Consider the following 56,177-nt stretch of genomic DNA (forward strand, 5'->3'; position numbering starts at 1 on the left):
CCCACGGTGGCCCTCCATCGTCAACGACGACGAGGACCCCGCAGGAATTGACACCACGCTATGGGACTCACCCCACGATCCCGCCGTTCCGGCCTTGAACCAGGCGTTTGATCGCTCAAGAGTCCCAGATGCCACAAGCGGCTTGACCCCTGACGAACTCCGCATGACGCTTCTCAACATTCCTCTACCCCGCTGACGGGCGCAGACGATCGAGCTTCGAAGATAGAGAAGATAGATAGTGTTGGGCTGACATGGAGAGACTTCCGGGTTCTCAGAGCACGGGGCCCGTGCCGAACCACATCATCGAGCAGTATGCCGGTCGGGTGCCGTCCGAGATCATCGAGATGTGGTCTCAGTATGGATATGGCACCGCGGTCGACGGGTTCATCAAGATCATCGACCCCGATGAGTACCGTGAGCGCCTCGCGGAGAGTCTTCCCCGGCCCGACCTCATCCCCGTGTTCGCGACCGGTCTCGCCGACATCATCGCTTGGGACGGGCAGTACTACGTCGACTTCAAGTATCGCTACGGGACGGTGGCGGGTCTCGGTTCCGAGCTCCCGTACTTTCACCTCTTCCTCGACGATGAGGAGTTTCTCCGCGAGGATCTCGAGTGGTCTGCATTTCCGAAGGCCGTAGCCGAACTCGGGCCGTTGGCCGCCGACGAGTGCTTCGGGTATGTGCCGCTGCTGGCACTCGGTGGGCCCGAGAAGGTTTCGCATCTCTCGAAGGTCAAGCTGATCGAACACGTCAACCTGATCACTCAGCTGGCCGGCCCGATTCAGTACTGAGCGCAGCCAGCACCCCTCAGCGCTCTGCGTCTCGCAAGGACACGCCGACGCTCATGCAGTCGAGCAGAGACCCCGACTCGATCGGGTGCCTGGTCGCCTGCGGCGTCGCCAGTCCTCCAGCGTGCGCGGAGAGACATGCGCGATCGTGGCACCCTCCGCGGTCGTCAGCTGAATCACGGTGCCGGCTACAGGAGAGTCTCAACCTGGCTTCGAAGACCTACCTGCGTGAGAGAAACCTGAAACGGGTTGTCACCAGCTACATCGACAAGGTCGCCGGTTTCAACGGAGCAAGGTGGGGCGGCGAGGTTATCGTCCGCCGCGACATCACAGAGCGAGTACGCCACCTTGCCGTCCCCCATTCCGCCAACGAAATGCAATCCAGGATGCTCGATACACTTGCGAAATACGCTCAGGACCATGGCGTGAAGATGATTGTGGAGGTAGTCCGGTGACCGACCGTCTCGTGAGTGTTGAGCTGCAGAAGGACTCACGCATCTTCATCGTCACGTACTCCCGCACGACGGACGGTCATCGACTGATCGATGGTGTGCCGATCGTTGTGCCGACCGCCGACGATGCCACTGCGCTTGGCGAGGCCGTGGTCAACGGATTGCTGCGGTCCACCACGGGAGTGCTGCCACCGCGCGACACCAGCGTGAGTCCACCGGATGCTGAGTTCCTGAGATGGGCTGGCGTTGAGACGTACGCCAAGTACGCCAAGGGTGTCCGCACCGTCGAGGTGTGGGCTGATGGTGACGGAGAACTCGAAGACATCGAGATCACGCCGGAAGGCAATCAGGGCGCCCGCGGCGGCTTCGTTCCTCTCGGCGATCCTGAATCCATCACATTCAACGGACCCACACAGCTCGGTGAGGCAGTCCAGAGAGCGCTCGCATTAGCGACCGCCTGACACGTTGCATCGAGCCGCGGCGTTAGCGGTCATCCTCAACCGCGCCGACACTCGAGCGCAATGCACTTGCAGCGCTGATGAGCGAGTGACCGCGTGCCTCAGTCGTACTCGCTCATCAGCTCCGTCGCCCGACCATCCACCACGCGGCGGGTGGCAACGTAGCTCGCGCGCGTGGTCTTTTCGCTCGCATGCCCGAGCAGGCTTGCCGCCAGCTCGATGCCGCCGCCTGTCTCGGTGTGTGTGGCGGCGCTGCGGCGCATGAGGTGCGTCGTAGCCTCAGCCGGGTCGGTGCCGACCCGTTCCCAGAGCTCCGGCACGGCCTTGCGAAAGGCCCTCATCTGCTTGGCGATACGGTCGGGCGTCAGCCACGAGCCGGCCCGGTTCGGGAAGAGCGGCGCGTCAGGGTCCTCCGGCCCCGCATCCAGACGGCGGGCGACCACATCGAGCGCGCCGGAGGTGAGGTGCACAACGCGGGCCTGCCGAGTCTTCGTGTGAGGCTGCCGCACCGTACCGCGCCCCTTGATACAGACGATGGTGGCCGCGATGGTCACGGTGCTCTCGACGACATCGACGTCGCGCCGGCGCAGCGCGATGACCTCGCCGACCCGCGCCGAGGTCTTGAGGCAGAGCTCCAACACGTCCCGCAACAACAGCCAGTCGCTCTTGCCGCCGCCGCGGCGGAACCCACCGCCCCATCGCTCCAGCTCGTCGCAGACCTCCCGCCATCCCTCGGGGGTGAGCGCTGATTCCTTCTTGGGTGAGCCGGCGAATCGCTCCAGACCGCGTATCGGCTGCACGTGCGTCAGGTCGAGTGCGATGGCGAGGTCGAATGCAGACGTCAGTTGCTTGCGAGCCGCCCGCGCCGCCGCGATGCTCTTGGTGCGCGACATCGCCAGGACAGCTCCCTGCAGCGCGGCGGGCTTCACATGCCGCAGCTGGATGGCGCCGACCTCTGGCAGGTACGTTGCGGCTGTGCGCCGATAGGTACCGATAGTCTGCGGCGTGACCGTCTGCGCAGCCTCTTTGCGGTCAATCCACTCACGCACCAGGTCGGCCACCGTCGAGTCCGGCGTCAGTCCGCCGTCGAAGCCCCCCAGCGCGCCACGCGCCTTCTCGCGCAGTCGGTCCTCCGCCTCCTCCTTGCTCCCGCCGGTTCCGGTTACCTCAACCTACCTGCCGCCGTACGTCCTCAGGCGTGCCCGCGCTGTCCACCGTCCCGGCGTCCGCTGCGTGAACCCGATGCAGCCGAGCTCGCCGGGTGCGAGCGCCCGCCTGCTCACAGTGAGACCTCCTGGTTCTCGAGCCAGGCGAGCAGTGCGGTGCATTCGTACCTCACCGTCTTGTGACTGAGCTTGAGGAACGGCGGGGTGCCGGGGCGCCGGTAGCGGCGCCAGTCCTCCAACGTGCGCGGAGAGACATGCGCGATGCTCGCAGCCTCCGCGGTCGTCAGGAGGACGGGGTCGTGCGGTTGTCGGGTGGTTGTGTTCGTCATGACCGCTCTATGCGCGGTCTCACGTGCCGAAGCGCGGGTACCCGCGTGCATCTGTGGCAATCGGCGCACCAGCGAGCTTTTCACGCCCGGTCGTCGCAACGATCCGGTAACGCGCCGGCCCGAAAACGGGCATTCCGGGGCATAGATGGGAAATGTCTCCGCTCCACCACGGCCAGGCCACAGAACGGGCGCCAAGAAACCGCCGGTCAGAGCACATAAAACACGGTGCCGGCTACAGGACTCGAACCTGCAACCCCCGTATTACAAGTACGGTGCGCTACCAATTGCGCCAAGCCGGCAGAGCGCCCAGTCTACCGGCGCGAGGTCACTTGCCCGTCGTCGCCGACGGCGACGGGGATGCCGGTGTGGCGGTCGGTGTCGGGGACGCCGTGCGGTAGTACGCATCGCTCGAAAGCGTCAACACGAACTGGGCGAACTCCTTGGGATCATCCAGCGCTCCGGCGTAGGGCGTGCCGTTCACCAGGATCATCGGGGTACCGGTCAGGCTCACGCCCTTGGTGTCGGGAATCCCCTCCAACGCCCGTTCGGTGGCCGACTTGACCCAGCCCGCGTAGTCCTCGTTCTCGACGCAGTCACGCACGACCTTGGGCTTGTCGGCCCCCGACGCGATGGCCAGATCGGCCAGCTGCGCGTCGGTGAAGCCGTCGGTGCCCTGGTCGGGCTGCTTGGTCAGCAACGCGTTGTTGAACGCGAAGAACGCACCCGGTGAGTGGGTCGCCACGCACGCCGACGCGCTCGCCGCGCGCAGCGAGTACTTCGTGCCGTTCGACTTCGCTGACAGCATCGCCACCGGGAAGTAGCTCAGTGTCGCGGCATCCTGGCTCACCCACCGGCTCAACTGCTGGGCGTTCGCGATCTGGAACTCTTTCGCGCCCGGCGCGTAGTAGTCGACGTAGATGCGGATGTCGACGGCCCCCGCCGTCGTCGCCGTCGGTACCGGCGTCGCCGTTCCGGCCGTGGTCCCGGTCGGGGTGGGGGTGGGCGTGGCTTCCGGCGCCTGCGCGGGCGAGTCCATCGCCACCCCGGTGATGCTGGTCACCGCGAACCCGTCGTCGACGACGTTCGCGGGCGCCAGGTCGGGGCGAGACGTCTGGGATGCCACGGCCATGGTCACTCCGGCGGCCACCGCGCCGACAACCGCGACGGCCCCGACGGCCAGGGCCGTGCGGCGGATGACGCGGGCACGCTTCTGCTGCGCGTGCACCTGCTGCGCCTTCTCGCGCACGGCGCTGCGACGGCCGTTCGGTTCCGGAACGTTCGATGAATCGTCGTTCGACATGGGTCCTCTTGCAGACTGCTGGCCGGGTTCTCCCGGGGTGCCGCGCGGGTTCCGCGACCGAATCGATGCTAGCCAGGCACCCTGGGAAATCCCCACAGAGCACCGTCTGCCATACTGAGGGGGCGCCCGACGAAGGGCGTGCGGGCCCCGGGGTCCGCTTCCATCACTACGGATCGTCCGGCACGTACCTGCCGGTGAAGGAGAAGAATCGATGGCGTCCGTCACGTTCGACAACGCAACCCGTCTGTACCCCGGAGGCACCCGCCCCGCGGTGGACAAGCTCAACCTCGAGGTCGGCGACGGCGAGTTCCTCGTGCTGGTCGGCCCCTCCGGCTGCGGCAAGTCGACCTCGCTGCGCATGCTGGCCGGCCTCGAAGAGGTCAACTCCGGCCGCATCCTCATCGGCGACCGCGACGTCACCGACGTGCCGCCGAAGGACCGCGACATCGCGATGGTCTTCCAGAACTACGCGCTCTACCCGCACATGACCGTCGCCGAGAACATGGGCTTCGCCCTGAAGATCGCCGGCGTCAAGAAGGAAGAGCGCGCCGCGCGCGTGCTCGAGGCCGCCAAGCTGCTCGACCTCGAGGACTACCTGAACCGCAAGCCGAAGGCCCTCTCGGGTGGTCAGCGTCAGCGTGTCGCCATGGGCCGCGCGATCGTGCGTCAGCCGCAGGTGTTCCTCATGGACGAGCCGCTGTCGAACCTCGACGCCAAGCTGCGCGTGCAGACCCGCACCCAGATCGCGTCGCTGCAGCGCCGCCTGGGTGTCACCACCGTCTACGTCACCCACGACCAGACCGAGGCGCTCACCATGGGCGACCGCATCGCCGTGCTCAAGGACGGCATCCTGCAGCAGGTGGGTACCCCGCGCGACCTGTACGAACAGCCGAACAACGTGTTCGTCGCCGGCTTCATCGGGTCGCCGGCCATGAACCTGTTCCCGACCGACGTCGCCGACGGCGGAGTCGCCTTCGGCAACACCGTCGTCCCGGTCGAGGCATCCACCCTCAACAAGGCCGGTGGACCGCAGGTCACCGTGGGCGTGCGTCCCGAAGACATCCAGGTGGGTCCGGCCGGCGGCCAGGGTCTGTCGGTCGTGGTCGACCTGGTCGAAGAGCTCGGCGCCGACGGCTACCTGTACGGCCACTCCGAGATCGAGGGCACCCGCACCGACATCGTCGCCCGCGTCGACGGCCGCGTGCACCCGAACGCCGGCGAGACCGTCGTGCTCACCCCGATCCACGACCACGTGCACGTGTTCGACCTCGACAGCGGCGAGCGCCTGACCGAAAAGGCCATCGCCTCGGCGTGAGCGACACGTCGATCGCGGCGCGGGTCGGCTCGTCCGGCCCGCGCCGCGTCGCGTCGGAAGGTGTGTCGTGACCGAGGCTCTGAACATCACCGCCAGCGCGGTCGACCCGGGGCTGCTCGCGCTGCCCTGGTCGACGCCACTGGCGGAATGGTCCAGTCGCGACATCGTCTACCTGCCCAAGGGCATCTCGCGCCACCTGGTACGGTTCGCGAACCTGTCGGGGCGTGTCGTCGCGATCAAAGAGACCACGCACGAGATGGCCCGCCGCGAGTACGATCTGCTCGGCAACCTCACCCGCCTCGACGTGCCGTGCGTGGAACGGGTGGCGGTGGTCGCCGGGCGCACCGATGCGTCGGGCGACCCGTTGCCGGCAGCCCTGGTCACCGCACACCTGAAGTTCTCGCTCCCCTACCGGGCGCTGTTCACGCAGGTGCTGCGTCCCGACACCGCCGGCCGCCTCGTCGACGCGCTCGCGGTGCTGCTGGTGCGCCTGCACAACGTCGGCTTCTTCTGGGGCGACGTCTCGCTGTCGAACACGCTCTTCCGCCGCGACGCCGGCGCGTTCGCGGCCTACCTCGTCGACGCCGAGACCGGCGAACTGCACGAGGGCGGACTCACCCGCGGGCAGCGCGAGCACGACCTCGATCTCGCGCACACCAACATCGCCGGCGAGATCCTCGACCTGCAGGCCGGGGGCCGACTCGAAGGCGGCACGGATGCGGTGACCATCGCAGACGGCATCGTCTCGTCGTACCGGTCGCTGTGGGCGGCGCTCACGGACCGCGAGACGTTCGCCGCCAACGAGTCATGGCGCATCACCGAGCGCGTGCAGCGGCTGAACGCCCTCGGTTTCGACATCGGCGAGATGTCGATCCAGACCACACCCGACGGCACCCGGGTCTCGATCCAGCCGAAGGTGGTCGACGCCGGCCACCACCAGCGGCGGCTTCTGCGGCTGACCGGCCTGGACGTCGAAGAGAACCAAGCCCGCCGGCTGCTGAACGACCTCGACGAATACCGGGCCCGGTCGGGCCGGCTCGACGAGGACGAAGAGATGCTCGCACACGAGTGGCTGACCCGCGTGTTCGAGCCGATCGTGCGGGCCATCCCGTTCGAGCTGCGCGCCAAGCTCGAACCGGCCGAGGTGTTCCACCAGGTGCTCGAACACCGCTGGTACATGTCGCAGGCACGCGGGGTATCGGTGCCGCTGGCCGAGGTGCTCACCGGCTACATCGACGACGTGCTGCGGCACCGCCGCGACGAGGCGACGATCATGGGCCCGGCCACCGAGACCATGACGCTGCCGATCCCGCTGGCCGAGGCATCCGGCGACGACGCCACCGGCGTCGACTGGCGCGACCTGGTCTGACCGGGCCGCTCACCGGCTCACTCGGCCGAGGCGGCGGCGTGGCGCATCGTCGCCACCTGGTACAGCGCCACCGAGGTGGCGATGCCGGCGTTCAGCGACTCGGTGGCCGCCTCGATGGGGATCGACACGATCTGATCGCACGTCTCGGTCACCAGCCGCGACAGCCCCTTGCCCTCCGAGCCGCACACGATCACGATCGGCCGATCGGCCAGCGTCAACGTGGGCAGCGCGACGTCGCCGTCGCCGTCCAGTCCGAGGATGAACACGCCCTGCTTCTTGAACTCCTTGAGCGTCGCGGTCAGGTTCGCCGCCAACGCCACCGGCACGCGGGCCGCCGCACCGGCGCTGGTCTTCCAGGCCGCCGCGTTCACGCTCGCCGAGCGACGCTGCGGCAGGATCACGCCCTGCCCGCCGAACGCGGCGACCGACCGGATGATGGCGCCCAGGTTGCGTGGGTCGGTGACCCCGTCCAGCGCCACCAGCAGCGGCGTGCCGCCGTCGGCGAAGACCTCTTCGAGCAGGTCCTGCGGGTGCGCGTACTCGTACGGCGGCACCTTGAGCGCGACGCCCTGATGCACGCCGTCGAACCCGGCCATGCGGTCGAGCTCGGGACGGGTCACCTCGAGCACCGGGATGTCGCGGTGAGCGGCGATCGCGAGCATCTCTTTGACGCGGTCGTCCATCTCCACCCGCTGCGCGATGTACAGCGCGGTGGCGGGGATCTTGGCCCGCAGCGCCTCGAGCACGCTGTTGCGACCGGTGACCGTCTCGGTGTCGTCGTTCTGCTTGCGTCCCCGGGCGGCACGGTTCACGTCGGCCGGCTTGGCCTTGGGCTTGCCGCCGGCGGCGACGTACCGCTCCTGGGCGGCCTTGCGCTTGCCGGCGACGTGCCACGACCGGTCCTCGGCCTTCGGCGTCGGACCCTTGCCCTCCAGCGCCTTGCGGCTGTGACCGCCGGTGCCCTTGGTGGGCCCCTTCTTCTTTCCCCGGCTCGCGCCGGGACGTCCTGGCTTAGCCATGCTGCACGCTCCAATGGGTCCCGTCGGGACCGTCTTCGAGGGAGATCCCGGCCGCCGCGATCGCGTCGCGGATGCGGTCGGCGCTCGCCCAGTCCTTGTCTTGCCGCGCCTGCGCGCGCTGGTCGATCATGGTGCGCACCAGGGCGTCGAGCGCGGATGCCTCGGGCCCGGCCCCGCCGCGCCGCCACTGCGGGTCCAGGGGGTTGATGCCGAGGGTGCCGGTCATCAGGATGACGGCGTCGAATGCCGTGTCCGCCGCATCCTGATCCCCGGCATCCAACGCGGCGTTGCCGGTGCGCACGGTGTCGTGCAGCACGGCCAGGGCCTGCGGCACGCCGAGATCGTCGTCCATCGCCGCAGCGAACGCCTCCGGGTACTCGACGCCGTAGAAGAACCAGCCGTGCTCGCCCCGCGTGCGCAGCACCCGTTGCAGGAAGGTGTGTATGCGCTCGAGCGCCGCCTCGGCCTCGTCGAGCGCCTTGTCGGACACGTCCAGGCTCGACCGGTAGTGCGCTGCGGCCAGCGCGTAGCGCACCACGAGCGGGTCGCGCTCGGCGAGCAGATCGGCGGCGAGCACGAAGTTGCCGAGCGACTTCGACATCTTCTGTCCGTCGACGGTGACCAGTCCGTTGTGCACCCAGTACCGGGCGAAGCCGTCGCCGGCCGCGCCCGACTGGGCGAGCTCGTTCTCGTGGTGCGGAAAGCGCAGGTCGAGCCCGCCGCCGTGGATGTCGAACGTGCCCCCCAGGTAGCGCCGGGCCATGGCCGAGCATTCGATGTGCCAGCCCGGGCGCCCCGGCCCCCACGGCGAGGCCCACACCGCCGACGCCGGCTCGTGGGGCTTGGCGCCCTTCCACAGTGCGAAGTCGTGCGGGTCGCGCTTGCCGCGCGGGTCGGCGTCCTCCGCCGGTTCCATGGCGTCCAGCGACTGCCGGGTCAGCGCGCCGTAGTCCGGCCACGACCGCACGTCGAAATAGACGTCGCCGGCGGCGGCGTAGGCGTGCCCGCGCTCGATCAGCGCGGCGATGAGCTCGATCATCTGCGGGATGTGCCCGGTCGCCCGCGGTTCGTACGTCGGTTCACGGATGCCGATGGCGGCATATGCCGCGGCGAACTCGCGCTCCATGCGGTAGGCCAGCGCCCACCACGGCTCGGTGTCGGTGGCACCGGCCAGCACCTTGTCGTCGATGTCGGTGACGTTGCGCACGAGCGTCACCCGACCGAACCGGTGCCCCAGCCAGCGGGCGAGGATGTCGAAGCTCAGCGCACCGCGCAGGTGCCCCACGTGCGGACCGGACTGGACGGTGGGTCCGCAGACGTAGATCGTGACGTTCTCGGGGTCGCCGGGCACGAACTCGCGCAGGGTCTGCGCCTTGGTGTCATAGAGCCGAACGGTCACCCGCCAAGCCTACCGGCGGGGCTGTGCCGGCATGAGGAGTGCGACGGCGAACGCCTGCACGCCCTCCCCTGTGCCGACGAAGCCCAGCCCGTCGGTCGTGGTCGCCGACACCGACACCGCGGCGCCGCCCAGGGCGGCCGACAGGACGGCCTCGGCCTCGGCGCGGCGGGCCAGAAGCCGCGGCCGGTTCGCCTGCACCTGCACCGCCACGTTGCCGACCGTGAAGCCGGCGGCGGTCACGAGCCGGTGGGTGCGGGCGAGGAAGAGGTCGGCGTGGGCACCCGCGTACTCGGGATGCGCGGTGCCGAAGTGCGTGCCGATGTCGCCGAGTCCGGCCGCCGACAGCAGTGCGTCGACGATCGCATGGGCGACGGCATCCCCGTCGGAATGCCCGACGAGCCCCGGTTCACCGGGCCATTCGAGCCCGGCCAGCCACAGCGGGCCGTCACCGCCGAAGCGGTGCACATCGGTGCCGACGCCGACGCGCGGCAGCACGGCGCTCAGGAGGCGAGGACCTCGTCGAGCAGGCCGCTGGCCTTCTCTTCGTCGGTCTTCTCGGCCAGGGCCAGCTCCGACACGAGGATCTGCCGGGCCTTGGCCAGCATCCGCTTCTCACCGGCCGACAGGCCGCGGTCCTGGTCGCGGCGCCACAGGTCGCGCACGACCTCGCTCACCTTGATCACGTCGCCCGAGGCGAGCTTCTCGAGGTTCGCCTTGTACCGGCGCGACCAGTTGGTGGGCTCCTCGGTGAACGGTGCGCGCAGCACCTCGAAGACCCGCTCGAGTCCTTCGCGGCCGATGACGTCACGGACGCCGACGAGGTCGACGTTGTCTGCAGGGACTTCGATCTTGAGATCGCCTTGGGTGACGTGGAGCTTCAGGTAGAGCTTCTCTTCGCCCTTGATGACCCGGGTCTTCACTTCGGTGATCGTCGCGGCACCGTGGTGGGGATAGACGACGGTCTCGCCAACCTCAAAAAGCATGCAGTTATATCCTTTCGGCGACATCAAGGATACCACAGCCGTTATGCACTAAGGTATGCCCAGCATTCCGGCAGGCGACGCCCGTGCGTGCCGGCGTCCCGCGGAACGGGCGCCGAGACCATAGAATGCAAGGGCACACCGAAAGCCTGTGGGAGGAACAGTGAAATCGCGCCTGCTCGCGTCCGTGGCCGTCAGCGCCGCCGTCATTCTCGGGGCCACCGGCTGCTCGATCATCTCCCCGCAGGGCACGACGATCCCCTACTCCCCCAGCGACGGCATCAACGTGCCCGACGAGCAGGGCGCCCCGCTGCTGGTGCGCAACGCCCTCATCGTCGCCGATGAGCAGGGCACCGTGGGCAACCTCATCGCCGGCGTCGTGAACATGACCGATGCCGCGCACACGCTGACCGTGCAGGTCGGCGAGGGCGCGAACCAGATCACCGAGCAGGTGCAGGTGCCGGCGCACGCGGTGAAGAGCCTCGGCGTGAACGCCGACCCGCTCCGGCTGGACGGGCTCGATGTCAAGCCCGGTGCCACGGTGCCGGTCTACTTCCAGTCCGGCAGCGCGTCGGGCGCCCAGGTCAACGTGCCGGTGCTGGGCGGCGACGAGTCGTACCTGACCAGTCTGGTGCCGCAGCAGACCGAGCCGTCGCACACGCCCTGAGTCAGGGCTCGAACCGGTAGTCAGGCCTCGAACCGGTAGCCCAGACCGCGGATCGTCACGAGCATCGCCGGCTCCCGCGGGTCGGCCTCGATGCGCGACCGGATCCGTTTGATGTGCACGTCGAGCGTCTTGGTGTCGCCGAAGTAGTCGCTGCCCCACACCCGGTCGATGAGCTGGCCGCGGGTGAGCACCCGGCCGGCGTTGCGCATGAGCACCTCGAGCAGCTCGAACTCCTTGAGCGGCATCGCGATCTCGGCGCCGTCGACGGCCACCGTGTGCCGGTCGATGTCGAGCGTGACCCGTCCGCCGGTGAGCACCCGCTCGTCCAGGTCGGCGTCCGCCGCGGCGCTGCGACGCAGCACCGCGCGCATCCGCGCGAGAAGCTCGCGGGTCGAGTAGGGCTTGGTGACGTAGTCGTCGGCGCCCAGTTCCAAGCCCACGACGATGTCGACCTCGCTGTCTTTCGCGGTGAGCATGACGATCGGCACGGCGCTCGCGGCCCGGATCCGACGGCACACCTCGGTGCCGGGCATCCCCGGCAGCATCAGGTCGAGCAGCACGATGTCGGCACCGTGTGCGGCGAAGTGCTCCAGCGCCGACGGCCCGTCCTCGGCGATGTCGACCTCGAACCCTTCGCGGCGCAGCAGATACGCCAGCGGATCGGCCAGATCCGGTTCGTCCTCGACGATCAGCACGCGGGTCATCCGCGGCCCCCCTTCTGCGCCGGCTTCGCGGCATCCTTCTTCGCGGTCTTGGTCTTCTTCTTGGTCTTCTTGGCGGCCCGCGCCGCCGGATCGGGCGACGGTGCCACCGGCAGCCGGATCGTGAACGTCGACCCCTGCCCCGGCCGCGACCACAGCCGCACCTCACCGCCGTGCCGCTGCACGGCGTGCTTGACGATCGCCAGACCCAGCCCGGTGCCGCCGGTGCGGCGCGAGCGGGCCTGGTCGGCGCGGTAGAAGCGCTCGAACACGCGCTCCTGGTCGCTCTCGGCGATGCCGATGCCCTGGTCGGTGACCGAGATCTCGACGACCCCGTCCACGCGCTTGACGCCGATGCCCACGTGCGATCCGCGCGGCGAGTACGCGACGGCGTTGGCGAGCAGGTTACCGACCGCCTCGCCCAGCACCTGCGGGTCGCCGTGCACCAGCTCGCCGCGGTCACCGCCGCGCACGAGTTCGACGCCGGCGGAGCCTGCCGCGGTGGCGTGCGCCTCGATCGCGGCGACCACCAGCTCGTCGACCGACACGTCGCGCATGGCGGCGGGCTGCTCGGACTGCAGCCGCGACAGACTCATGATGCGTGTGGTGAGCGTGCCCAGGCGCTCGGCCTCGTTCAGCAGACGGCGGGCGAACTCGTGCACCTGCGCGGGATCGTCGGCGGCCGAGTCGATCGCCTCCGCGAGCAGACCGACCGCGCCCACCGGGGTCTTCAGCTCGTGGCTGGTGTTGGCCACGAAGTCACGCCGCATCTGCTCGACCCGCTCCTGCTCGGTGACATCGCGCAGCACCACCAGCACCAGGCGCGAAGTGACGGCCCGGGCGCGCACCGACATGGCGCGTTGCTCGCCGGCACGCATCAGCCGCATGGTGACGGCGGCGGATGCGGTTCCCGCACGGGCCGCGCGGGCCAGCAGTGCGAGCTCCTCGCCCGGAAGGGTCGCCTGTTCGCGCAGCCCGTAGGCGTCGGCGGCGGGCGAGGCGGCCACCACGATGCCCGACGGGTTCACCACCACGGCGGGATCGTCCATGCCGGCGAGCACGTCGCGCGCCCCCTCGGGCACGTCGGCCGAGCCGTGCTCGAGGGCACGGTCGCGGGCGCGGTACGCGGCCACCACGACCAGCGCGACCGAACCGCCCAAGACGACACCGATCAGCAGCGCCAACAGGGCGAGCTGAGCGGTGTCCATGCGTCCAGCGTAGGGTGCACCTGCGGCCGATCCGTGCGATCGGCAGGTTGTGGCATCCGTCACGGACAGAGTTCACCGGCACGGCACCGTCCGTTAACCTTCGATGACGAAGATCGCTGTGACCGGGACGTGAGCCGTCCCCCCGATCCCGAGAAACGGTGCCCCATGCGCGAAGTGTTCCATCAGTCGCTCGAGGACGTCCAGGGGCGCCTCGTCGAGATCGCCGGGCTCGTGACATCCGCCATCGAGAAGGCGACCGCCGCGTTCGCCACAGGCGACGTCACGCTGGCCGAAGAGGTCATCGACGCCGACAGCGTCATCGACGACAAGGCGGTGGCGCTGGACGGGCTGGCGATCGAGATCCTCGCGCGGCAGCAGCCGGTCGCGCGCGATCTGCGCATCGTGGTGATGAGCCTGCGGGTGAGCGCCTCGCTGGAGCGGATGGGCGACATCGCCGAGCACATCGCGCAGTTGACCCGGATGCGGTTCCCGGAGCGCGCGGTGCCGAAGGGCCTGCGCTCCACGTTCTCGAAGATGGGCGAGCTGGACGTCGAGGTCGCCCGCACGCTCACCGCGCTGCTGCGCACGCAGGATCTGGAACTCGTGGAGCGGATCCGCACCATCGACGACGCGATCGACGAACTGCACATCGCCGTGTTCGAGAAGGTGCTCAGCGACAACTGGAACGGCGAGGCCACGGCGACCGTGGATGCCACCCTCGCCAGCCGCTACCACGAGCGGTTCGCCGACCACGCCGTGTCGGTGGCCAAGAAGGTGCTGTACCTGGCGACCGGCGACTGGACCGCCGACGTCGAGGGCGCCGAGTAGGGGGCGGTGCCCCGAGTCAGCATCGCCGCCGTGCTAGGTTGACCTCGTGCCGCGGCAGCTGCGGTCGGTCACATGACCGAGGAAGGACACCGGTGACACACGATGGCGCACGTTCTCATCATCGCCGCAGTCGTCCTCACCATCGCCGCCGTCATCGTCGGCTTCGCCCTCGTGATCTGGGCGGTCGTCGCGATCGTCCGGGCCGTGGCTCGGAATCCGCGTCGCTGACCCCGCCCCGGCTCAGCGGCCCTGGTTGGCGACCGCGGCGGCGCCGGCGGCGGCAGCGGCGGGATCGAGGTACTCTCCCGGCTGCAGCGGCATGACGTCCTCGCCGAGCCGGTACACCAGCGGGATGCCGGTGGGGATGTTCAGCTCGGAGATGTCGGCGTCGCTGATGCCGTCGAGGTGCTTGACCAGGGCGCGCAGCGAATTGCCGTGCGCGGCGACGAGCACCGTCTTGCCCGCCTGCAGGTCGGGGACGATCGCGTCGCGCCAGTACGGCAGCAGCCGGTCGATGACGAGCTTGAGCGATTCGGTGCGCGGGATCTCGCCGTCGATGCCGACGTAGCGCGGATCGTTCACCTGGCTGTACTCGCTGTCGTCGGGCAGCGGCGGCGGCGGCACGTCGAACGAGCGGCGCCACAGCATGAACTGCTCCTGCCCGAACTCGGCGAGGGTCTGCGCCTTGTCTTTGCCCTGCAGCGCGCCGTAGTGCCGCTCGTTGAGCCGCCACGAGCGGCGCACCGGGATCCACAGCCGGTCGGCGGCGTCCAGCGCGATGTCGGCGGTCTGGATCGCGCGCGAGAGCACCGAGGTGTGCACGACGTCGGGCAGCAGCCCCGTCTCGGCCAGCAGCTCACCGCCGCGCTGCGCCTCGGCCTTGCCCTGGTCGGTCAGGCGCACGTCCACCCAGCCGGTGAACTGGTTCGACTTGTTCCATTCGCTCTGGCCATGGCGCAGCAGGATCAGCGTGTACGGGGCGGTCATGCCTGCCAGCTTACCGAGCGCGGGATGCCATCATGGATGACCGTGACATCCTCGCCCGTCGGTCGCCCCACCCGCGGCACGACGGGCACCAACCGGTTGCGTCGGGTGGACCGTTGGATCGCCCGCCATGCCGCGCTGCGCCGCGCGACCGACCCGCTCGTGGTCGATCTCGGCTACGGCGCCCGCGGGGTCACCGCGTTCGAGCTCGAGGCGCGGCTGCGGCGAGTACGCCCCGATGTCGAGGTGTGGGGCCTGGAGATCGACCCGGCACGCGTCGACCGCGCCCGATCCGAGCTGGCCGAGGTGCGCGCCGGTCGCACACCGTTCCGCGCCGACGCCCGCGTCGATTTCGCCCGCGGCGGCTTCGAGGTGCCCACGCCCGCCGGCCGGCGCCCCGCGGTGATCCGTGCGTTCAACGTGCTGCGGCAGTATGACGAGGCCGATGTGCACGATGCCTGGGCCCGTCTGGCCCCACGGCTCGCCCCCGGCGGAGTCGTCGTGGAGGGCACCTGCGACGAGCTCGGCCGGGTGAGCACCTGGGTGGCGTTCGGCCCGGATGCCGTACCCACGACGCTGACCGTGTCGCTGCGACTGGCCGGGCTCGAGCATCCATCGATCGCTGCGGAGCGACTGCCGAAGGCGCTCATCCACCGCAATGTGCCGGGCGAGCCGGTGCACGAGCTGATGCGGGCGCTGGACCGCGAGTGGGACCGCGCCGCCGCGGTGTCGGCGTTCGGCGCCGAGCAGCGGTGGCGCGCCGCGCTGCAGGGCCTGGTCGAGACCGGCTGGCCGCTGCGGCAGCGTTCGCGCTGGCGGCTGGGCGAGCTCACCGTGCCGTGGACGTCGGTCGCCCCGCGCGGCTGAGCGGACACGCGACGAAGCGACACGCGGCGAAAGCCACCGGGACGCGGCGAGAATCGACATCCCGGTCGAGAATCCCGGCAACGCGGCGATTCTCGACCGCGAGCGCGATTCTCGCGGTCGTTGCGGGTCAGCGGCGCGGGTCAGCGGCGCCGGCCCAGGCGCGGAATGCGCGGGACGGATGCGGTGGCCCCCGCCTCGGGCGGCACCACGACCTCCTGGGCGGCGGCGACCGCCCCGTCGGCGGTGTCGACCACCAGTTCGGCGTCGACCGGCACGGTGCGCCGCACCAGTGCGAGCGCGATCGGCCCCTGCTCGTAGTGCAGCGCGGCCGCGAGCACGGTTCCCACCGCCTGCTCGCCCGCACGCACGGTGTCGCCGCGCGCGGGCAGAGCGGACTCGCTGCCGTCCAACTGCAGCGCGACCAGCCGCCGCGGTGGGTGACCCAGGTTGTGCACCTTGGCGACCGTCTCCTGACCGCGGTAGCAGCCCTTGCTCAGGTGCACGGCACTGCGCAACCAGTCCACCTCGTGCGGCAGCATCCGCTCGTCGGCGTCGGCCATCCGCGGACGCCAGGCGGCGATACGCAGCGCCTCGACCGCCGACGACCCGGCCAACCGCAGCGTGCCGGCTGCGGCATCCCGCGCCAGACGCTCGGCCTCGTCGGCGTCGATCAGCGCCTCGGCCCACTCCCTGTCGGCACCGGGGTGCGGGTCGGCCGCGCTGTAGGCCCAGCCGCCGGTGACCACGCCCGGCCACGGGTCGTGCCAGACCAACGGCACTGCGGTCGGTGCCGCCGCGTGCACCGCCGACAGGGCCGCGGCCGTGCCGCCGACCACCGCCAGCTCGTCGCCCGCATCGCGCGGGGCCACGCGCAGCCGGAAGCGCATCTTGGTCAGGAACGAAAGCAGGCCCGCGGCATCCTGCCGGTCGACGATCAGCCACGCGGTGGTGCCGTCGTCGACGACGGATGCCGCGTGCTCGACGTGGCCGTTCGGGTCGAGCACGAGCAGCTCGGCGCTCTGCCCGGGCGCCAGCGTGCTCACCCGCTGCGTCGAGAACGACTCCAGCCAGCTCAGCCGGTCTTCACCGGGCACCGCCAGCACGGTGCGCTCGCCCAGCGGCGCGACCGCGTGCCCGTCGGCGAGCGCGCGCTGCTCGGCGAGCGGAGCGCCCAGGTGCGCCAGCACCCCGTCGGTCACGATGGCGCCGGGCGCCGCCTGCAACAGCCGCGCGAACGCGTCCATCACTGCACCTTCGCGAGTCGGGCCGACGCGTGCGAGGCCATCGGCGCGCCCAAGGCTGCGACATCCCACGCCCACAGCAGGTGGCCCTCGACCAGCCCGTACATGCGGGATGCCGCGGCGTACGCCTTGGCGCCGGCCGGGCGCACCACCGCGTCGGTGGCGATGTCGATGCGCGGGCCGCGGATCTGGCCCAGGTACAGCTCGCTGACCCCGTCGGAGTGGACGATCGACGCCTCGATGTCGAAGCCGCCCTCGGCGCCGCGCAGCGCCTCGACGTCCTCGGCGGTGCGGGCGGGCGCGCTCGTGCGGGCCGGCAGCAGCCCGGGGCCGGGCTCCGCGTCGGTCTGCGCCCGAGCGAGCCGCCAGTAGCCGACCTCGGCGACCAGTCGGGTGCGTGCGTCGCCCTCGCCGATCCAGGCGTCCGCGGAGTAGTTCAGATAGGGGCCGCCGTCGTGGCTGAAGCTGACCCGGTGGCCGAACTCGCCGGTGTAGCGGTGCTCGCCGGCGGTGTAGTCGATGACCCCGCTGCCCTCCCACACTCCCAGCAGCCACGCCAGCGGCGCGAGGTCGGCGGGCAGTCCGGTCGGGATCTCGATCACGGCCGTCAGCGCTGGCCGCGGTAGAGGTTCTTGATCACGACCGCCGAGACGAACACGATGGCCAGCGAGGCGAGGCCCAGCAGGCCGACGAAGAACAGTTCCAGCGCCATGAGGTCCATGGCTCCACTCTATCCCGCTCTATGCCGGCACGAGCGCGGCCAGGCCCAGCCCGGCACTGATCAGACCGAGCACCACCAGGGCCCCCAGCGTGCTGAACGCGACCCGGGCGATGAACCGGTGCGGCCGACCGACCCACAGCTGCACGGCGAAGGCCAGCACGAGGCATCCGGCCATGCCGATCGCAAGCCACACGGCCCGCTGGCCGGGAGCGGCGAACACGGCGATCGCGGTGCCGATCAGCGCGGCGGCGACCCAGACGGCGACGATGCCGCCGAAGGAACCGCGCGGCGCGAGCTCAGGCGTGGACGACATACGGCCATTCTGACACGCCGTAAGATGGGCCATCGGCGTGCGGAGGATCCGGCGTGGCACAGCTTCTCGTTCTCACTTCAGCGGGCGAGTCCGCCCTGCCCGCGCTCGAGCTGTTGTCGCATCGGGTGCGCGTGATCGCAGCCGACCCGGCACAGCTCGTGGCCGCTCCGGCCGCCGACGCGATCCTGCTCGACGCGCGCGCCGACCTGGTCGCCGCCAAGTCGCTGTGCCGGGTGCTGACCGCGACCGGCCTGGACGCGCCGCTGCTGCTGATCGTCACCGAGGGCGGCATGGCCGCGGTGACCACGGACTGGGGTGCCGACGACGTCGTGCTCGCCGACGCCGGACCCGCCGAGGTCGACGCCCGCATCCGCCTCGCGGTGGGCCGGTCGCGCCAGGCGCAGCCGGCGCCCGTGCAGGCGGCGGGTCTGAGCATCGACGAGTCGTCGTACTCGGCCAAGCTGCACGGCCGCCCGCTCGATCTGACCTACAAGGAATTCCAGCTGCTGCACTTCCTCGCCGCCCACCCGTCCCGGGTGTTCACCCGCGAGCAGCTGCTGAGCGAAGTGTGGGGGTACGACTACTACGGCGGCACCCGCACCGTCGACGTGCACGTGCGCAGGCTGCGCGCCAAGCTCGGCGAAGCCGAGCAGTTGATCGGCACGGTGCGCAACGTCGGGTACCGGTTCGCGGTCGCCGACGACCAGGCCGAACCGACCCGGAACCCACACCGTTAACCGCAACGCCACCTTGCCCTGCAATGATGTTGGGATGATCGAACACGAGGTCTTGGACACCGGTCTGGACGACGGGGAGGACGACGACTTCGACCTCGACGAGGTCTACGACTCCGAACTGCCCGAGGGCCGCTACCTCGACCGCGAGCTGAGCTGGCTGGCGTTCAACCAGCGCGTGCTCGAACTGGCCGAAGATCCCACGATCCCGGTGCTCGAGCGCTCGAACTTCCTCGCGATCTTCGCCAGCAACCTCGACGAGTTCTTCATGGTGCGCGTGGCGGGGCTGCGCCGCCGCATCGTCACCGGTCTGGCCGTGCCCACCAACGTCGGCCGCGCCCCGCAGGACGTTCTCACCGACATCTCGTCCGAGGCGCACCGGCTGCAGCTGCGGCACGCCGCGGTGTGGACCACACAGGTCAAGCCCGCCCTCGCCGAGGCCGGCATCGACTTCCTCACCTGGGACGAGCTCACCGACGGCGAGCGCACCGACCTGTACCGCTACTTCCAAGAGCAGGTGTTCCCGGTGCTGACCCCGCTCGCGGTCGACCCCGCGCATCCGTTCCCCTACATCTCGGGACTGTCGCTGAATCTCGCGATCCGCATCCGCAACGCCCGCACCGGTCGGCAGGAGTTCGCGCGACTGAAGGTACCGCCGATGCTCCCCCGGTTCGTGCGGGTCGACGACGGGTCCGACCGCTCCCGGTTCCTGCCGCTGGAAGACCTCATCGCGAACAACCTCGCCGATCTGTTCCCGGGCATGGAGATCCTCGACCACCACACGTTCCGCCTCACCCGCAACGAGGACATGGAGATCGAAGAGGACGAGACCGAGAACCTCATCCAGGCGCTCGAGGCCGAACTGCTGCGGCGCCGGTTCGGGCCGCCGATCCGCCTCGAGGTCACCGAGGACATGGACGACCTCACCCTCGACCTGCTCATCGACGAGCTCGCGATCACCGCCCAGCAGGTGCACCGCCTGCCGGGGCCGCTGGATCTGCGCGGACTGTTCGACCTGAACCGCATCGACCGGCCCGACCTGCGCTACCCGCCGCACGTGCCGATCACCGCCGTCGCGTTCCAGCCCGGCGACAGCAACGAGCGTGCCGACCTGTTCGCGGCGATCCGCAAGGGCGATGTGCTGGTGCACCACCCGTACGAGTCGTTCGCCACGAGCGTCCAGGCGTTCCTCGAGCAGGCCGCGAAAGACCCGCACGTGCTCGCCATCAAACAGACGCTGTACCGCACCTCGGGCGACAGCCCGATCGTGCAGGCGCTCATCGACGCCGCCGAAGCCGGCAAGCAGGTGCTCGCCCTGGTCGAGGTGAAGGCCCGTTTCGACGAGGCCAACAACATCACCTGGGCGCGCAAGCTCGAAAAGGCGGGGGTGCACGTGGTGTACGGCCTGGTCGGCTTGAAGACGCACGCGAAGCTCGCGCTGGTGGTGCGCGAAGAAGAAGGGATGCTGCGCAGTTACGCGCACATCGGCACCGGAAACTACAACCCCAAGACCAGCCGCATCTACGAGGACTTCGGGCTGTTCACCGCCGACGAACAGGTCGGGCGCGATCTGATCCGGCTGTTCAACGAGCTCAGCGGCTATGCGATCGAGAAGAAGTTCAAGCGTCTGCTGGTCGCGCCCCGGCACCTGCGCAAGGGGCTGCTGCGCCTGATCGACAAGGAGCGGCGCAACGCGCTGGCCGGCCGGCCGGCCGGCATCCGGATCAAGGTCAATTCGATGGTCGACGAGCAGATCATCGACGCGCTCTACCGCGCCAGTCAGGCCGGGGTGCCGGTCCAGGTGTGGGTGCGTGGCATCTGCAGCCTCAAGCCCGGGGTGCCCGGGATGAGCGAGAACGTCACGGTCCGCAGCATCCTGGGCCGTTACCTGGAGCATTCCCGCATCTTCTCGTTCGAAAACGACGGCGACCCGCAGGTGTACATCGGCAGCGCCGACATGATGCACCGCAACCTCGACCGCCGCATCGAGGCGCTCGTGCGGGTCACGGCGCCTGCCCACATCAAGATCCTCGAAGACCTGTTCACCCTGGCGATGAGCGACGGCACCAGTTCGTGGCATCTGCAGCCCGACGGCGAATGGGTCAGACACAGCGTCGGCGAGAACGGCAGGCGCCTGGTCGACCTGCAGGACAAGACCATGACGACCGTGCAGCGGCGGCGGCGGGCGCGGGTGGTGCGATGAGCGAGACCGCCGTCTACGCCGCCGGCGGTGTCGTGTGGCGCCTGGTCGAGGGCAAGCTCAAAGTGCTGGTGATCCATCGCACCGCGTACGCCGACGTCACGCTGCCCAAGGGCAAGGTCGACCCCGGCGAGACGCTCGCCGAGACCGCGGTGCGCGAGATCTTCGAAGAGACCGGCATCGGGGTGCACCTGGGTGTGCCGGTGGGGGTGTCGCGGTACGTCCTGCCCAGCAAGCGGACCAAGATCGTGCACTACTGGGCGGCCCACGCGTCGGACGACGCGATCCGCGCCTCGCGGTTCGTGCCCAACAAAGAGATCGCCGCGCTCGAATGGCTCTCACCCAAGAAGGCGCGGGCACGGCTGAGCTACCCGGTCGACATCGAGATCCTCGAGAACTTCCTCGAACTGGTGGACGACGGCGTGCTGCACACCTTTCCGGTGGTGGTGCTGCGCCACGCCAAGGCGCTGTCGCGCTCGGACTGGGACGGCGAGGACGCGCTGCGCCCGCTCACCTCCCGCGGCGCCGCCCAGGCACGCGCGGTCGCCGGGCCGCTGCGCGCGTTCGGCGTGCGCAGGATCGTCGCCTCCGACGCCGTACGGTGCGTGGCCACGGTCACCCCGCTCGCGGCGGCCATCGGCAAGCCCGTCCACCGCACCCCCGCGATCAGCCAGGACGCCTGGGAAGAGGGCACCTCCGACGTGCGCGGCGTCGTCGGCCGGCGGGTCCGCGCCGGCAAGCCCGCCGTGCTGTGCAGCCACGGCCCGGTGATCCCCGACATCCTGCGCGAGCTCGCGCTGGCCACCGGCACGCTGCGCGGATCGTATCTGGATGCCGCAGCCGACCTGGTCGTGGGTGCCTTCTCGGTCGTGCACCTGTCGGCCAGCAACCCCGGATCGGGCATCGTCACCATCGAGACGCACGAGCCCAGCGCCTGAGGCGGCGGGCCCGACGCGGCGAGCCGAGGGCCGTTCACCTTCCGTTCACCCGTACAGCGCACTCTGGTCACCGACGCGCTCTACGGTCGAGCCGAGCCCCGCACCGGGGCCCGCATCCCCGACACGTGAAGGATTCACACAGTGAAGCTCACCCGCATCGCCCCGCTGGGCGCCCTGGCCCTGTGCGGCGCCCTCGTCCTGGCCGGCTGCGCCGCGAACGAGTCCGGCTCCGGCGCCACCCCGTCGTCCGGTTCGTCCGACACGAAGCTGGCGGGCACGATCAACGGCATCGGTTCGTCGGCCCAGGGCACGGCCCAGCAGACCTGGATCGCCGGCATCCAGACCGCCAACCCGGACCTCAACATCAACTACGACCCGCAGGGCTCGGGCGCCGGCCGCAAGAGCTTCATCTCGGGCGCGGCCGACTTCGCCGGCTCGGACGCGGCGCTGTCGGACGACGAGCTGAAGGGCACCTTCGCGGTGTGCGCCGACGGCTCCAAGGCCATCGACCTGCCGGTCTACATCTCGCCGATCGCGATCGCGTACAACGTCGAGGGCCTGACCGACCTGAAGCTGGACGCCGCGACCATCGCGGGCATCTTCTCGGGCAAGATCACCACCTGGAACGACCCGAAGATCGCCGCCTTGAACGAGGGCGCGAAGCTGCCGGACGCGGCGATCACCGTGGTGCACCGCTCGGACGACTCGGGCACGACCCAGAACTTCACCGAGTACCTGGCCGCGAACGCGAAGGACGTGTGGACGGCCGAGCCGTCGCAGACCTTCCCGTTCCAGGTCGGTGACGCCGCCAAGGGCACCTCGGGGGTGGCCGAGGCCACCAAGAACGCGAAGAACTCGATCACCTACATCGACGAGTCGGGGGCCGCCGGGCTCTCGATCGCCGAGCTGAAGGTGGGCGACGCGTTCGTGAAGATCTCGGCCGACGGCGCCGCCGCGGTGGTCGCCGACTCGCCGCTGGTCACCGGCCGCGAGCAGAACGACCTGGCCATCGCCATCGACCGCACCGACACCAAGGCGAACGCCTGGCCGCTGGTGCTGGTCTCGTACATGATCACCTGCCAGGAGTACAAGGACGCCGCCAAGGGAGCCCTGGTCAGCGCCTACGTGCAGTACGTCGCCTCGGACGCCGCACAGAAGGCGGCCGCCGCGCAGGCCGGCTCGGCGCCGCTGTCGGCCGAGCTGTCGGCCAAGGTGATCGCCGCAGCCCAGACGATCAAGTGAGCACCTCGGTCCGGCCCGGACACCCGCCCGGGCCGGACCGCCGGCATCCGACCAGGAAGCCCGACCAGGAAGAGAGCAGGATGACCGCAACCGCCGCCGCAGCGGCCCGCCGCCGCACGAAGGTGCGGGTCGGCGATCGCGTGTTCTCGACGACGACCATCGTCGCGGGCGGGCTGATCCTGGCGACGCTCGCCGCCGTCGCCGTCTTCCTCGTCATCCAGAGCATCCCGGCCCTGATGGCCGGGCCCGGCGAGCTGCCGAACGATTCGGCGAACTTCTGGCAGTACGTCGGCCCGCTGGTGTTCGGCACCGTGTGGGCGGCGTTCTTGGCACTGCTGCTGGCCACCCCGCTGTCGATCGGGATCGCACTGTTCATCACCCACTACGCGCCACGGCGGGTCTCGCAGACGCTCGGGTACATCATCGACCTGCTCGCCGCGGTGCCCTCGGTCGTGTTCGGCCTGTGGGGCATCGTCGCCCTCGCCCCGTTCGTGCAGCCCTTCTACCAGTGGCTGGGTGAGAACCTGGGCTGGATCCCGCTGTTCGCGCCGCCGGTCTCGGGCACCGGCCGCACCATCCTCACCGCCGCGATCGTGCTGGCGGTGATGGTCATCCCGATCATGACCGCCATCTGCCGCGAGGTGTTCTGGCAGGCACCGCGGCTGCACGAAGAGGCGGCGCTGGCGCTGGGCGCCACCAAGTGGGAGATGATCAAGATGGCGGTGCTGCCGTTCGCACGCAGCGGCATCGTCTCGGCGATCATGCTCGGCCTGGGCCGGGCGCTGGGCGAGACGTTCGCCGTCGCGATGGTGCTCTCGCCCGCGTTCATCGTCAAGTTCGCCGTACTGCAGGCGCAGAACCCCAACACCATCGCCGCCAACATCGCGCTGCAGTTCCCCGAGGCCACCGGCCTGTCGGTGAACGCCCTGGTCGCCTCGGGTCTCGTGTTGTTCGTGGTCACTCTGCTGGTCAACGTCCTGGCGCGCTGGATCATCAGCCGCCGCGCGGCCTTCTCGGGAGCGGACGCATGAGTGCCACCACCGCGCCGGCCCGCGGCATCCGGGTCACCAACACCCTCACCGCCGGCCGGCTGCCCCGCGGCACCGCCTGGATGGTGCTGGGCGGATGCTGGGTCATCTCGGCCGCCTTCTTCGCGCTGCTGGCCGCCGCCGGCGCCACCGACGGGTTCACGGTCGTCGGTGCCGTGTTCGCCGGCACGGTGCTGTTCGACCTCATCCTGTACGCGCTCTCGCGCATCGTCGAGGGCCGCCGCCGGGCGCTGGACCGCCTGGTCACCTCGCTCGTGGCCACCGCGTTCATCATCGCGCTGCTGCCGCTGATCTCGCTGATCTGGACGGTGCTGACCAACGGGCTGGCCCGCTTCGACCTCGCGTTCTTCAGCGAGTCGATGCGCAACGTCGTCGGTGACGGCGGCGGGGCGCTGCACGCCATCGTCGGCACCCTGCTGATTACCGGGATGGCCACGCTCATCTCGGTGCCGATCGGCCTGCTCACCTCGATCTACCTGGTCGAGTACGGGCGCGGGGTGTTCGCCAAGGCCATCACCTTCCTCGTCGACGTGATGACCGGCATCCCCTCGATCGTCGCGGGCCTGTTCACGTTCGCGCTGTTCGCCCTGATCCTGGGCCCGGCCGTGCGCAACGGGTTCATGGGGGCGGTCGCGCTGTCGGTGCTGATGATCCCGGTCGTGGTGCGCTCGAGCGAAGAGATCCTGCGCCTGGTGCCGAACGAGCTGCGCGAGGCGTCGTACGCGCTCGGGGTGCCCAAGTGGCTGACCATCCTGCGCATCGTGCTGCCCACCTCGCTGGCGGGCATCGTCACCGGTGTGATGCTGGCGATCGCCCGTGTGATCGGCGAGACCGCGCCGCTGCTGCTGGTGACCGGGTTCACGTTCAGCATGAACTACAACCTGTTCGACGACCGCATGATGACGCTGCCGGTGTTCGTGTACACGCAGTACACGCAGGCGGCGGGCGTGTCGGCGCAGGCATCCATCGAGCGGGCCTGGGCGGCCGCACTCACCCTCATCCTCATCGTGATGGCCCTGAACCTGCTGGGGCGGGTCATCGCGAAGGTCTTCGCCCCCAAGCGCGGCCTCTGACATCCTGACATCCGAAGGAAACCCGTGTCCAAGAGCATCGACGTCTCCGACCTGAACGTCTACTACGGCGACTTCCTGGCCGTCGAGGGCGTCTCGCTGCACATCGCGCCACGCAGCGTGACCGCCTTCATCGGCCCGTCCGGCTGCGGCAAGTCCACCTTCCTGCGCACCCTGAACCGGATGCACGAGGTGATCCCCGGTGCACGCGTCGAAGGTCAGGTGCTGCTGGACGGCGACGACCTGTACGCGTCGGGCGTCGACCCGGTGGCGGTGCGTCGTCAGGTGGGCATGGTGTTCCAGCGGCCGAACCCGTTCCCCACCATGTCGATCCGCGAGAACGTGCTGGCCGGGGTGCGGTTGAACAACCGGCGCATGTCGCGCTCGGACGCCGACGACCTGGTGGAACGTTCGCTGCGAGGTGCGAACCTGTGGAACGAGGTCAAGGACCGGCTCGACAAGCCCGGCGCCGGGCTGTCGGGCGGGCAGCAGCAGCGACTGTGCATCGCCCGGGCGATCGCGGTGCAGCCGCAGGTGCTGCTGATGGACGAGCCGTGCTCGGCGCTCGACCCGATCTCGACCTACGCGATCGAGGAGCTGATCGCCGAGCTGAAGAACGAGTACACGATCGTGATTGTCACGCACAACATGCAGCAGGCGTCGCGGGTGAGCGAGAAGACCGCGTTCTTCAACATCGCCGGCACCGGCACGCCCGGAAAGCTCATCGAGTACGACGACACCGCGACGATCTTCACCACCCCGAGCGAGCAGGCCACCGAGGACTACGTCTCGGGCCGGTTCGGGTAGGGGCCGGGAGCGGGGCCGCGCGTCATCGTGGGCCCGAGGCCGCGGCATCCGTCACCCTCGCCCGCGCGCCGTGCACAACTGCGGGGATCTTTCCCGACACGCCGCCGGGGACGGCCGAACCACGGCGTGTCGCCGAGAATCCCCGCAGTTGTGCACGCGGTGACCGGTCGCATCCCCGCCTCCGTCACCCGTGCCCGGCTGACCCCTCACCCGTGCCCGCCCGCGCCGCGCGCCGTGCACAACTGCGGGGATCTTTCCCGACACGCCGCCGGGAACGGCCGAATCACGGCGTGTCGCCGAGAATCCCCGCAGTTGTGCACGCGGTGACCGGTCGCGTCCCCGCCTCCGTCACCCGTGCCCGGCTGACCCCTCACCCGTGCCCGGCTGACCCCTCGCCCGTGCGCTGCTGATCCCTCGCCCGTGCCCGCCCGCGCCGCGCGCCGTGCACAACTGCGGGGATCTTTCCCGACACGCCGCCAGGAACGGCCGAATCACGGCGTGTCGCCGAGAATCCCCGCAGTTGTGCACGCGGGTCGCATCGCCGCCTCCACAAGTGGGTCCGGCTCGGCTCGTTGTCCACAGTTCGGGATCCGTCGCTCCGGAGCGGCCGGCCGCGGCCGATGATGGGCGACATGTGCGAGAGCGATGCCGAGATCACGACGTACGCGCAGCTTCGCGCCGTCGGGCACACCCGCCACTGGATCTCGGCATCCCTCGACGCCGGGGTCCTGGAGCGGATCCGGCGCGGCGTCTACGCCAGCTGCGACCCGTGCCCGGCCGCGCGAGCCGCCGCTGCCCATGGCGGGATGCTCGGCTGCGTCAGCGCCGCGCGCCATCTCGGGTTGTGGGTGCTCGACGACGAGGACGAGCCCGCCCACGTGTGGATGAATCGCGGCGGCCACCGACAGGAACACCCCGGATGCACCTGTGTCGAGCACTGGGACGAAGGACCCGACACCGATGCGTTCGGTGTTCCGTCCGTGCCGCGCGTGCTGCGTCAGATCCTGGCCTGCAAGGGAGTCGAGACGTTCTTCGTGGCGCTGGAATCCGCCCTGTATCAGCACAAGATCACGCGGGCCGGATTGGCCTGGCTGCGCGCGCACGTCAACGACGCTGGCCGCGACGCCATGGACTTCGCGCGGAGGGACGCTGAAAGCGGTCTGGAATCACTGCTGAGGTGGCGGCTGCGCCGCCACGGTCTGGCGATCGCCGCGCAGGTGTTCATCGTCTCGGTCGGCCGGGTCGACTTCCTCATCGGCGACCGGCTCATCGTCGAGGTCGACGGTGCGCCCAACCACGACGACGCGACGCACCGGCACAAAGACCTGAGCCGCGACGCGAACGCCGCGACCTGGGGGTACATCACCCTCCGCTTCGACTATGCCCAGATCGTCCACGACTGGCCGACCGTGGAGGCCGCGATCCTCGCCCAGATCGCGGCGGGCAACCACCTGCGACACTGACCGGGGGTGCCCCGGTGTGCACAACCGCGGGGAACTACCTGCGACGCTGACCGGGGCCCGCCCCGAGGTGCACAACTGCGGGGATCTTTCCCGACACGCAGCCGGCACCGCACCAAACACGGCGTGTCGCCGAGAATCCCCGCCGTTGTGCACGTGGTAACCGGTCGCATCGCCGCATCCGTCACCCTCGCCCGTGCCCGGCCGACCCCTCGCCCATGCCCGGCTGCGCCGCGCGCCGTGCACAACTGCGGGGATCTTTCCCGACACGCCGCCTGGGACGGCCGAACCACGGCGTGTCGCAGAGAATCCCCGCAGTTGTGCACGCGGTGCGAGCGCGCGGTGCGGGTGACCGGTCGATGCAGGACGTGGAGCCTGGCGGCCTCAGCGCGGTGCGGCCGACCGATGAAGGAAGTGGGGCCCATCGGTCTCAGCGCGGTGCGGGTGACCGGTCGATGCAGGTGGTGGGGCCCGTCGCTCTTTGCACGGTGCGAGTGGCCGGCCGGGGCGGGCGCGGCGGTCAGTCGCGCGGGCTCAGCAGATAGCGGTTGACGGATGCCGTCAGCTCGCGGTCGACGGGCAACTCACGGCCGTCGACGGCGGTCACCGGTGCCGCGAGCCGCACGCTCGAGACGAGCCACGCGGCATCCGCCCGCGCCAGCGCCGCAACGGGAACGGTCTCGTACGCGGCCTCACGGCCGGTGGCGCGCAGGTGCTCGAACAGGCTCATCTGGGTGGTGCCGTGCAGGATGCCGGTGCCGGTGGCCGGTGTGACGAAACGGTCGCCGAACCGCAGGATGACCGACGAGGTCGGCCCTTCGAGCACGACGCCGTCACTCGAGACGAACACGGCATCGTCGGCACCGCGCCGGTGCGCCTCGCGTAGCGCCGCCATGTTGACCGCGTACGAGAGGGTCTTGGCACCCAGCAGCAGCCACGGCGCCCGTTCGGACGCGCCGCTGTCGACACCGCGGTCGAGCGTCACCACCCGCACGCCGTTCTCACGCGCGGGCGTGTGGTCGGGGGCGACGGATGCCGTGACCCATGCCGTCGGCGCCGGCCCGTGCTCCACGCCGCGGCTCAGGATGAGCTTCACGGCGCCCTCCCCCGCCGCCGGACAGGCCGTGGCGGCCCGGGCGACCGCCTGCCGCCACTGCGCGAGGTTCGGGGCGGGCAGATCGCACAGCGCCGCCGAATGTGCGAGGCGCTCCAGGTGCGCGGTGACCTCCTGCGGGTGGCCGTCGACGACCCCGATCGTCTCGAAGATGCCGTCGCCGCGCTGGGTGCTCAGCTCTCCGACGCTCAGCGCCGGGGCGGACGGGTCGATGACCGTGAATGTGTCCGCGAAGTCGGGGCGATCGGCCGCAGGCGGGGCGGGGTCGATCAGCAGGGCGAAGTGGGCGGCCATTCTCCGAGCGTAGCGGTGCGGCCACCGCCGGCCGGAACGATCGGGAATGCCCGGAGGGTGCGGTCGGTTACACTGGATCGGCCGGGCCGCAGTAACCCCGGGCTCCATCTTCTGCCGCTGCGAGCGGCCTTGCGCCGAGAGGCGTTCTGCGGCCCGGCACCACTCTGCCGGCGTGTCGAACGCCTCTCCCGCCACACGGCATCAGCGAACGCCTCTCCCGCCGCACGGCATCAACACTGTGACATTCACCGGCACCACCGCGCCGGGGCTGCCGAACGCCTCTCCCGTGACACGGCATCAACGACACGGCATCACCACTGCGGCGCTCTGCGGCCAGGCGCCACTCTGCCGGGGTGCGGTTCGGCACCACTGTGCCGGCGTGTCGAACGCCTCTCCCGCCACACGGCATCAGCGAACGCGTCTCCCGCGACACGGCATCACCACTGCGGCGCTCTGCGGCCCGGCACCACTGCGCCGTCCGCCCCGTCCGCACCGTCCGCGGTCGTCAGCTGAGCGCGTCCATACGCCACAGCGCCGCGCACGCCGACAGGTCGTTCGCGAACGTCGACAGCCGCAGCGCACGCCGGGTGAACGCCGTGGCCCGTTCGGGCTCGGTGCGCTCGTAGTCGTCGGCGAGGTGGGTGGCGCCCGACGCCTGCACCCGGCAGAAGGATGCCGCGCGCTCGAGCGCCACCGCGAAGTCGCCCTCGAACACACCGCGCAGGATGCGATCGGCCAACGCGACGAGCTCGTCGGGACCGGCCGGCACGGGTGCACCGGCGATGACGGGGTCGGCCGAGGTGATCTCGACACGGCCGCGTTCGTAGACCAGCGCCGCGGTGGCGGGGTCGTCGTGCACCATCAGCTGCAGCAGATACAACCGCCACAGCGCGCCGGGCAGCGAGTGCGCGGTCGCCTGCGACCACAACTCGGCGATGTCGTCGATGCCGTGGTCTCGGGTGAACTCCACGAGGCGGTCGACGGTCGCGGCGTCCGGGTCCGCCCGCACCCGCGACAGCAACGCCGCGGCGGTGGCGTGGGCCGCCCGCGCGGCCTCGGCCGGGTCGTGCGCGCCGAACAGCCGCTCCATCTGCTCGGATGATCGGCGCACCGGCTTGTGGTACTCCCTGCCCGCGTCGTTCACCCGGTCAAGGCTACCCGCAGCCCACGATCGGCCGGTGCTGTTCAGGCTGTGGCGTTGATACGCACCATGTTGCCGGCCGGGTCGCGGAACGCGCAGTCCCGCGGTCCCCACGGCTGGTCCATCGGCTCCTGCAGCACCTCGGCACCGCTGGAGCGCACCTTCTCGAACAGTGCGTCGAGGTCGTCGGTGGCGAACACGATCGGCCCGGGGCCCGAGCCCTTGGCGATGAGGCGATGCAGCGCCTCGGCGTCCTCGGGCGAGCGGCCGGCGCCGGGCGCCGAGAGCACGAGCACGATGCCGGGCTGCGAGGGCGCGCCCAGGCTCAGCCACCGCCAGCCGTTGCCCGACACGTCGTTGAGCACCTGAAGCCCGAGCGCGTCGCGGTAAAGCCGAGTGCGGCGTCGACGTCGTCGACGGTGAGCGGGAAGTATCCGAATCTGATCTCTGTCATGGCCTCGACGCTACGCACCCGCATCCGCCGGTGCTTCTCCGATCCTGCTCGATCGTCACACGTACCGGATCGTCAGACGTACCGGGTGGGGCGGGTCAGCAGCCGCGCGATACACGCCGGCATCGCCTCGTCGACCTCGTGCGGCCGAGCCCGGTAGGCGCTGGGCGTCTCGCCCACGATCTCGGTGAACGTCGAGCTGAACGAGCCGAGGGATGTCGCACCCACCGCGGTGCAGGCATCCGTCACCGTCGTACCCGCGCGCAGCAGTGCCATCGCCCGTTCGATGCGGCGGGTCATCAGGTAGGCGTACGGGGTCTCGCCGTAGGCGGCCTTGAACTCGCGCGAGAAGTGCGCCGGCGACATGAACGCCTTCGCGGCCATGGTGGGCACATCCAGCGGCTGCGCGTAGGCGCGGTCCATCAGGTCACGCGCGCGACGCAGGTGCGCGAGGGTCTGCGGCGAGGCGGGGGTGGATGCCACGACCCGAGGCTACCCGACCGCAGTACCCTCGGATCATGGCGCAGCGCATCGCGATCGCCGGCGGCACGGGCACCGTCGGGCGGCTGGTCGTCGAGATCGCCCGTGCGCACGGGCACGATGCCGTGGTGATCTCGCGGTCGACCGGCGTCGACCTGGTGAGCGGCGACGGACTGGACACGGTGCTGGCGGGCGTCGACACGGTGATCGACGTGAGCAACACGAGCTCGATGTCGGCCACGGCATCCGTGCGCCACTTCGAGACCACGACGCGCACACTGCTCGACGCCGAGACCCGCGTGGGGGTGCGCCACCACATCGTGCTGTCGATCGTGGGGATCGACGACGAGAAGGGGTACGGCTACTACCAGGGCAAGCGCGCGCAGGAGCGCGCGGTCGCGGCGGGCCGCGTGGCGTACACGATCCTGCGGGCGACGCAGTTCCACGAGTTCGCGCAGCAGATGTTCGAGCGCATGAAGTTCGGGCCGTTCGTGCTGGTGCCGACGATGCGGTCGCAGCCGATCGCCGCCCGCGAGGTGGCGGCACGGCTCGTCGAACTCGCCGAGGGCGCGCCCGCCGGCCGGGTCACCGACATCGCCGGTCCGCGGGTGGAGCGGATGGCCGAGCTGGCCCGCCGCTACGGCCGGGCGGCGGGGCTGCCGGGCCGGGTGGTCGAACTGTCGCTGCCCGGCGCGCCGGGCCGTCAGATGCGCGATGGGAGCCTGCTGGCCGGCACCGCCGCCGAGGTGCGCGGCCCGTCGTACGCCCAGTGGCTCGTCGAACAGACCGGCTCGGACGGCGAGGTGAAGGCCCCGCGCGGCGTCGGCATCGGCGGCATCCCGATCGTGCGCGGGCCGCTGCCCACGCCGCCGGAGCCGTCGCTGTCGAACGCCCGCGAGCTGGTCGCGCAGCTGCGCACGGCGGGCATGCCGATCGCGCTCACCGTCACCGGCGTCGAGCGCCCGCTGCCGGCGGCGATCGACGAGGCGGCGTTCCGCGCCCTGCAAGAGGCGGTCGCGCTGGTGCTCACCCACACACGCGGGGCGGATGCCACGGCCACGGTGCGCTATCTGGTGCACGCCGTCGAGGTCGAGGTGGCGCACGGCCCCGGCCGGCGTACCTCGTCGGCCGATCAGTCCGCCGAGCTGAGACGCTCACGCACCGAGGTGCGTCGTCTGGGCGGCGTCGTCTCGTCCGAGACCACCGCCGACGGCGGGCTGCGCATCGTCGCGGCGATCCCGACCCCGCAGTGACACCGCGGGACGAGGTCCGGTCGACATCGGTGAGTGGTTTAGACTGCCGACAGGTGCCGCAGGTCGTGTGCGGCACACCTGCGAGCCCCCGTAGCTCAGAGGCAGAGCAACCGGCTTTTAACCGGTGGGTCGAGATATCGTAATTCTCCGGGGGCACCATACGTCCGGTCTACCCGTCACCTCCGACATGCGCACGGGCCGGCGCCACGCCACGCCAGAAGGGCCCACATGTTCACGCTCACCGACGACACCTGCGTCATCGTGAAGGCCATCGCCGCGCAGACCGACGGGGGGCGCGAGCACGGCGGGCTGCGTATCAGCGACGGCGCGGACCGGGGCGCCGACTACGCGCTGGAGCCGGCCGGCGGGCCGCAGCAGGGCGACGTCGTCGTCGAGCAGTCCGGCGCACGGGTGTTCTTGGCCGCCGACGTGGCGCCGCTGCTGGGCGACACCGTGCTCGAGGCCACCGTGAACCACGAGGGCGTCGTCGACTTCTCGTTCGGCAGCAGCACGCCCCCGCAGGGGATGACCGAGGTGCGCAGCACCGGCGAGCACCGCTACACGCACTGAGCGGCACTCACGCAGAATGCGCGGCCGGCGCCGAACCCTGACAAGACCCGCACGGGTCAGGGCATTCAGCAGTCACTCCGGCGCGGTCACGCGGATGCCGAGTTCATGGGCGGCAGCCGCCTCTTCCAGCTCGCCGGCCACCTGCTGCGCTCAGATCCCGGCGCGGGTGGCGAAGTTGCGCAGTGCGTGATCGCGCAGTGCCGTGTCACCCGCGAGCTCGGCGGCCGCGGCGACCTGCAGGGGCAGCGTGCGCGTGACGACCCCGGCACGTCGCAGATCGTCCGCCGCGACGTGTTCAGGTCCGGCTCCGCGGGTTCAGCCCGCGGTCGCCAGCTCGGCGCCGGCGTGCGCGAGTTCGGCCAGGGCCGCCTGGCTCGAGTCGGCGGCGACGCCGGCGACCAGGTCGGTGAACACCCGCACGTGCCGGCCGTGCGAGATCGCATCGAGCGCCGAGGCGCGCACGCAATAGTCGGTGGCGATGCCGGTCACGTCGACGTCGACGATGCCGTGCTCGTCGAGCAGCTGCTCGACCGTCTCCCCTTCGTCGGTGACGCCTTCGAACAGCGAGTAGGCGGGCGTGCCCTGGCCCTTCTTCACATGATGGGTGACGGATGCCACATCCAGCCCCGGATCGTATTCGGCGCCGGCGGTACATGCCACGCAGTGCACCGGCCAGGTGTTCACGTAATCCGGTTCACCCGACGCGAAGTGCCCGCCGTTGTCGCTGTCGGGGTCGTGCCAGTCGCGGGACGCGACGATGATGTCGTAGTCGCCGGCGTGCGCGTGCAGCAGCCGCGTGATGCCCTCGGCGACGGCGTCCCCGCCGTCGACCCCCAACGCCCCACCCTCGGTGAAGTCGTTCTGCACGTCGACGATGAACAGTGCGGTGCCCATGTATCGAGGGTACGGCGATCAGCGGCGCGACGGGGCGGCTTCCCCGCGCCGCCACAGCTTCGACGGCCACCAGATCGCGCGCCCGATGTCGTACGAGACGGCCGGCACGAGCAGCGAGCGCACCACGAAGGTGTCCAGCAGCACGCCGAACGCGACGATGAACGCGATCTGCGCGAGGAACAGGATCGGGATCACCCCGAGCGCCGCGAACGTCGCCGCCAGCACCAGTCCCGCCGAGGTGATGACCCCGCCGGTGGCGACCAGGCCCCGCCGGATGCCGGGCCGGGTGCCGTGCGCGAGCGACTCTTCGCGCACCCGCGTCATCAGGAAGATGTTGTAATCCACCCCCAGCGCGACCAGGAACACGAACCCGTACAGCGGCACCGCCGGATCCGCCCCCGGAAAGTGGAACACATGGTCGAACACGAGCGCCGACACGCCCATCGCGGCGGCGAACGACACGATCACCGACCCGATCAGCAGCAGCGGGGCCACCACCGCGCGCAGCAGCAGCATGAGGATCACCAGGATCACCGCCAGCACGATCGGGATGATCAGCGTGCGGTCACGGATCGAGGTGTCGTTCGTGTCGATGTCGGTGGCGGTCACCCCGCCCACCCGCGCGTCGGGCGCGGAGTCGGCCAGGTCGGTGCGCAGGCCGCGCACGACCTGTTCGGCCCCCGCCGAATCGGCCGGGTCGGCGAGTGTGCCGATCAGCAGCACCTCCCCGTCCGACACGGTCGGGGTCGGCGCAGGGGTTCCGGGCGGGCCGGGCGCGCTGAACACCGGTTCGCCGTCGCTGAGCTTCACGGTCGCCTGTCCGGTGACCGAATCGGCGGATGCCACGGCCAACGCCTGTATTCCGGTTGCGGCATCCATCGTCTTGACCGCACCGGTCAGCTCGTCCTGGGGCACGAGCACGTAGACCGGGCTGCCGCTGCCTGCGTCGAAATGCTCGCCGAGCACGTGCTGACCGTCGCGCGCCTCGGAGTGGCCCAGCACCAGGTCGCTCGAGGGCACGCCGTCGGCCTTCAGCTGCAGGATGCCGGTGCCGGCCGCCAGCAGCACCACCAGGCACACGATCCACACCGGCCGCGCCCGCCGGGCCACCAGCCGCGCCTGCCGCGGCCAGAATCCGGTCACCGGGGCGTCGACATCGTCCGAGATCATCGCGACCGGGTGCCGCGGGACGAACGGCCAGAACGCCACCCGGCCGAACAGCGCCAGCAGCGCGGGCAGAAAGGTGAGGGCGGCGAGCATGGCGAACGCGATGCCGATCGACGCGATCGGACCGAGCGCGCGGTTGGTGGCCAGGTCGCTGAGCAGCAGGCAGAGCAGACCCGCGATGACGGTGCCGCCCGAGGCGAGGATGGGCTCGAACGCTCCGCGCCACGCCTGGAGCGTGGCATCCCACCGCCGGGCGCCGTCTGCCACCGCCTCACGGAAGCGTGCCACATACAGCAGCGCATAGTCGGTGGCGGCGCCGATCACCAGGATGAACAGGATGCCCTGCACCTGCCCGTTGAGCACGACCACCCCGGCCTTGGCGAGCCACCACACCACGAGCAGGGCGACGCACAGGGCGAAGGATGCCGTCGCCAGCACGAGCACGGGCAGCAGCGGTGACCGGTACACGACCACGAGGATGAGGAACACCGCGATCAGCGCGACGCCCAGCAGCAGCCCGTCGATGCCGAGGAAGCCGTGCACGAGGTCGGCGGTGAACCCGGCGGGGCCGGTGATCCACGCGGTGGTGCCGGCCGGGAGATCGTCGTCGAGCGCGGTGCGCACCGCGGCGACCCCGTCCGTGAGCGCATCGGGGTCGATGGGCACGAACAGTTGCGCGGCCTGGCCGTCGTCCGAGGCGATCGGCGGCGAGACCTCGCCGTTGACCCCGTCGAGATCGCCGAGCCGGTCGGCGAGGCTGCGCAGCCCGGTCAGCTGATCGTCGGTGAGCGCCCCGTCCCCGGTGACCACGACGACGGCGGGGATGCTGTCGCTGCCGGTGAAGTCGGCCAGGCGTTTTTGCACCGCGGTGGAGGCGGCGGAGTCGGGGAGGTACGCCGAGTTGTCGTTGGTGGACACCTCGCTGACCTTGCCGAAGTAGGGGCCGCCGACCGCACCGCCGGCCAGCCACACGAGCATCAGCAGCACCGGGATGCCGATGCGCAGCCACCGCGAGGGGCCCGCACCCGTGGGCCGCAGGGAACGTCGGGTGGGGGTGGACGGGCGCGAGGACATATCGCTAGCCTATCTAGCGATGTGCCCGGGCGCCAACGCCTAGGCTGTCAGGGTGCCCTCGATGATCGCCCTGCTCGGTGCGCTCGTCTTCGGGTCTGCGGACTTTCTCGGCGGCCTGGCCGCCAAGCGGCTGCGCTCCATCCTCGCGACCGCGGTGGCCGCCGCATCCGGCCTCGTGCTGCTGCTGGCGCTGTACCCGCTGCTGGGCGGGACGTGGTCGGCCGCCGACGTCGGCTGGGGTGCGCTGTCGGGCGTGTTCGGGGCGACCGCGATCGCCCTGTTGTACGCATGCCTGGCGATCGGGCCGATGAGCATCCTCTCGCCGCTGACCGCCGTGGTCTCGGCCATCGCCCCGATCCTGTGGGGCCTGCTGGTCGGCGGCGAGCAGTTGTCGGCGCTCGGGTACGGCGGCCTCGGCGTCGCACTGGTGGCTGTGGTGCTGGTGGGGTTCATCCCCGGCGACACGGTGGTGCGTCCGTCGGCGCGCGGGGTGCTGATGGCGATCGGCGCGGGCCTGGCGATCGGTGGGTTCATGGTGGTGCTCGACCAGACCGCCCACGACAGCGGCATCGTGCCGCTGGTGATGAACCGGGCCGCGAACGCCGCCATCACCGGCACCGTGGTGGTGCTGCTGCTGGTTGCCGCCCGGCGTCGACGGCTGCCCGCCCGGTCGGCCCTGGGTGTGCGCGGGGCGGTGCTCGGCGCCACCCCGACCGGGCACGCCGATCTCGAGCACGCCCGTCTCGGGCAGGCGGGGCCGGATGCCACGACCCTGCCGCCGCGCATTCCGGCGGCCGCGTGGTGGCTGGCGATCGCCTGCGGCATGGTGGACTCGTCGGCGAACGCGATCATGCTCGTCGCGCTGCGACTGGGCGACCTGTCGATCGTGTCGGCGCTGACGGCGATGTACCCGGCCGGCACGATCCTGCTGGCCGCCGTGGTGCTGCGCGAACGGATCGCCGCCGTGCAGTGGGCCGGGCTCGGGCTCGCCCTGGCGGCGGGCGCGATGCTCGCGTTGGCCTGACGGATTCCCCGGGTCTTCGCCGGATCTCCCCCGGGTTTCCGACGCCTGAGCGCCCGGACGTGCTACGCTGAAGCGTCCCCACTCGGGTTGACCCTTCTTCGCGCACTTCTTCTGCGCCCCACTCCCTAAGGCTTACGTGTTCTCCTCCCCTGCCGTGTCCGGCGATGTCGCCGTCGACTGGCGCCAAGCCGACGACGACGTGTTCGTCGCCGGCACGTCCGCCGGCTACGCCGGTTTCGTCGCGGCCACCCCGCGCGGTTTCGAAGCCCACGACGGCCGTGGCCGCGACCTCGGCATGCACGCCACGCGTGCCCTGGCACGCGCTGCGGTCGAGGCATCCGTGTACGCCGCCGACCCGCTCGCGGTGTCGGCCGACGATCACGCCGCAGCCGCGGCATCCCCTCTTCACGGCGTCGCCGCCTCGTCGGCACGCCGCCACCGCCGTCCGCGTCGGAGTCTTCGACGCGGCACCCCCGGCCGCCCCGGCGGCCCGAACAACAGAAGGAAAGACACGATGGCCACTGGCACCGTGAAATGGTTCAACTCCGAAAAGGGATACGGGTTCATCGCACCCGATGACGGGTCGGCCGACCTGTTCGCCCACTTCAGCGCGATCGAAGGCTCGGGGTTCAAGGAGCTGCGCGAAGCGCAGAAGGTGGAGTTCGACGCTGAGCGCGGCCCCAAGGGCATGCAGGCCGCGAACATCCGCGCACTGTGACCTGTTCGTCAGCCGGGGCTCCGCATCGGGGCCCCGGCTGACGAGTTCCTGGCAGTCGTGACGTATGCCGTTGCGTTCACGTGACGGCGCGTAGTGTGGGGCCAAGCGATCGGCGTCCGCCTTTGGCTTTTCGGCCTCGCGGTCACGATCGAAGGAACAGGTGCTCCCATCTCCTCCACTGTTCTCGAGCCTCGGCTCGGTCCCGTGCGGCAGACATATGCCGGCACGGAAGACTTCCCCCCTCTCACCCGCGCGTTCACCGATGTCTCGCAGGTGGTGCGTGAGAGCGGCCTGCTGCGCCGCACCCCCTGGTTCTACGGCCTCGTCGGCGGCGCGATCGCGCTGGGCTTCGGCGGGTGCATCACCGGGTTCGTGCTGCTGGGCGCCAGCTGGTTCCAGCTGCTGATCGCGGCGGCCCTGGGCATCCTGTTCACGCAGGTCGCGTTCCTCTCGCATGAGGCGGCGCACCGTCAGATCCTCGCCTCGGGCCCGGCGAACGACCGGCTGGCACGGCTGCTGGGCAACGGTGTGGTCGGCATGAGCTACTCCTGGTGGGGCAGCAAGCACACCCGCCACCACGCCAACCCGAACCGGGTGGGCAAAGACCCCGACATCGACGTCGACACGATCTCGTTCCTCGACGAGGATGCCGCTTCGGCCCGCGGCCTGCGCCGGCTGATCACCCGCCGCCAGGGGTGGCTGTTCTTTCCGCTGCTGACCCTCGAGGGCCTGAACCTGCACGCACTCGCGCTGCGCCACCTGTTCGCCCGCGGCCCCGTGAAGGGACGGTGGGCCGAGCTGGGCCTTCTGGCCGTGCGGTTCACCGTGTTCGTGGTGCCGGTGTTCGTGTTCCTGCCGCTGGGTATGGCGTTCGCGTTCCTCGGGGTGCAGCTGGCGGTGTTCGGCGTGTACATGGGCGCCTCGTTCGCTCCGAACCACAAGGGCATGCCGGTGATCGATCGCGACGCCAAGCTCGACTTCTTCAGCAAGCAGGTGCGCACCTCGCGCAACATCGGCGGCGGCTGGTGGGCGACCTGGCTGATGGGCGGACTGAACTACCAGATCGAGCACCACCTGTTCCCGAGCATGCCGCGGCCGCACCTGGCGCGGGCGCGCGAGATCGTGATCGACCAGTGCCGCACCCTGGACGTGCCGTACACCGAGACCAGCCTGTGGCGCTCGTACGCGATCGTCATCGACTACCTCAACCGGGTGGGCCTGGCCGCCCGCGACCCGTTCGACTGCCCGATGGTGGCCACCTACCGCCGCGTCTGACACACGCCCCGTCGCACACAGAAGCCCCGCCGATATCGGCGGGGCTTCTGTGTCGGAGCCACCTAAGGGAATCGAACCCTTGACCTATTCATTACGAGTGAATCGCTCTGCCGTCTGAGCTAAGGTGGCGTGCGGTGTGCACGATCATCGATCTTACATGGTCGTGCCCGCCCCGGCGAACGCCGCAGCCACCGCTCAGTGCTCGCAGCGCACGTCCTTGTCGGGCACCGTGCCGTCGACGAAGTAGGCGTTCACGGTGTCGTCGACGCAGCTGCTGCCCTTGTTGAATCCAGTGTGGCCCTCACCGACGCGGCTGATCAGGATGCCACTGTCGAGCTGGTCGGCCAACTCGACCGCCCACTGGTACGGGGTGGCCGGGTCGTTGGTCGTACCGATCACGAGGATCGGCCCGGCGCCGGCGGCGTGGATCGGCTCGCGCACCCCGGTGGGCTTGTACGGCCACACCGAGCAGCCGTCGACGTCGACGCCCCAGTACGGGGCGATCGTCGGCGCCTTCTTCGCCAGCTCGGCAGCGGCCGCCTTCTTCTGCGCCGCGGTCGCATCGGCGGGGTAGTCCATGCAGTTGTAGGCGTTGAAGGCCTCGTACGAGTTGTCCTGGTACTTTCCGTCGACCCGGTTGTAGTAGAAGTCGACCAGCTGGTAGGCCACAGACGGGTTGCCCTTGGCGACGTCGGCGAGCGCCTGGGTCAGGTACGGCCAGCTGTCTTCGGAGTACAGTGCGGCCACGATCGCGCTCACCAGGGCATCGGCTCCCAGCATCCGCCCGTCGCTGTTGCGCTCGGGCGACCGGTCGACGCGCGCGAGCATCGTGCCCAGGTCGGCCATGGCGTCGTCGACGCTGCCGGCGAACGGGCACTGGCGGGATTTCAGGCACGACGGCATGTAGGCCCGCAGCGCCGATTCGAACCCGATCCCCTGGGCGACACTGACCTGCAGACCGGATGCCGCGGGGTTGATCGCGCCGTCGAGCACGAACCGGCCCACCTTTTCGGGGTACAGCTTCGCGTAGGTCGCCCCGAGGAAGGTGCCGTACGAGTAGCCGAGGTAGTTGAGCTTCTTGTCGCCGAGCACGGCGCGCAGCAGGTCCATGTCGCGGGCGGCGAACTCGGTGTTCACATCGGGCAGGATGCCGTGCGAGTTCTGCTTGCACGCCTGCCCGAACTTCTTCGCACCGGCCAGGATCTCGTCACGCCACGCCTCGGTGCCGCGCTTCGCCTTGGGGATGTCGAACAGGTACGCGTCCATCTGCTTCGAGTCGTAGCAGGCCACCGCGGTGGATTCGCCCACCCCGCGCGGGTCGAACCCGATGACGTCGTAGTTGCGCTCCAGGTCGTCGCCGACGGCGAAGGTGAGCGAGTCGCGCACCAGCTCGACACCGCTCGCGCCGGGGCCGCCGGGGTTCACCAGCAGCGAGCCGAGCGGGTGACCGCCCGACGCGCGGTGCCGGATGATGGCCAGCTCGATGCTGCCCGCGCCCGGGTCGTCCCAGTTCTCGGGGGCCGTGACCTTCGCGCACTCGTCACCGTCCGCGCACGGCGTGAACTCGATGTGCTGCCCGTAGAACTGCACCAGCTCGGGCGCGACGCCCTCGGTGTCGGGCGCCGAGCTGGCACCCGGCCGTGACGACGACGAGGTCTGGTCGGGGATGAACTCCACCAGGCAGCCGGTGAGTGCGAGGGATGCCGCCGCCAGGGCGGCGACGACGGCGACGAGGCGTTTCGGAGTGTTCACAGCGTCCTTCCGTGGGCGATCGTGATGAGCATGCTCTCAAGGGCGAGTGCGGGCGCGACGTTCTGCTCGAGGCGACGGCGCGCCTCGGCGATCTCGTCGAGCACCACCAGCGTGCGGGCGGGATCCCAGGTCGCGGCCACGCCGCGCAGGCCCGGTTCGAGCTCCCGATTGATGAGGTCGCCGTCTCGTCCGAACTGCAGCATGAGCACGTCGCGGTACAGCGACTGCAGGTCGGTGAGCACCCGGTCGAGTCCGTCGCGCAGGCTGCGCGTGGCCCGACGCTTCTGCTCGTCTTCGAGCGTCTTCAGCTGGCTGCGCACCGCCGGTGGCACCGCGGCACCGGGTGCGATGCCGAGCGTTGCCAGCAGACTGCTGCGCTCGGCCTCGTCGCGTTCGGCGGTGAGAGCCTTCGCGTCGTCGGTGGCGGCAGCGACGATCTGCGCGGCCGCCTCGACCGCGCTCGACACGCCGGTGACCTCGAGCACGGCGCGCAGCGTCTGGTCACGGCGGGCGCGGGCAGCGGCATCCGTCGCCAGGCGCTGCGCCATGCCGATGTGCCGCTGCGCGTGCCGCGCGGACTGCTCGGCGACCTGCGGGTCGACACCGGTGCGCGCGGCGATGAGCGCGGCGACGTCGGCGATCTCGGGGTCGCGCAGCCGCAGCACACGCACCCGGGAGCGGATCGTCGGCAGCAGGTCGGCGTCACTGGGCGCGCACAGCACCCAGATGGTGCGTTCCGGAGGCTCTTCGAGCGCCTTCAGCAGCACGTTCGAGGTGCGCTCGGCCATGCGGTCGGCGTCTTCCATCACGATCACGCGGTAGCGGCCCAGCGACGGCGCGAAGTACGAGCGTTCGACCAGGGCGCGGGCGTCCTTGATCGTGATGATGACGCCCTCGGTGCGCAGCGCGGTGTAGTCGGGGTGGGTGCCGGCCAGCACCTGCCGCATCGCGGCCTCGTCGCCGGGCTCGGCGACCAGCGCCGCGGCGAACGCCCGTGCCAGGGTCGACCGGCCCGAGCCGGGCGGCCCGGTGATCAGCCACGCGTGGGTGAGCTCGGCGGGGTCGGATGCCGCGGCCCGCAGCACGCGCACGGCCTCGTCCTGCCCCCACACCTCGCCCCACGGCAGGTCGCGGGTCAGCGTGGCGGCGGCATCCATTCGACCAGCCTAACCGCGCCCGCCGACACGGCCGCGGTCACGCTCGCGCATTCTGCGACACGGCTGCCGAGCGTGTCACAGAACACACGGGATACCGCGGTACCCGCTCACACCTTCTGAGACACGGCCGGCGGCATGTCCCACAAGATGCGGGATGCCGCAGCATCCGCCCGCATCTTCTGAGACACGCGTATGTCACACACACGGGCCATCGGCCCGGCGCCCGCGCCGCGCGCGCCCGCTCGGCCGCGCTTCGCTCGTGCTCAGACGAGCCGCGCGGCCACCTGCTCACGCACCCGCGCGGCGATCTCGTCGACCGGCAGTGCCGCGTCGACCACGAGGAACCGTCCGGGTTCGGCCGCGGCCAGGTCGAGGAAGGCGGTGCGCACGCGCGCGTGGAACTCGGCCTGCTCGGCCTCGAGCCGGTCGAACGGCTTGTCGACCGCGTCCAGGCGCCGGCGGGCGGATGCCTCGTCGAGGTCGAGCAGCACGGTCAGATCGGGCAGCAGGCCGTTCACCGCCCACAGCGACAGGTCGCGCACCTGCGCGGCATCGAGCACCCGTCCCGCACCCTGGTAGGCGACCGACGAGTCGAGGTAGCGGTCTTGGATGACCACCGCATCGCGATCGAGCGCCGGCCGCACGACCGTGGCGACGTGGTGGGCACGGTCGGCGGCGTACAGCAGCGCCTCGGCGCGCGGGTCGATGTGCCCGCGGTGGTGCAGCACGATGTCGCGGATGCGCTCCCCCACCTCGGTGCCGCCGGGCTCGCGGGTGCGCACAACCTCGCGTCCGCGCTCGCGCAGCCAGTGCTCCAACGCCGCCGCCTGCGTGCTCTTGCCGACGCCGTCGCCGCCCTCGAACGTGACGAACAGCCCGGTCACTTCTTCTTCGCCGCGGGTTTGCGGGTGGTCGTCTTCTTCGCGGCGGTCTTACGCTTGGGCGCCGGTCCCTTGGCGCGCTTGTCGGCCAGCAACTGCACCGCCCGCGCGAAGTCGACCGCCATCGCGTCTTCGCCGCGTGGCACCGTCGCGTTCGTCTCGCCGTCGGTCACGTACGGGCCGAACCGGCCGTCGCGCAGCTTGATCGGCTTGCCGCTGACCGGGTCGGCGTCGAACTCCTTGAGCGCGCTCGCGGCACGTCGGGCGCCGTACTTGGGCTGCTTGTAGCGCTCGAGCGCCTCCTCAAGCGTGATGTCGAAGATCTGCTGCTCGGCATCGAGCGTGCGCGAGTCGGTGCCCTTCTTCAGGTACGGCCCGTAGCGCCCGTTCTGCGCGGTGATCTGCTCCCCCGACTCGGGGTCGGTGCCCACCGTGCGCGGCAGCGCCAGCAGCTTCAGCGCGGTGTCGAGGTCGATCGTGTCGACCGACATCGTCTTGAACAGCGACGCCGTGCGCGGCTTGGGTGCGGCATCCTTCTTCGCCGTCTTCTTGGCGGGCTTGTCGACGACCTCACCGGTTGTGGCATCCACCGCCTCGGGATCTTCGGGCTCGACCTCTTGCACGTACGGTCCGTAGCGGCCGTCTTTGACGACGACGAGCTTGCCGTTCTCGGGGTTCTCGCCGAGCACGCGGTCGCCGGCGACCGGCGCGTCGACCAGCTGCTGCACGCGCTCGGGCGTGAGCTCGTCGGGCGCGAGGTCGTCGGGGATGTTCACGCGGCGCGGCGGAGCGTCGGGATGCTCGGGGTCGGTCACCTCGAGGTACGGGCCGTACCGGCCGATGCGCAGCGTGGCGGTGTCGCTCACGCGGGTGGAGTTCAGTTCGCGGGCGTCGATCTCGCCGAGGTTGTCGACGATGTGGCGCAGCCCGGCGTGGCCCTCCGACCCGAAGTAGAACTCCTTCAGCCAGTCCACGCGCTTCTGCTCGCCGCGGGCGATCGCGTCGAGGTCGTCTTCGAGCGCGGCGGTGAAGTCGTAGTCGACCAGTTCGGCGAAGTGCTGCTCGAGCAGCCGCACCACGCTGAACGCGATCCAGCTGGGCACGAGCGCCTGGCCGCGCTTGGTGACGTAGCCGCGGGCGAGGATGGTGTCGATGATGCTCGCGAACGTGGAGGGACGGCCGATGCCCTTCTCTTCGAGCGCCTTCACCAGCGACGCCTCGGTGTAGCGCGGCTTGGGGGTGGTGGCGTGGCCCTTGGGCTCGACTTCGGCCAGCGTCAGGGTGTCACCGACCGCCAGGGGCGGCAGTGCCTGGTCGTCCTGCTTGTCGGTGTCGGAGCGCTTCTCGTCGCGACCCTCTTCGTACGCCTCGAGGAACCCCTTGAACGTGTAGACGGTGCCGGATGCGGTGAACTCGGCGATGCGGTCGGCCAGCTCGACGGCGAGGGTCACGGTGGTGGTCTCGTAGGTGGCGTCGGACATCTGGCTGGCGACGGTGCGCTTCCAGATCAGGTCGTACAGCCGCAGTTCGTCGCGGTCGAGCGCGGAGGCCACCGACGCCGGCGTGCGGAAGTGCTCGCCGGAGGGGCGGATGGCCTCGTGCGCCTCTTGCGCGTTCTTGCTCTTGCTCTTGTAGACACGTGGGTTCAGCGGCACGGCCTTCGGCCCGTACAGCTGCACGGCCTGCTCGCGCGCCGCCTGCACCGCCTGGGTCGACAGGGCGGTGGAGTCGGTGCGCATATAGGTGATGTACCCCTTCTCGTACAGACGCTGGGCGACGCTCATCGCGTGCTTGGCGCTCATCGAGAGCTTGCGGCCGGCCTCTTGCTGCATGGTCGAGGTGGTGAACGGGGCGTAGGGGCGGCGGGTGCCGGGTTTCGAGTCGAGGGCGGTGACGGATGCCTCGCCCCGGGCGGCCACGTCGGCTGCCAGTGCGCGAGCGGCGGCCTCGTCCAGGCGCACGACCGCCTTCTTGAGCACGCCGCGGTCGTCGAAGTCCGACCCGCGGGCGATGGGAGCCCCGCCCAGGCGCGCCAACTGCACGCCGAACGCGTCGGTGTGCTTGGTGGCGGTGGCCGAGACATCCCAGTACGAGGCCGAGACGAACGCCATGCGCTCACGCTCGCGGTCGACGACCAGCCGGGTGGCGGCGGACTGCACGCGGCCGGCCGACAGGCCCTGCTGCACCTTCATCCACAGCACCGGCGAGATGTCCCAGCCGTACAGCCGGTCGAGGATGCGCCGCGTCTCTTGTGCGTCGACCAGGTTCAGGTCGAGGTCGCGGGTCTGGCCGACGGCCTGCTGGATCGCGTCCTTGGTGATCTCGTGGAACACCATGCGCTTGACCGGCACCTTCGGTTTGAGGGCCTCGAGCAGGTGCCAGGCGATGGCCTCGCCCTCGCGGTCTTCATCGGTGGCGAGCAGGAGCTCGTCACTGTTCTTCAGGGCGCGCTTGAGTTCGGCGACGGTCTTCTTGCCCCGCTCGGACTCGACGTAGTACGGCGCGAAGTCGTTCTCGATGTCGACCGAGTAGCGTCCCACGCTGGTCTTCTTCAACTCGGCCGGGATCGCCTTGCGGTCGGCGAGGTCGCGGATGTGACCGACCGAGCTGAGCACCTCGTAGCCGTCGCCCAGGTAGCCCTGGATCGACTTCATCTTCGTCGGGGACTCGACGATCACGAGCTTCTTGCCGTGTGCCAAAGGGGGTCCTTTCTTCGATGCACACCATACACACCCGCGCCACATCGCAGGCTGTGCGTCGGTCCTGCGCGTCGGCCGTGCGCATCGGTGTCGACGCGTCGGCGATGTGCGCGAGTCAGGGCCGAACGCACCGGCCCGAACGGGTCGGGCCTGCGACCGGGGGCGTGCGACGTCGGGTACGTCGAACGGGTGCATGGGGGCGCTCGGAGCGCACTGCTGTACCGGTGGACAGCGTACGCCTGTTGCGCGGCCACCGCCCACACGCGGCCCTGTCTCACTGTGGCGGGCCGGCCCGGGCCCAGGCGCGGGCGGTCAGCGCGCCGACCGGCACCTCGACCGAGACCGTGGCGATCACCCCGTCCAGGGTGCACGCGCTGAGTCTCCCGCCATTGGCCGACGCCACCTGGGCGGCGCGTTCGCACGGCACACCCGGCACCGCCCCCGACGCCGTGTCGGCGGCGGCCAGCGCGGCCGCGTCGGCGGCGGCGGCCGCGCGCTGGGCCTGCACGGCCGCCAGCCCCGACGCGGCAAGGCCCACGCCCAGTGCGGCCGCACAGCCGACCACCCCCACCGCGAGCACGGTTCCGGCCATGCGATCACTTCCCCCCGGCCAGCGCGCACGACGACGCCCGCAACGCAGGCGCCGGCAGCGGCACCCCGCCCGGCGCCGTGGCCGGCGCGCTGGCCTCGACGCAGACGAGCTCGCCGCGCGGGGTGACGCGGGTCCGTGCGCCGCCCACCGCGGCGGCCACCAGCGCCTGCGCGCGGGCGGCGGGCTCCCCGCGTGCGACAAGACGGGCGGCGTCGGCCGTGGCATCCTGCAGCCGCACCGCCCGCCCGCAGGCGCCGAGCACCCCGGCCCCCAGCGCGAGCACGAGCACCACCGCGGGCAGGGCGACCGCGAACTCGGCGGTGACCGAGCCGCGGTCGTCCCGGCCGAAGATCATGACACCGTCAGCGCGCGACGCACCAGGTCGGTGAGGATGCCGCGCACCTCATTCGAACGCATGATGACCACCAGCAAACCCGCGAAGGCGACAGCGGCCATCGTGGCGATGGCATACTCCGCGGTCGCCGCGCCGGTGTCGTCGGCGTCGGCGAGGAACAGCCGCGCCGCGCGCCGGCGGGTCAGGGGCGGGATCGTCGTGTTCATGGTGTTCTCTCCTTATAGACAGGGTTCGGTGGGCACGTCGGTCTCACAGCGACAGCGGTGTCGAGGTGAGCACACTCAGCAGCATCGGGGCCACGCCCAGCAGCAGGAACGCGGGCAGGGTGCACACGCCCAGCGGCACGAGCAGCCGCGACGACAGGCGGGCCGCACGCATCCGCCCCTCGGTGCGGGCGCGATGTCGGGCAAGGGATGCCGACGCCCGCAGCAGCTCGGCGGCCGGCACCCCGGCGGTGCGCGACAGGGTGAGGATGCCGGCGGTCTCGTCGTCGATCGCACCGCCGCCGGCCTCGGCGACGATGCGCTCGGCCCGCGCAAGCGACACCCCGCCCGACAGGGCGATCGCCATGAGGTCGGCGGTCATGCCCGGCACCGCGGCATCCGGCTCGGCGCGTCGCACCATCACGGTGCTCCAGCGCCGCGCGGCCAACACCAGGCCGATGCCGGCGACCGTGCAGGCCAGGCCGAGCGGGGTGGCGGCGAGCGTGCGCAGCGTGTTGAAGCCGAGCGCCGCGCCCAGAGCGACGCCGACCAGCGGCAGCCACGACATGAGCTTGGCGGTGCCGGCGGGCTCGGCCAGCGCCACGCGCAGCTCGTCGCGGGTCTGCGCGGCGTCCTGCACGGCGGCGGCGATGCCGCGCAGGCTGCCGGCCAGCGGCGCGCCCACGGTCTGGGCGATGCGCCACGCGGCCGACACGTCACGCCACCCCGGCCCGGCGGCGCCGATCGCGGCGGGCAGGTCGTCGCCGGCGTCCACCCGGTCGATCACGGCGGCGGCGGTCGCATCGCCGACGGCGGCGAGATGCCGCCACGCGGGCTCGGGCGCGACCCCCGCCTGCAGCAGCACCGCGAGCCGCAGCACAACCGCGGCATCCGGCCCCGGCGGCAGGGGGCGGCGACGGCCGGTCAGCACGGCTCCTCCCGGATCGCCAGGCGCCCGTCGCGCACGACGGGGCGGCCGATGCCCGCGACGCGGCGCCGCCGGTCGGCGTCGCGACTCAGGTGTACGACGCAGCCGATCGCACTGGCCACCTGGCGGGCCAGCGCGCGCTCGCCGAGCCCCGCGAGCGCGCCGAGCGCTTCGAGGCGGGCCGGCACGTCGTCGAGCCCGTTCGCGTGCAGCGTGCCCGCACCGCCGTCATGGCCGGTGTTCAGCGCGCTGAGCAGTTCGCGCACCTCCTCGCCGCGGCACTCCCCCACCACGAGCCTGTCGGGGCGCATCCGCAGCGCCTCGCGCACGAGGCGGGCCAGGCCGATGCCGCCGGCGCCCTCGAGGTTCGCCTGACGCGCCTCGAGCGACACATGGTGCGGGTGGGCGATGCGCAGCTCGGCGACGTCTTCGATCGTGACGATGCGCTCGGTGTGCGGCACACGCGACAGCAACGCGCCCAGCAGCGTGGTCTTGCCGGTGCCGGCCGCGCCGGTGATCAGCAGGTTCTCGCGGTCGCCGATGAGCCGTTCCAGCCGCGCCCGGATGGCATCGTCGACCGCCCCCGATCGCTGCAACCCGTCCAGATCGAGGCCGGCCGCCCGCGGCACCCGCACCGAGACGACGGTGCCGCCGCGGGCGACCGGCGGCAGCACGGCATGCACCCGAATGCCACCGGCCAGGCGCACGTCGACGCACGGGCTGGCGTCGTCCAGATGCCGACCGCCGAGCGCGATCAGCGAGACCGCGAGCTCGCGGACGTCGGCCTCGGCCGCCCGCCACTGCGGCACGCGCACCGCTCCCTGGCCACGGTCGACGAACAGCCCGTCACCGCCGTTGACGAACAGGTCGGTCACCGCCGGGTCGTCGAGGTACGGCTCGAGCGCAGCCAGCGCCGGCGGGCGCTCGGCCGGCGGGTGCGGCTCGGCGGCCGGCACCGGCGGCGGCGCCGCGGGCGCCGGGCGCCGCACAGCGAGCCCGGGACGCGGGCGGACGACGAACGGCTCGGACATGCCCCGAATCTAGAAGGCGGCCGGCCGCCGCCGGGCGCGGGATGCCACATCCGTGGACAGGTCGCCCGGATCCCGCGTTGCGCGGGTTCTGGGGAGGAATCGATGACCGGCACCGAGGCATCCGGTCACACACGCCCCCGCACAAAAAGGGGCGGCATCCCATGGGGGGAATGGGATGCCGCCACACGCAGCACCCTCTTCGGGGGGTGTGTCAGGTGCTGCAATGCCAGAATCGAATGTTCGGCCGAGCATGAGCATACGCAACTTCGGGGAGGGCGACAAACGAAACCCGCCCGGTTCGTGATATATCGCGTGACGATTTTTTCATCTGCGCCCGACCGGCACCCACTATCGGAGGTAGTGGGCCCGTTCGGGCGGGGGTAGATTGACCCCCGGCCCGGCGTATGCACCGCCCGTATGCACCGCCCGAACATCGCCCACCGCAAAGGAGCGCACCATGAGCAGCCAGATCGACCACCTTCTCGACGAGAACCGTCGCTTCGCCCCGTCCGCCGAGTTCGCCGCACAGGCCAACGGCACCGCCGAGCTGTACGAAAGGGCGGCGGCCGACCGGGAAGGGTTCTGGGCCGACCAGGCGCGCGAGCTGCTGCACTGGCACACGCCGTTCACCGAGGTGCTCGACTGGTCGAACCCGCCGTTCGCGAAGTGGTTCGGCGACGGCGAGCTCTCGGTCGCCTACAACTGCCTGGACCGCCATGTCGAAGCCGGCAACGGCGACCGCGTCGCGATCCTGTTCGAGGGCGAGCCCGGCGACACCCGCCGCATCACCTACGCCGAACTGACCGCCGAGGTCAAGAAGGCGGCGAACATGCTCGAGAGCCTGGGCATCGGCCAGGGCGACCGCGTCGCGATCTACCTGCCGATGATCCCCGAGGCGGTGATCGCGATGCTGGCGTGCGCGCGTGTCGGGGCGATCCACTCGGTGGTGTTCGGCGGCTTCTCGGCCGACAGCCTGCGGTCGCGGCTGGATGACGCGGCCGCACGACTGGTGATCACCGCCGACGGCGGGTACCGCAAGGGCAAGGTGTCGCCGCTCAAGCCTGCGGTCGACCAGGCCCTGGCAGACCGCGGCACCGGCGCGCAAGAGACCGTCGAGCACGTGGTGGTGGTGCGCCGTGGCGGCAACGACGTGGCGTGGACCGAGGACCGCGACCTGTGGTGGCACGACCTGCTCGACCAGGCTTCGGCCGAGCACGAGGCGCGGCCGTTCCCCGCCGAGAACCCGCTGTACATCCTGTACACCTCGGGCACCACCGGCAAGCCCAAGGGCGTCGTGCACACCTCGGGCGGCTACCTGACCCAGGCGGTGTTCACCAACAAGTACATCCTCGACATCCACCCCGACACCGACGTGTTCTGGTGCACCGCCGACATCGGCTGGGTGACCGGGCACACCTATGTGGCGTACGGCCCGCTGGCGCTGGGGGCGACGCAGGTGATGTATGAGGGCACTCCCGAGACCCCGCAGCCGGGACGCTGGTGGGACATCGTGCAGAAGTACGGCGTGACGATCCTGTACACGGCACCGACCGCGATCCGCTCGTTCATGAAGCAGGGGCGGCAGATCCCGCAGCAGTACGACCTGTCGACGCTGCGCCTGCTGGGTTCGGTGGGCGAACCCATCAACCCCGAGGCGTGGATCTGGTACCGCGACATCATCGGCGGCGGCAAGACCCCGATCGTCGACACCTGGTGGCAGACCGAGACCGGTGCGACGATGATCGCCCCGATGCCCGGGGTCACCTCGACCAAGCCGGGCTCGGCGCAGGTGCCGTTGCCGGGCATCTCGGTCGACGTGGTCGACGAGCAGGGCAACCGGGTCGAGAACGGCAACGGCGGACTGCTCGTGGTGACCGAGCCGTGGCCGTCGATGCTGCGCGGCGTGTGGGGCGACCCGGAGCGGTTCACCGAGACGTACTGGGCCAAGTTCGCCGACCAGGGCTACTACTTCGCCGGTGACGGTGCCCGCAAGGACGAGGACGGCGACATCTGGCTGCTCGGCCGCGTCGACGACGTGATGAACGTGTCGGGCCACCGGCTGTCGACGACCGAGATCGAGTCGGCCCTGGTCGCGCACGAGGCGACGGCCGAGGCGGCGGTGGTGGGAGCCAAGGACGACACCACCGGCGAGGCGGTGGTCGCGTTCGTCATCCTCAAAGAGAGCTACCTGGCGGTGCACACGCCCGAGGGACTGGCTACCCAGCTGCGGGTGTGGGTGAGCGAGCAGATCGGCCCGATCGCCCGCCCGCGTGACATCTACATCGTCGGCGAGCTGCCGAAGACCCGGTCGGGCAAGATCATGCGCCGCCTGCTGCGTGACGTGGCCGACGGGCGCGAGGTGGGCGACACCACCACCCTGGCCGACACCGCGGTGATGAGCATCATCTCGGCGCAGGTCAAATAGCCCGCGGCCCGAGGCTCACCGGTCGAGGGCGAGCGAGAAGATCACCTCGACCTCGACCGGCGAGTCCAAGGGCAGCACGGGGGCCGCGACCGCCGACCGGGCGTGCCGTCCGGCCTCGCCGAACACCTCGCCGAACAGTTCGCTGGCGCCGTTGATGACTCCGGGTTGCCCGGTGAAGTCGGGGGTGGATGCCACGAACCCGACGACCTTGACCACCCCGGCGAGGCGGTCCACGCCGCCGGCGACGGCCGCCGCCGCCGCGATCGCGTTCAGCCCGCACTGCCACGCGTAGGCCTTCGCATCCTCGGCGGCGACCTCGCCGCCGACCTTTCCGGTCGCCGGCAGCGCACCGTCGACCATGGGCAGCTGACCCGACGTGAACACGAGGTCACCGTGCACGATCGCCGGGATGTAAGCCGCGACCGGGGGGACCACCTCGGGCAGCGTGATGCCCAACTCTGCGAGCGTCTGCGACACGGTCATGTCAGTTCCCTTCGAAGGTGCGTGCGGCCTGGGCTGCGGCATCCAGCCCCGCGTTCTCGGATCCGGCACCGGCGGGCCGCTTGAAGTAAGCCACGAGGCCCCCCTCGGGGCCGGGTACGACCTGGACGAGCTCCCAGCCCTGCTTGCCCCAGTTGTTCAAGATGGCCGCGGTGTTGTGGATCACCAGCGGCGTGGTCAGGTACTCCCAGGTCGTCATCCGGCTGCGGCTCCTTCGCGTGCGGGTGGGCGGATGCTGGGAGGCTTCGCCCAGCAATCTCCTTTACGATCAACCCTATGCCCCACTCGAAACGCACGGCCGCTGGCGTGGCCGGCGGCCTGCTGGGCCTGGTCGGTCTGAGCGCCGTCGCCGGCGTGCTGATCACCGCGACGGTCACCCCCGCCGTGGCCGTCACCAGCGCCGCCGCCACCAGCGCGATCGACATGTTCAACAACCTGCCGAGCGTGCTGACCATCGACAAGCTGATCCTGCCGTCGACGATCTACTACAAGAACGACAAGGGCCAGTACGTGGGCGACGCCACCTACCTGGACCAGAACCGCACGCCGGTGAAGTTCGACGAGATCGCGCCGGTCATGTACGACGCGCTCCTTTCCAGCGAAGACCCGCGCTTCTACGAGCACGGCGGCGTCGACCTGATCGGAACGACACGTGCGATCCTGTCGAACCTGAAGGGCGGTCAGACCCAGGGCGGTTCGTCGATCAGCCAGCAGTACGTGAAGAACGTGCTCGTGCAGCAGTGCGACTGGGAGGCGACCAACGACAAGGAGCTCAATGACTGCTGGGTGAAGGCCACCGACGCCGAGGGCGTCGACGGCTACCAGCGCAAGCTGCAAGAGATGCGGTACGCGATCACCCTCGAGCAGCGGTACTCGAAGGACGAGATCCTGCTCGGGTACATGAACATCGCGAACTTCGGCGGCACCACCTACGGCATCGAGGCCGCCGCGCAGCGCTACTTCGGGGTGCACGCGAAGGATCTGAGCCTGTCGCAGGCGTCGGCGTTGGCCGGCATCGTGCAGAACCCGAACACCTACCGCCTCGACATGCCCGGCGGCACGACCACCAACAGCAAGGGCGAAGCGGTCAACGGTAAAGACGACCACTACTCACTGACCAAGAAGCGTCAGGAATACGTGCTGGACCGCATGCTCGCCGACGGCAAGATCACGCAGAAGCAGCATGACGAGGCGTACAAGGCGCCGATCGTGCCGAAGGTGACCGAGGTGCAGACCGGGTGCGCGAAGAGCTTCGCACCGTACTTCTGCGCGTACGTGACGGCGACCGTGTTGAACGAGCCCGCGTTCGGAGCCACCACCGCGGAACGTGAACAGCTCTTGCACCGCGGCGGCCTGAAGATCTACACCACGCTCGATGCCAAGGTGCAGACCGCCGCGCAGAACGCTCAGAACAAGTACGTCCCCGCCTCCGTCGCCGGAAAGAACTTCGGGTCGACATCGGTGACCATCGAGGCCTCGACCGGCCGAGTGCTCTCGATCGCCCAGAACACGAAGTACGTGGCAGCCGGCAAGAAGAAGAACGGTGAGTCCGCGATCGTGTTCGCCGGTTCCCGGGATGTCGGCGGCTCGAACGGCTTCAACGCAGGATCGACGTTCAAGCTGTTCACCCTGCTGGACTGGCTCGAGAAGGGCCATTCCCTCAACCAGCTCGTCGACGGCCGCAACCGCGTCATCTCGACCTGGAAAGACGACTGCGTCGCCGGCGGCACGTGGACGGCATCCGCCGACGTGAAGAACTTCAACAGACAACGCGGATACTTCGGGACCCCGAAGCAGTTCACCGCGCAGTCGTTGAACACCGGCTTCCTCGGGATGGCCGCACAACTCGACCTGTGCGACATCGGCAAGATGGCCGAACGTCTCGGCGTCACCCGCGGTGACGGTTCGCCGATTCCGCTGACCAGCGACGGCACGAGCTCCGACCCGACGAAGAACCCCGCCCCGTACGAGGTGATCGGCTCGGACAACGTGTCGCCGATGGCGATGGCGGCGGCGTACGCGACCGTGGCGAACAAGGGTGTCTACTGCCAGCCGCGGGTGATCGACAAGGTCACCGATTCGGACGGCAACGAGCTCACGGTGCCCGAGCAAGACTGCAAGCAGGTGATCGATCCGAAGGTCGCCGCCACCGCGGCGTACGCGCTGCAGGGCGTCATGAAGGGCGGCGGGTCCGGTGCGGCCGGAAACCCGTGGGACGGAACACCGCTGATCGGTAAGACCGGTACGCACGAGGAGTTCCAGACCTGGCTCATCACCTCGAACACAAAGGTGACCACGGCGAACTGGGTGGGAAGCGTGTCGGGGCGGATCGACCTGTTCCACCAGTACTACAAGGGCAACGCGCTCTCGAACCTGCGTTACGTGCTCGGCCGCACCATCCAGGGAACGGTCGACAAGCTGTACCCGGGTGGCCAGTTCCCGCAGCCCGACTCGAACCTCACCCGTCAGGTGCTGGTGAACCTGCCGAACGTGGTGGGCATGTCGGTGAAGGATGCCACCAGCAAGCTCGAGTCGGCCGGATTCCAGGTGACCGTGGGCAGCGAGGTCGACTCCGATCAGCCGAAGGGCACGATCGCCGAGCAGAACCCCGGCGCCGGTCGCGTCGCCGCCGGCACGAACGTGACGATCAGCCCGAGCAACGGCAAGGGCATCTCGATCCCGGACGTGTCGGGCCGCGCCCCCGACGAAGCGGTCGCCATGCTGCGGGCATCCGGATTCGGCAGCGTCGACACGCAGTGCGTCGTCACCGCCGACGGTGACGGACGCGTGACCGGCACCGATCCCGGTTCGGGCACCGTCGCGGGCCCCAACACCAAGATCACCGTGAGGTACGCGTCACCCGAGTGCGGTCGCGGCGGCGGCGACCGACCCGACAGGCCCGGCAAGGGCAACGGCCGCGGTTGACCGGCTCACACATCGCACGCACCGCCCTCATCGCGCTCGGCGCGGTGGGGGCGGTCGGCGCGGGCGCGGCGATCTGGGGCGTCGGCATCGAACGGCACCTGTACACGGTGCGACGGCACGAGGTGCGCATGCTGCCGCCGGGTGCCCGGCCGCTGCGCATCCTGCACCTGTCGGACGCGCACATGGCGCCCTGGCAGCACCGCAAACAGCGGTGGATCGCGTCGTTGGCGGCGCTGCGGCCCGACGTCGTCGTGAACACCGGCGACAACCTGGGCCACGTCGACGGGCTCGCCGGCCTGCGCCCGGCGCTCGCCCCGTTCCGCGGCATCCCCGGCGTGTTCGTGCACGGGTCGAACGACCATGTCGCGCCGTCGCCGCGCAACCCGTTCAAGTACCTGATGGGCCCGTCCGATCACGTGGTCGAGGCCGAGCCGATGGATGCCACCGAGCTCGACTCATTCCTCACCGACGACCTCGGCTGGCGAGACATCGACAACGCCGCCGCGACGATCGAGTCCGCAGGGCTGCGCATCGACACCTTCGGCGTGAGCGACGCGCACCGCGACTGGGACCGGCTCGACGTGCTGCCCGACGCGATCGCCGGGCTCGGCGGCGGAGCCGACCTGACGTGGGGCGTCACGCACGCGCCGTACCGCCGGGTGCTCGACGCGTTCGTCGACCTCGGCGCCGAAGCCATCTTCGCCGGGCACACGCACGGCGGACAGGTGCGGGTGCCGTTCTCGCCCCGGGCGCTGGTGGCCAACTGCGACATCCCGCTCGAGAAGGCCCGGGGCCTGAGCGAGTGGACCCACGACGGCCGCACCGTGCCGCTGAACGTGAGCGCCGGCATCGGCCACTCCATCTATGCGCCGGTGCGCTTCGGGTGCCGGCCCGAGGCATCCCTCATCACGCTGCTGCCGCGGTAGCGCTCTGCCCGACCGATTCGGAGCATCCCGCTCGATCGGGTAGACTCGAACAGTTGCCACCGGGGTGTGGCGCAGCTTGGTAGCGCGCTTCGTTCGGGACGAAGAGGCCGCAGGTTCAAATCCTGTCACCCCGACCAATCAAGGGCTCCACCGCGGTGGGGCCCTTGTCGTCGAGAGGACCGAGATGCCGACACCACGCCTGGTCGCGTTCGACCTGGACGACACCCTCGCCCCGTCGAAGAGCGCCATCGACCCCCGCATCGGCGACCTGCTGGTGCGGCTGGCCGAACGGGTCGAGGTGGCCATCATCTCGGGCGGGCAGCTCGCCCAGTTCACGGCGCAGGTGGTCGATCGGCTGCCCGACGCGCCCGCACGCGTGCGTCACCGCATCCATCTGCTGCCCACCTGCGGCACGCAGTACTACCGGCTCACCGCCGACGGCGTCGCCACCGTCTATGCGCACGCGCTGAGCGACGACGAGAAGGCGCGCGCTCTGGCCGCGGTGGAGGAGGAGGCGAGGCGGCTCGGGTACTGGGAGTCGCAGACCTGGGGGCCCATCCTCGAGGACCGCGCCTCGCAGATCACCTTCTCGGCGCTCGGACAGCAGGCGCCCCTCGACGCCAAGTCGGCGTGGGATCCCACCGGCGAGAAGAAGAACGCCCTGCGCGCCGCGGTCGCCGCACGCCTGCCCGACCTCGAGGTGCGCAGCGGCGGATCGACGAGCGTCGACATCACGCACCGC

55 protein-coding genes, 4 tRNA genes and 1 pseudogene (1 of these 60 running past the window's edge) are annotated in these 56,177 nt (G+C 70.4%); 28 read left to right on the top strand and 32 right to left on the bottom strand.

Annotated elements, in window-relative coordinates:
* Positions 1–251: 251 nt before the first annotated feature.
* The 3 genes from H577_RS0113210 to H577_RS0113215 are packed head-to-tail and all read left to right on the top strand — an operon-like array spanning position 252 to position 1,701.
* On the top strand, positions 252–791 hold the full coding sequence (locus H577_RS0113210; protein WP_029146346.1) for a T6SS immunity protein Tdi1 domain-containing protein: 540 nt from the start codon (positions 252–254) through the stop codon (positions 789–791).
* A 53-nt stretch (positions 792–844) separates the two neighbouring features.
* The gene (locus H577_RS18305; RefSeq protein WP_425411322.1) at positions 845–1,243 is read left to right on the top strand and encodes an endonuclease toxin domain-containing protein; all 399 of its coding nucleotides are present in this window, start codon (positions 845–847) and stop codon (positions 1,241–1,243) included.
* Positions 1,240–1,701, top strand: coding sequence for a hypothetical protein (locus H577_RS0113215; protein ID WP_029146347.1), 462 nt, complete (start codon positions 1,240–1,242; stop codon positions 1,699–1,701). Before H577_RS18305 ends, H577_RS0113215 begins: the two co-directional genes overlap by 4 nt.
* Before the next feature lie 98 nt (positions 1,702–1,799).
* Here the strand turns inward: H577_RS0113215 and H577_RS0113220 are convergent, their stop codons facing one another.
* The 4 genes from H577_RS0113220 to H577_RS0113235 form a co-directional block, all read right to left on the bottom strand.
* Complete coding sequence (locus H577_RS0113220) at positions 1,800–2,759, bottom strand: tyrosine-type recombinase/integrase (RefSeq protein WP_156876663.1); 960 nt, start codon at positions 2,757–2,759, stop codon at positions 1,800–1,802.
* A gap of 218 nt (positions 2,760–2,977) precedes the next feature.
* Entirely contained in the window at positions 2,978–3,193 is a 216-nt protein-coding gene (locus tag H577_RS0113225; RefSeq protein WP_029146349.1) for a helix-turn-helix transcriptional regulator, read from the bottom strand.
* A gap of 226 nt (positions 3,194–3,419) precedes the next feature.
* A tRNA-Thr gene (locus H577_RS0113230) sits at positions 3,420–3,492 on the bottom strand.
* A gap of 26 nt (positions 3,493–3,518) precedes the next feature.
* Positions 3,519–4,493 (bottom strand): DsbA family protein, encoded by a 975-nt coding sequence (locus H577_RS0113235; protein WP_029146350.1) that lies wholly within the window; start codon positions 4,491–4,493, stop codon positions 3,519–3,521.
* A 211-nt stretch (positions 4,494–4,704) separates the two neighbouring features.
* Between H577_RS0113235 and H577_RS0113240 the strand changes: the two genes are divergently transcribed.
* A complete protein-coding gene (locus tag H577_RS0113240) occupies positions 4,705–5,808 on the top strand; it encodes an ABC transporter ATP-binding protein (RefSeq protein ID WP_029146351.1) in 1,104 nt (367 codons plus the stop codon).
* Positions 5,809–5,875: 67 nt separating this feature from the next.
* Positions 5,876–7,177, top strand: a complete 1,302-nt coding sequence (locus tag H577_RS0113245) for a DUF4032 domain-containing protein (RefSeq protein ID WP_029146352.1) — start codon at positions 5,876–5,878, stop codon at positions 7,175–7,177.
* A gap of 17 nt (positions 7,178–7,194) precedes the next feature.
* Here the strand turns inward: H577_RS0113245 and rlmB are convergent, their stop codons facing one another.
* From rlmB to H577_RS0113265, 4 genes and pseudogenes are all read right to left on the bottom strand, one after another.
* Positions 7,195–8,196, bottom strand: coding sequence for a 23S rRNA (guanosine(2251)-2'-O)-methyltransferase RlmB (rlmB, locus tag H577_RS0113250; RefSeq protein ID WP_029146353.1), 1,002 nt, complete (start codon positions 8,194–8,196; stop codon positions 7,195–7,197).
* Positions 8,189–9,595, bottom strand: a complete 1,407-nt coding sequence (cysS, locus tag H577_RS0113255) for a cysteine--tRNA ligase (RefSeq protein ID WP_029146354.1) — start codon at positions 9,593–9,595, stop codon at positions 8,189–8,191. The genes rlmB and cysS overlap by 8 nt, the downstream gene beginning before the upstream one ends.
* Positions 9,596–9,604: 9 nt before the next feature.
* A pseudogene (ispF, locus tag H577_RS0113260) lies at positions 9,605–10,147 on the bottom strand (2-C-methyl-D-erythritol 2,4-cyclodiphosphate synthase); the annotation flags it as partial.
* Positions 10,096–10,578: a CarD family transcriptional regulator gene (locus H577_RS0113265; protein ID WP_029146356.1), complete on the bottom strand. Its 483-nt coding sequence runs from the start codon at positions 10,576–10,578 to the stop codon at positions 10,096–10,098. The pseudogene ispF and the gene H577_RS0113265, both read right to left, overlap by 52 nt.
* Positions 10,579–10,738: 160 nt before the next feature.
* Between H577_RS0113265 and H577_RS0113270 the strand changes: the two genes are divergently transcribed.
* The gene (locus H577_RS0113270) at positions 10,739–11,242 is read left to right on the top strand and encodes a hypothetical protein (protein ID WP_029146357.1); all 504 of its coding nucleotides are present in this window, start codon (positions 10,739–10,741) and stop codon (positions 11,240–11,242) included.
* A gap of 20 nt (positions 11,243–11,262) precedes the next feature.
* Here H577_RS0113270 and H577_RS0113275 read toward each other — a convergent pair whose 3' ends face one another.
* Complete coding sequence (locus H577_RS0113275) at positions 11,263–11,946, bottom strand: response regulator transcription factor (protein ID WP_029146358.1); 684 nt, start codon at positions 11,944–11,946, stop codon at positions 11,263–11,265.
* Positions 11,943–13,151 (bottom strand): sensor histidine kinase, encoded by a 1,209-nt coding sequence (locus H577_RS0113280; protein WP_029146359.1) that lies wholly within the window; start codon positions 13,149–13,151, stop codon positions 11,943–11,945. The genes H577_RS0113275 and H577_RS0113280 overlap by 4 nt, the downstream gene beginning before the upstream one ends.
* Before the next feature lie 165 nt (positions 13,152–13,316).
* Here H577_RS0113280 and phoU point away from each other — a divergent pair, with 165 nt between their 5' ends.
* Complete coding sequence (phoU, locus tag H577_RS0113285) at positions 13,317–13,979, top strand: phosphate signaling complex protein PhoU (protein ID WP_029146360.1); 663 nt, start codon at positions 13,317–13,319, stop codon at positions 13,977–13,979.
* 102 nt (positions 13,980–14,081) lie between these two features.
* Positions 14,082–14,207, top strand: coding sequence for a hypothetical protein (locus H577_RS18185; RefSeq protein ID WP_281166869.1), 126 nt, complete (start codon positions 14,082–14,084; stop codon positions 14,205–14,207).
* A 12-nt stretch (positions 14,208–14,219) separates the two neighbouring features.
* Here H577_RS18185 and H577_RS0113295 read toward each other — a convergent pair whose 3' ends face one another.
* Positions 14,220–14,966 carry a phosphoglyceromutase gene (locus H577_RS0113295; protein ID WP_029146361.1) on the bottom strand — a complete coding sequence of 249 codons (747 nt, stop codon included), beginning with the start codon at positions 14,964–14,966 and terminating at the stop codon, positions 14,220–14,222.
* 36 nt (positions 14,967–15,002) lie between these two features.
* Here H577_RS0113295 and H577_RS0113300 point away from each other — a divergent pair, with 36 nt between their 5' ends.
* Positions 15,003–15,830, top strand: coding sequence for a class I SAM-dependent methyltransferase (locus tag H577_RS0113300; RefSeq protein WP_029146362.1), 828 nt, complete (start codon positions 15,003–15,005; stop codon positions 15,828–15,830).
* 140 nt (positions 15,831–15,970) lie between these two features.
* Here the strand turns inward: H577_RS0113300 and ygfZ are convergent, their stop codons facing one another.
* The 3 genes from ygfZ to H577_RS0113320 all read right to left on the bottom strand — a co-directional run bounded on the left by ygfZ (position 15,971) and on the right by H577_RS0113320 (position 18,105).
* Positions 15,971–17,074 (bottom strand): CAF17-like 4Fe-4S cluster assembly/insertion protein YgfZ, encoded by a 1,104-nt coding sequence (gene ygfZ, locus H577_RS0113305; RefSeq protein WP_029146363.1) that lies wholly within the window; start codon positions 17,072–17,074, stop codon positions 15,971–15,973.
* Complete coding sequence (locus tag H577_RS0113310) at positions 17,074–17,673, bottom strand: nitrobindin family protein (protein WP_029146364.1); 600 nt, start codon at positions 17,671–17,673, stop codon at positions 17,074–17,076. Before H577_RS0113310 ends, ygfZ begins: the two co-directional genes overlap by 1 nt.
* A gap of 138 nt (positions 17,674–17,811) precedes the next feature.
* A complete protein-coding gene (locus tag H577_RS0113320) occupies positions 17,812–18,105 on the bottom strand; it encodes a hypothetical protein (RefSeq protein WP_029146366.1) in 294 nt (97 codons plus the stop codon).
* 53 nt (positions 18,106–18,158) lie between these two features.
* Between H577_RS0113320 and H577_RS0113325 the strand changes: the two genes are divergently transcribed.
* From H577_RS0113325 to H577_RS0113360, 8 genes are all read left to right on the top strand, one after another.
* On the top strand, positions 18,159–18,842 hold the full coding sequence (locus tag H577_RS0113325; protein WP_029146367.1) for a response regulator transcription factor: 684 nt from the start codon (positions 18,159–18,161) through the stop codon (positions 18,840–18,842).
* Between the two features lie 34 nt (positions 18,843–18,876).
* Entirely contained in the window at positions 18,877–21,042 is a 2,166-nt protein-coding gene (locus tag H577_RS0113330) for an RNA degradosome polyphosphate kinase (protein WP_029146368.1), read from the top strand.
* Positions 21,039–21,977, top strand: a complete 939-nt coding sequence (locus tag H577_RS0113335) for an NUDIX hydrolase (RefSeq protein ID WP_029146369.1) — start codon at positions 21,039–21,041, stop codon at positions 21,975–21,977. The genes H577_RS0113330 and H577_RS0113335 overlap by 4 nt, the downstream gene beginning before the upstream one ends.
* Positions 21,978–22,118: 141 nt before the next feature.
* Positions 22,119–23,219, top strand: coding sequence for a phosphate ABC transporter substrate-binding protein PstS (gene pstS, locus H577_RS0113340; RefSeq protein ID WP_029146370.1), 1,101 nt, complete (start codon positions 22,119–22,121; stop codon positions 23,217–23,219).
* A gap of 80 nt (positions 23,220–23,299) precedes the next feature.
* The gene (gene pstC, locus H577_RS0113345) at positions 23,300–24,250 is read left to right on the top strand and encodes a phosphate ABC transporter permease subunit PstC (RefSeq protein ID WP_029146371.1); all 951 of its coding nucleotides are present in this window, start codon (positions 23,300–23,302) and stop codon (positions 24,248–24,250) included.
* Positions 24,247–25,341, top strand: coding sequence for a phosphate ABC transporter permease PstA (gene pstA, locus H577_RS0113350; RefSeq protein WP_029146372.1), 1,095 nt, complete (start codon positions 24,247–24,249; stop codon positions 25,339–25,341). Before pstC ends, pstA begins: the two co-directional genes overlap by 4 nt.
* A gap of 24 nt (positions 25,342–25,365) precedes the next feature.
* Positions 25,366–26,145 (top strand): phosphate ABC transporter ATP-binding protein PstB, encoded by a 780-nt coding sequence (gene pstB, locus H577_RS0113355; RefSeq protein ID WP_029146373.1) that lies wholly within the window; start codon positions 25,366–25,368, stop codon positions 26,143–26,145.
* 632 nt (positions 26,146–26,777) lie between these two features.
* Entirely contained in the window at positions 26,778–27,608 is an 831-nt protein-coding gene (locus H577_RS0113360; protein WP_029146374.1) for an endonuclease domain-containing protein, read from the top strand.
* 517 nt (positions 27,609–28,125) lie between these two features.
* On the opposite strand, the gene H577_RS0113365 is transcribed toward H577_RS0113360, so the two are convergent.
* The 4 genes from H577_RS0113365 to H577_RS0113380 all read right to left on the bottom strand — a co-directional run bounded on the left by H577_RS0113365 (position 28,126) and on the right by H577_RS0113380 (position 31,028).
* Positions 28,126–29,013 carry an aminodeoxychorismate lyase gene (locus tag H577_RS0113365; protein ID WP_029146375.1) on the bottom strand — a complete coding sequence of 296 codons (888 nt, stop codon included), beginning with the start codon at positions 29,011–29,013 and terminating at the stop codon, positions 28,126–28,128.
* Positions 29,014–29,518: 505 nt separating this feature from the next.
* Positions 29,519–30,157: a hypothetical protein gene (locus tag H577_RS0113370; RefSeq protein WP_029146376.1), complete on the bottom strand. Its 639-nt coding sequence runs from the start codon at positions 30,155–30,157 to the stop codon at positions 29,519–29,521.
* A gap of 41 nt (positions 30,158–30,198) precedes the next feature.
* A complete protein-coding gene (locus tag H577_RS16570) occupies positions 30,199–30,519 on the bottom strand; it encodes a VOC family protein (protein ID WP_425411323.1) in 321 nt (106 codons plus the stop codon).
* Positions 30,520–30,680: 161 nt separating this feature from the next.
* Complete coding sequence (locus H577_RS0113380; RefSeq protein ID WP_051192048.1) at positions 30,681–31,028, bottom strand: helix-turn-helix transcriptional regulator; 348 nt, start codon at positions 31,026–31,028, stop codon at positions 30,681–30,683.
* Between the two features lie 95 nt (positions 31,029–31,123).
* Between H577_RS0113380 and H577_RS17745 the strand changes: the two genes are divergently transcribed.
* From H577_RS17745 to H577_RS16580, 3 genes are all read left to right on the top strand, one after another.
* Positions 31,124–32,338 (top strand): NAD(P)H-binding protein, encoded by a 1,215-nt coding sequence (locus H577_RS17745; protein ID WP_211217941.1) that lies wholly within the window; start codon positions 31,124–31,126, stop codon positions 32,336–32,338.
* 84 nt (positions 32,339–32,422) lie between these two features.
* Positions 32,423–32,497 (top strand) — tRNA-Lys (locus H577_RS0113395).
* Between the two features lie 69 nt (positions 32,498–32,566).
* Positions 32,567–32,908, top strand: coding sequence for a hypothetical protein (locus tag H577_RS16580; protein ID WP_051192038.1), 342 nt, complete (start codon positions 32,567–32,569; stop codon positions 32,906–32,908).
* A 315-nt stretch (positions 32,909–33,223) separates the two neighbouring features.
* On the opposite strand, the gene H577_RS0113405 is transcribed toward H577_RS16580, so the two are convergent.
* Both H577_RS0113405 and H577_RS16585 read right to left on the bottom strand, forming a co-directional pair.
* Positions 33,224–33,802 carry an isochorismatase family protein gene (locus tag H577_RS0113405; protein WP_029146378.1) on the bottom strand — a complete coding sequence of 193 codons (579 nt, stop codon included), beginning with the start codon at positions 33,800–33,802 and terminating at the stop codon, positions 33,224–33,226.
* Positions 33,803–33,820: 18 nt separating this feature from the next.
* On the bottom strand, positions 33,821–36,043 hold the full coding sequence (locus H577_RS16585; RefSeq protein WP_051192039.1) for an MMPL family transporter: 2,223 nt from the start codon (positions 36,041–36,043) through the stop codon (positions 33,821–33,823).
* Positions 36,044–36,104: 61 nt separating this feature from the next.
* Here H577_RS16585 and H577_RS0113415 point away from each other — a divergent pair, with 61 nt between their 5' ends.
* The 3 genes from H577_RS0113415 (at position 36,105) to H577_RS0113425 (ending at position 39,060) form a co-directional block, all read left to right on the top strand.
* Positions 36,105–37,067, top strand: a complete 963-nt coding sequence (locus H577_RS0113415; RefSeq protein ID WP_036285230.1) for an EamA family transporter — start codon at positions 36,105–36,107, stop codon at positions 37,065–37,067.
* Positions 37,068–37,581: 514 nt separating this feature from the next.
* Positions 37,582–37,785 carry a cold-shock protein gene (locus tag H577_RS0113420; RefSeq protein WP_029146380.1) on the top strand — a complete coding sequence of 68 codons (204 nt, stop codon included), beginning with the start codon at positions 37,582–37,584 and terminating at the stop codon, positions 37,783–37,785.
* Between the two features lie 147 nt (positions 37,786–37,932).
* The gene (locus H577_RS0113425) at positions 37,933–39,060 is read left to right on the top strand and encodes a fatty acid desaturase family protein (protein WP_245570407.1); all 1,128 of its coding nucleotides are present in this window, start codon (positions 37,933–37,935) and stop codon (positions 39,058–39,060) included.
* 56 nt (positions 39,061–39,116) lie between these two features.
* Here the strand turns inward: H577_RS0113425 and H577_RS0113430 are convergent.
* From H577_RS0113430 to H577_RS0113475, 10 genes are all read right to left on the bottom strand, one after another.
* Positions 39,117–39,189, bottom strand: a tRNA-Thr gene (locus tag H577_RS0113430).
* A gap of 66 nt (positions 39,190–39,255) precedes the next feature.
* Positions 39,256–40,812 carry an alpha/beta hydrolase gene (locus H577_RS0113435; protein ID WP_029146382.1) on the bottom strand — a complete coding sequence of 519 codons (1,557 nt, stop codon included), beginning with the start codon at positions 40,810–40,812 and terminating at the stop codon, positions 39,256–39,258.
* Positions 40,809–41,969 carry a DNA polymerase III subunit delta' gene (locus H577_RS0113440; protein WP_029146383.1) on the bottom strand — a complete coding sequence of 387 codons (1,161 nt, stop codon included), beginning with the start codon at positions 41,967–41,969 and terminating at the stop codon, positions 40,809–40,811. Before H577_RS0113440 ends, H577_RS0113435 begins: the two co-directional genes overlap by 4 nt.
* A 263-nt stretch (positions 41,970–42,232) precedes the next feature.
* Entirely contained in the window at positions 42,233–42,853 is a 621-nt protein-coding gene (gene tmk / locus H577_RS0113445; RefSeq protein ID WP_029146384.1) for a dTMP kinase, read from the bottom strand.
* The gene (topA, locus tag H577_RS0113450) at positions 42,850–45,549 is read right to left on the bottom strand and encodes a type I DNA topoisomerase (RefSeq protein ID WP_029146385.1); all 2,700 of its coding nucleotides are present in this window, start codon (positions 45,547–45,549) and stop codon (positions 42,850–42,852) included. Before topA ends, tmk begins: the two co-directional genes overlap by 4 nt.
* A 274-nt stretch (positions 45,550–45,823) precedes the next feature.
* On the bottom strand, positions 45,824–46,141 hold the full coding sequence (locus H577_RS0113455) for an Rv3654c family TadE-like protein (protein WP_029146386.1): 318 nt from the start codon (positions 46,139–46,141) through the stop codon (positions 45,824–45,826).
* A 4-nt stretch (positions 46,142–46,145) separates the two neighbouring features.
* Complete coding sequence (locus H577_RS0113460; protein ID WP_029146387.1) at positions 46,146–46,496, bottom strand: TadE family type IV pilus minor pilin; 351 nt, start codon at positions 46,494–46,496, stop codon at positions 46,146–46,148.
* Entirely contained in the window at positions 46,493–46,702 is a 210-nt protein-coding gene (locus tag H577_RS0113465; protein WP_029146388.1) for a DUF4244 domain-containing protein, read from the bottom strand. Before H577_RS0113465 ends, H577_RS0113460 begins: the two co-directional genes overlap by 4 nt.
* 43 nt (positions 46,703–46,745) lie before the next feature.
* On the bottom strand, positions 46,746–47,630 hold the full coding sequence (locus H577_RS0113470) for a type II secretion system F family protein (protein ID WP_051192041.1): 885 nt from the start codon (positions 47,628–47,630) through the stop codon (positions 46,746–46,748).
* Positions 47,624–48,658 carry a TadA family conjugal transfer-associated ATPase gene (locus tag H577_RS0113475; protein WP_029146390.1) on the bottom strand — a complete coding sequence of 345 codons (1,035 nt, stop codon included), beginning with the start codon at positions 48,656–48,658 and terminating at the stop codon, positions 47,624–47,626. Before H577_RS0113475 ends, H577_RS0113470 begins: the two co-directional genes overlap by 7 nt.
* A gap of 457 nt (positions 48,659–49,115) precedes the next feature.
* On the opposite strand from H577_RS0113475, the gene acs reads away from it, so the two are divergent.
* Positions 49,116–51,083 carry an acetate--CoA ligase gene (gene acs / locus H577_RS0113480; protein WP_029146391.1) on the top strand — a complete coding sequence of 656 codons (1,968 nt, stop codon included), beginning with the start codon at positions 49,116–49,118 and terminating at the stop codon, positions 51,081–51,083.
* A gap of 15 nt (positions 51,084–51,098) precedes the next feature.
* On the opposite strand, the gene H577_RS0113485 is transcribed toward acs, so the two are convergent.
* A complete protein-coding gene (locus tag H577_RS0113485) occupies positions 51,099–51,566 on the bottom strand; it encodes a RidA family protein (protein ID WP_029146392.1) in 468 nt (155 codons plus the stop codon).
* A 1-nt stretch (position 51,567) separates the two neighbouring features.
* Positions 51,568–51,783: a Sp36 family protein gene (gene sp36 / locus H577_RS0113490; RefSeq protein WP_029146393.1), complete on the bottom strand. Its 216-nt coding sequence runs from the start codon at positions 51,781–51,783 to the stop codon at positions 51,568–51,570.
* 77 nt (positions 51,784–51,860) lie between these two features.
* Between sp36 and H577_RS16590 the strand changes: the two genes are divergently transcribed.
* The 4 genes from H577_RS16590 to H577_RS0113510 all read left to right on the top strand — a co-directional run.
* On the top strand, positions 51,861–54,509 hold the full coding sequence (locus H577_RS16590) for a transglycosylase domain-containing protein (RefSeq protein ID WP_036285205.1): 2,649 nt from the start codon (positions 51,861–51,863) through the stop codon (positions 54,507–54,509).
* The gene (locus tag H577_RS0113500) at positions 54,506–55,435 is read left to right on the top strand and encodes a metallophosphoesterase (protein WP_029146394.1); all 930 of its coding nucleotides are present in this window, start codon (positions 54,506–54,508) and stop codon (positions 55,433–55,435) included. The genes H577_RS16590 and H577_RS0113500 overlap by 4 nt, the downstream gene beginning before the upstream one ends.
* 60 nt (positions 55,436–55,495) lie before the next feature.
* Positions 55,496–55,572: transfer RNA gene (locus H577_RS0113505), tRNA-Pro, on the top strand.
* Positions 55,573–55,619: 47 nt separating this feature from the next.
* Positions 55,620–56,177, top strand: partial view of an HAD-IIB family hydrolase gene (locus H577_RS0113510; RefSeq protein WP_029146395.1) — the 5' portion only. It continues 210 nt past the right edge of the window; 558 of the gene's 768 nt are visible here — the first part of the coding sequence; it begins with the start codon at positions 55,620–55,622; its stop codon lies off the right edge, out of view.

Origin of the sequence: Microbacterium luticocti DSM 19459, assembly GCF_000422405.1 — a bacterium.
Lineage (GTDB): Bacteria > Actinomycetota > Actinomycetes > Actinomycetales > Microbacteriaceae > Microbacterium > Microbacterium luticocti.

Bases quoted from the DNA above. Each gene is read 5' to 3' on its own strand.
- H577_RS0113210 (WP_029146346.1), top strand. From the start codon at position 252: ATGGAGAGACTTCCGGGTTCTCAGAGCACGGGGCCCGTGCCGAACCAC.
- H577_RS18305 (WP_425411322.1), top strand. From the start codon at position 845: ATGCAGTCGAGCAGAGACCCCGACTCGATCGGGTGCCTGGTCGCCTGC.
- H577_RS0113225 (WP_029146349.1), bottom strand. From the start codon at position 3,193: ATGACGAACACAACCACCCGACAACCGCACGACCCCGTCCTCCTGACG.
- H577_RS0113235 (WP_029146350.1), bottom strand. From the start codon at position 4,493: ATGTCGAACGACGATTCATCGAACGTTCCGGAACCGAACGGCCGTCGC.
- H577_RS0113240 (WP_029146351.1), top strand. From the start codon at position 4,705: ATGGCGTCCGTCACGTTCGACAACGCAACCCGTCTGTACCCCGGAGGC.
- rlmB (WP_029146353.1), bottom strand. From the start codon at position 8,196: ATGGCTAAGCCAGGACGTCCCGGCGCGAGCCGGGGAAAGAAGAAGGGG.
- H577_RS0113265 (WP_029146356.1), bottom strand. From the start codon at position 10,578: ATGCTTTTTGAGGTTGGCGAGACCGTCGTCTATCCCCACCACGGTGCC.
- H577_RS0113275 (WP_029146358.1), bottom strand. From the start codon at position 11,946: ATGACCCGCGTGCTGATCGTCGAGGACGAACCGGATCTGGCCGATCCG.
- H577_RS0113280 (WP_029146359.1), bottom strand. From the start codon at position 13,151: ATGGACACCGCTCAGCTCGCCCTGTTGGCGCTGCTGATCGGTGTCGTC.
- phoU (WP_029146360.1), top strand. From the start codon at position 13,317: ATGCGCGAAGTGTTCCATCAGTCGCTCGAGGACGTCCAGGGGCGCCTC.
- H577_RS18185 (WP_281166869.1), top strand. From the start codon at position 14,082: ATGGCGCACGTTCTCATCATCGCCGCAGTCGTCCTCACCATCGCCGCC.
- H577_RS0113295 (WP_029146361.1), bottom strand. From the start codon at position 14,966: ATGACCGCCCCGTACACGCTGATCCTGCTGCGCCATGGCCAGAGCGAA.
- H577_RS0113300 (WP_029146362.1), top strand. From the start codon at position 15,003: ATGACCGTGACATCCTCGCCCGTCGGTCGCCCCACCCGCGGCACGACG.
- ygfZ (WP_029146363.1), bottom strand. From the start codon at position 17,074: ATGGACGCGTTCGCGCGGCTGTTGCAGGCGGCGCCCGGCGCCATCGTG.
- H577_RS0113320 (WP_029146366.1), bottom strand. From the start codon at position 18,105: ATGTCGTCCACGCCTGAGCTCGCGCCGCGCGGTTCCTTCGGCGGCATC.
- H577_RS0113330 (WP_029146368.1), top strand. From the start codon at position 18,877: ATGATCGAACACGAGGTCTTGGACACCGGTCTGGACGACGGGGAGGAC.
- H577_RS0113335 (WP_029146369.1), top strand. From the start codon at position 21,039: ATGAGCGAGACCGCCGTCTACGCCGCCGGCGGTGTCGTGTGGCGCCTG.
- pstC (WP_029146371.1), top strand. From the start codon at position 23,300: ATGACCGCAACCGCCGCCGCAGCGGCCCGCCGCCGCACGAAGGTGCGG.
- pstA (WP_029146372.1), top strand. From the start codon at position 24,247: ATGAGTGCCACCACCGCGCCGGCCCGCGGCATCCGGGTCACCAACACC.
- H577_RS0113360 (WP_029146374.1), top strand. From the start codon at position 26,778: ATGTGCGAGAGCGATGCCGAGATCACGACGTACGCGCAGCTTCGCGCC.
- H577_RS0113365 (WP_029146375.1), bottom strand. From the start codon at position 29,013: ATGGCCGCCCACTTCGCCCTGCTGATCGACCCCGCCCCGCCTGCGGCC.
- H577_RS0113380 (WP_051192048.1), bottom strand. From the start codon at position 31,028: ATGGACCGCGCCTACGCGCAGCCGCTGGATGTGCCCACCATGGCCGCG.
- H577_RS17745 (WP_211217941.1), top strand. From the start codon at position 31,124: ATGGCGCAGCGCATCGCGATCGCCGGCGGCACGGGCACCGTCGGGCGG.
- H577_RS16580 (WP_051192038.1), top strand. From the start codon at position 32,567: ATGTTCACGCTCACCGACGACACCTGCGTCATCGTGAAGGCCATCGCC.
- H577_RS0113405 (WP_029146378.1), bottom strand. From the start codon at position 33,802: ATGGGCACCGCACTGTTCATCGTCGACGTGCAGAACGACTTCACCGAG.
- H577_RS16585 (WP_051192039.1), bottom strand. From the start codon at position 36,043: ATGTCCTCGCGCCCGTCCACCCCCACCCGACGTTCCCTGCGGCCCACG.
- H577_RS0113415 (WP_036285230.1), top strand. From the start codon at position 36,105: ATGATCGCCCTGCTCGGTGCGCTCGTCTTCGGGTCTGCGGACTTTCTC.
- H577_RS0113420 (WP_029146380.1), top strand. From the start codon at position 37,582: ATGGCCACTGGCACCGTGAAATGGTTCAACTCCGAAAAGGGATACGGG.
- H577_RS0113440 (WP_029146383.1), bottom strand. From the start codon at position 41,969: ATGGATGCCGCCGCCACGCTGACCCGCGACCTGCCGTGGGGCGAGGTG.
- H577_RS0113455 (WP_029146386.1), bottom strand. From the start codon at position 46,141: ATGGCCGGAACCGTGCTCGCGGTGGGGGTGGTCGGCTGTGCGGCCGCA.
- H577_RS0113460 (WP_029146387.1), bottom strand. From the start codon at position 46,496: ATGATCTTCGGCCGGGACGACCGCGGCTCGGTCACCGCCGAGTTCGCG.
- H577_RS0113465 (WP_029146388.1), bottom strand. From the start codon at position 46,702: ATGAACACGACGATCCCGCCCCTGACCCGCCGGCGCGCGGCGCGGCTG.
- H577_RS0113475 (WP_029146390.1), bottom strand. From the start codon at position 48,658: ATGTCCGAGCCGTTCGTCGTCCGCCCGCGTCCCGGGCTCGCTGTGCGG.
- acs (WP_029146391.1), top strand. From the start codon at position 49,116: ATGAGCAGCCAGATCGACCACCTTCTCGACGAGAACCGTCGCTTCGCC.
- H577_RS0113485 (WP_029146392.1), bottom strand. From the start codon at position 51,566: ATGACCGTGTCGCAGACGCTCGCAGAGTTGGGCATCACGCTGCCCGAG.
- sp36 (WP_029146393.1), bottom strand. From the start codon at position 51,783: ATGACGACCTGGGAGTACCTGACCACGCCGCTGGTGATCCACAACACC.
- H577_RS16590 (WP_036285205.1), top strand. From the start codon at position 51,861: ATGCCCCACTCGAAACGCACGGCCGCTGGCGTGGCCGGCGGCCTGCTG.